We start from the raw sequence: 57,671 nt of genomic DNA, 5'->3' as shown, positions 1-57,671 counted from the left end.
AAAAACAGGTCTTCCTCGAATTTCGGCAATTGGTTGGTGCCAAACAACGCCTCATCGCGCACGAGCAGCGGCGGCTGCACTTCGAGATAGCCGTGCTCCGTGGTGTGAAGATCGAGCATGAATTGTCCGATGGCACGTTCCAGCCGCGCGACTTGGCCCTTCAAGATGACGAAGCGGCTGCCGGATAGCTTGGCGGCGGTTTCGAAATCCATGTCCTTGGTGGCGACGCCGATTTCGTAATGCTCCTTGGGTGCAAACGAAAAGCTGGGCTTGGCCGGACGAACACGAGCAGCCGTTTCGGCCGAGCCGTTAGGACCAAAGTACTCAACATTGCCGCTCTCGTCTTCGCCGGTCGGCACTTCGTCGAGCATCATGTTTGGAATGACGGCCATGGCCGAGCGCAGTTCGGCTTCAACCGCGCGCTCTTCTGCTTCACCCGTCGGGATGAACTCCTTGAGGCGCGCGACTTCGGCCATCAGCTCCTGAGCTTTGGCCTCATCCTTTTGGGCCTTGGCCTGGCCGATCTGTTTGGACAGCGTATTGCGCTTTTCCTGTGCTTCGTTGAGGCGACCGATGATCTCGCGCCGACGGTCGTCGATCGCAAGAAGATCGGAAGAGCGCACGGAAACATTCTTGCGCCGGGAAACGGCAGCGTCGAAAGTTTCGGCGTTGGCTCTAATCCACTTGATATCGAACATCGGTCACCACGGGCCCAGCCCGCCTCTGGTTGCTGCAGGCCTGGATCAATCCGTCCCGGGCGTGCCTGCCAGTGCCGCGGGACAGAACGTGCTGCACCGCGGGATAACGCGATGCGCTTATTCGGTAGATGAGCTGGAAAGCTCGGCTTCCTGTGCCGCCAGGGCCGCTTCACGACGCTTCTGGACCATGCGAACGGACAGGATTGCCAGTTCGTAAAGCCCGTACATCGGCAGGGCAAGCCCGATCTGGGAAATCGGATCCGGCGGCGTAATCAGCGCTGCAACGATCAAGATGCCGACGATGGCGTAACGCCGCCCCTTCTTGAGCATGTCGACATTGACGAGATCAATCTGCGCCAGCAACGTCAAGACGACCGGAAGCTGGAAGCAGACGCCAAACGCCAGAATCAGCGTCATGGCGAAGCCGAGATATTCGGAGACGCGCGGCACCAGCGTGATTTCTTCGGTCTGCATGCTGGCAAAGAAATGGAGGGCCATAGGCAGAACGGTGAAGTAGACCATCGCAGCGCCCAGGATGAAAAACACGGGCGTCGCGATCAGATAGGGCACCAGCGCCTTGCGCTCATGCTTATAGAGCCCGGGCGCCACAAACATATAAATTTGCGAGGCCATGAACGGGAAACCAAGGAAGATCGCACCGAAAAAGGCGAGGTTCACTTCGGTGAAGAAAAGCTCCTGGGGGGCAGTATAGATCAGCTCGATCTTGTGCGTGGGGTCGTTGGCATAAACCCCGCGATAGGGCCCGAGCAGAATATCGAAGATATTCTTCGAGACCAGAAAGCACCCGACCATCAAAACGACGATGGCAATCGCGCAGTTGATCAGACGCTTTCGCAGCTCGATCAGATGCTCAAGAAGCGGCGCTTCGCTGCCGGCGAGCTCGTCTTCGATCTCTGGCTTGTTCTGATTTTTGAGCTGCGGCTGCTTCACGTCGGCCATTTAACTACTTCGTTTCTTCCGGAGTTTCCGGCTTCTTCCGGGGAGCGCGCGGCTTTTTAACCGGGGCGATCGGCTCAGCTTCCGCAACGGTCACGGCAGCTTTCACGCGAGGCTTGCGCGGCTTCTTAGGCACTTCGACAGGCGCGAGCTCTGCACCCACCGCAGGGGGCGTATTGGCGAGCACTTCGACTTCCGAAGTTTTCGCTGCGACGGCCTTCTTGGGAGCAGGCTTCTTTGCCGGGGCCGCCCGCACAGTCTTTGGCTTGGGAGCAACGACCGTCTCAATAGGCGCAAGATCGCTCATAACCACCGGTGCCGTTGGCACCGGAGACAGCGGCTTGGGTGGGCTCACTTGAGCGGCCTTGACCGGACCAGTCGACGTTTCACTCGGCTTGAAACCATAGTCTGCGGCGAGTTCATCATTCGACTTCGCTTCAACGGGCATGCCGGCTGCGGCACGAAGTTCATCGACGACGCTTTCGACTTTTGGATCGGCCGGCTTGATTATGCCGCTCGGCTTTTGGCCGGTCGGCGTCATCGTGTTGAAATCGCGCCGAATTTCTTCGGCGGTTTTCTTCAGCGGCGAAGTGATCGAGTTACGCAGATTGCGCACCTCATCGAGCCCGGTGGTCCGATTGATTTCACGTTGGAACTCGTTGCCCATGCGGCGGATCTGCCCCATGAATTTTCCGAGGCGCCCCATAACGACGGGCAAATCTTTTGGACCGATGACGATCAGCGCAACGACGCCGATCACAAGCATCTCTGTCCAGCCTAGACCGAGCATAGAATAGTCTCCGGGCGCGACGCAGGGTCGCTAGTCGGGCCGAGAAGGATCAGACGTCCTTGCGCTCGGCTTCGCGGGCGTTCAGGTCGGCAGTGGTGGTGACCCGGTCAACCGGCTTGTCATCGTCATCCTTCATGCCCTTCTGGAAGGCTTTGATGCCGGATGCGACTTCGCCCATCATGCCGGAGATCTTCCCGCGGCCGAACAAAAGAACCACGACGACGGCGACGACGAGGATGCCCCAAATGGAAGGCGCGTGCATGTTGATCTCCCTAGACTTCTAGAACGCGTAACACGCGATACATAGCGCCAGAAATAGGTTCAATCGCGGGCAAACACAAGAACGTGTTGGTTTTTGCACCTCACGAAAACGCCAGTACTATTCCGCGTCCACACCGGCATCATCCGGATCAAGCGGATCCTCGTCTTCTCGCAAGTCGCCATCGAACGGCAAAGGGATCTGCAACGAGGCAGGAAGTCGCGATGACAGGAGCCCTGCCCCCTTGAGTTCGTCGAGCCCGGGAAGATCAGTGAGGCTTTCAAGGCTGAAGTAGTCGAGAAACCCGTCGGTCGTGCCATAGGTCACAGGGCGCCCCGGCGTGCGGCGGCGCCCGCGCATCCGCACCCAGCCTGCTTCCATCAAAAGGTCTAGCGTACCCTTGCCCACCGCAACCCCGCGCACTTCCTCGATCTCAGCGCGCGTGGTTGGCTGGTGATAAGCGATGATCGCCAAGGTTTCGAGAGCAGCGCGGGAAAGCGGACGGGTTTCTTCCTCCTCGCGCCGCAAAAGAAAGCCGAGGTCATCAGCAGTGCGAAACGCCCATTTGTCGCCGCGCCGCACGAGGTTGATGCCACGTGGGGCATATTGGTTTCGCAATTCCTCGATCAGAGAAGGCAGGTCTGCACCCTCGCCGACATAGGGCAGAATTTCGGCGAGCGAGAGCGGCTCAGGCGAAGCGAACAGAACTGCCTCGACGATTCTCAATAGCCGCTCCCGAACGCTCATCGGCGGTCCGTCATCGTGCATCACTGCTACACCTGCCGCCTGCGCAAGAGGATCGGGCCGAAAGTCTCATGCTGTCGGATTTCGATTTGGCCTTGGCGTACCAGCTCCAGACTCGAGGCAAATGTGGAGGCCCGGATCGTGGTGCGGTCTTTTGGGATGGCGAGATATTCCGCGAGATAATGATCCATGGCGATCCATTCGGCGCTGTCGCCGATCAGCCGCTGCAAAATGTCTCGCGCATCCTGAAGCGACCAGACGGTTCTGATGATGGGCTTATAGTCGGTGATGGATCCCCGTTCGCGCTGTGCCGAATAGGCCTTGAGAAGCTCGTAGTAACTTGCCTCCCACTTCGCTTTGCGCGTTACCACCAGAGGTTCCCCAGCGCCGCGCGCAAAAACTTCGCGCCCAAGACACGCTCTCCCGAGAAGGCGACTTGCAGCCAGCCGCATTGCCTCAAGGCGCTTGAGCCGGAATTGCAGCATGGCCGCAAGCATTTCGCCGGAGGGCTCGTCATCGTCCGGCGCCTGCGGCACCATGAGCCGGCTTTTGAGATAAGCAAGCCAGGCCGCCATGACGAGGTAGTCGGCAGCCACTTCTAGCCGCCCTTCCCGCGCCGTCTCGATGAAGTCCAGATATTGCTCGGCGAGCGACAGGATCGAGATCGAGGCGAGATCAACCTTCTGCCGCCGCGCCAAGTCGAGCAGCAGATCGAGCGGGCCCTCATAGCCTCGCACATCGACATGCAGAACCTCGGCGTCTGCCGGCTCGGTTTCGAGCCAGTGGGCCTCTAGTTCACTCATGGCGATATCTGCCGCGCGACGATCATGCTCAATCCATGTCCCCGAGCCCGCAGGGCGTCAAGACGGCGATACCGGCAGAATCAGAAGCTGAACTGGCCTTCCACAGGCACGTGATCGCTCGGCTTGTCCCAGCCACGCACGTCCTTGTGGACCGTGATGCCGTCGAGTCGATCGGTTGCTTGAGGCGAGAGCATCAGGTGATCGATGCGGATGCCGGCATTGCGGCGCCAAGCGCCAGCCTGAAAATCCCAGAACGTGAATGTCTGCTCCGATGTTAGGGCTCGCAGGGCGTCAGTCATGCCCATGTTCTTTAGCACGCGGAATCGTTCGAGGCTTTCAGGCCGGTAGAGCGCATCGCCCCACCAGGCCTCTGGGTCATGCGCGTCGATCGGCGCCGGGATCAGGTTGAAATCCCCCATCAGCACGAACGGCTCTTCCAGCGTCAGGCGATCAGCGACATAGGCATTGAGCCGATCCATCCACCGCAGCTTGTAGGGAAATTTCTCGGTATCGACCGGATTTCCGTTGGGCAGATAGATATTGCAGACGCGCACAACGCCGCCTTCGACAGAAAAGACTGCCTCGATCAGGCGCGATTGTTCATCGGCGTCGTCACCGGGCAGACCGCGCATAACCTCATCGAACGGCAGTTTCGAGAGCAACGCCACCCCGTTCCAGCTTTTCTGACCATGGGTCACAACATTGTAGCCCAATGCCTCGATTTCAGCCGTGGGAAAGCCCTCGTCGACGGTCTTGATTTCCTGCAGACCGACGATATCGGGCTTTTCCTCATCGAGCCACTTCAGCAGCAGCTCGAGGCGGGCTTTGATGCCATTGATATTCCATGTGGCGATACGCATCGTGGCAGTCTTTCCGCTCGGGTCTCAGGCGTGGATAGCTTGGCGCAGCCGCAGCGGATACTCAAGCTCGCCGCCATAGAATGCCGTATTGGTCAGCGACACCGAACATATTTTGCGGCTCGGCTCTATCGACCACACATGGCCATAGATGCCGCCCCAGTTGTTGGTGCCCGCGGTCCAAGGCAAAATGGCGCGCGCCGGATCGACGGTATAGCTGCCAAAGAAGCTGAATGCCTGGCCGGGGTCACGCTCGTAGCCCATCTGATCTTGCAGCGCCGCCCGGGCTGTCTGGGCCTCAAGGATCGGCGCACCGCCCTGCGTCACGGCCATCAGGAAGCGCATGTAATCCGGCGCGGTCGTCGCCATGCCGCCACCGCCCGACTGGAAGGCCTGCGCGTTGAAAATCCGCTTGGGCGAAAAAGTCGTGACAGCATTCCATGGGTTCTTGGCAGCGTGTGGATCAGTCATCCGGACCGGCTCGGTCTCGCCATCGGTATAAGGCACGGCGAGACGCTCATCGCTATCGAGATGGAACACTGTATCCTTCATGCCGAGCGGACTGGTGACGTAATGCGCAACTGCCGTCGCGAGGTCAGTGCCATGCACCGCTGCAGCAACCCCGCCTAGAACGTCGATCGCCATTGAGTAGAGCCAGGACGTTCCAGGCGCGTAATTCAGCGGTTGCTCGGCGATCAGGCGGAGCACCCCATCAAGGCTTGTCGTCGTATCCGTCAGGCCCGGGCTGATCCGCGGGTCCTTGGAATAGTCGTATGTGAGCCCGGCAGTGTGCGTCAGCAGATGCTTGAGCGTGATAACAGGCCGTGAGCCGTCCGGCAGCGCCGGCGTGAAATAAGGAAGATAGTCCGAAACCGGGTCGGTAACCTTGAGCAGGCCTCGATCAGCCATGGCGAGAATCGTTGCGGCGACGAGCGGTTTGGTCAGCGAGGCTGCACGAAAGATCGTGTCTTCGCGCATCGGCTCTGATTCTTCGCGGTCTGCGAGACCAGCGGCGCGAGAATAGACGATCTCCCCATTGATCGCCGCCATAACCACGGTGCCGACCAGCTTCTTGCCGGTCACCGCTTCATCGATCACCCTATCGACTTCTGCCCTGTCCATTCCGCCCTACCCTCTTCCGTCTTCTTATGTTTCGGAGGGATAAGGATAAACGAGGCGACGGCCGCGTCAAACGGCAAAGCTGGTTCCGCAGCCGCAGGATGCGACGGCATTGGGGTTCTTGATCTGGAACGACTGGCCGACGAGATCGTCGACGAAGTCGATCTCCGAGCCGCCCATGAATTCAAGGCTCATGGAATCGATCAGCACGGTTGCGTCGCCCTTGCTGAGGACCAGATCGTCATCGCCGGCCGTTTCCTGCACGAGATTATATTCGTACTGAAAGCCTGAGCAGCCGCCACCGGCGACGGAGACGCGCAAAACGGTTCCGGCGGGCTCCTTGGACAGAATTCGCGAAACGCGCTTGGCAGCGCGATCAGACAATGTCACGGAGGCAGTTTGGGCGGTGGCAACGGCAGTCATGGAAGTTTCCGATACGATCGTAATGTCATAACGCAACGCACAAGATAGGCGCAGCATGCGCCGATGCAAAGAGCAGAACGAAAAGATGAGCGAAACAGCTCCATATGCCAGCAATCCGGAAGACTCGCTTGGTCGCCTTTATGGCGCCGGGCCCAGCCCCACACGCTCCGAATTCCAGCGCGATCGCGACCGCATCATCCATTCGACGGCCTTCCGTCGACTGCAGCACAAGACGCAGGTCTTTCTCCATCACGAAGGCCGTCACTTTCGCAACCGGCTGACTCATACGCTCGAAGTCAGCCAAATCGCCCGCTCCATCGCCCGCGCCCTCCGGCTCAACGAAGATTTGGCCGAAGCGCTCGCGCTCAGCCACGACCTCGGCCATACCCCGTTCGGTCACGCGGGGGAACGTGCCCTGCATCGGGCCATGGCGCCCTATGGCGGATTCGACCACAACGTCCAGGCGCTCCGCGTCGTGACGCAGCTCGAAAATCGCTATGCCGAGCACGATGGTCTTAATCTCACCTGGGAAACGCTAGAGGGCATCCTCAAGCACAATGGACCGATGGTAGATGCCGCCGGCCAACCAGTCGGTCGATACATCGCAGAGGGCTTGCCCGCCGGCGTCAATGACATCCCCGCTATTGCGGACCTTCGCCTGTCGAGCCATGCCTCGCTCGAAGCGCAGGTCGCGGCCATTTCGGATGATATCGCTTACAATGCCCATGACATTGACGACGCGTTGCGCGCTGGTCTCGTCAAACTGACTGATTTCGAAGACGCCCCGATGGCCGGTCCGATCGTTTTAGAGGTGGAAAGCCTCTATCCAAAGGTCGGCCCCAAGCGCCAGACGCACGAGGTTCAGCGCAGGATGATCACCCGCGCCATCGAAGACGTGATCCGCCAAAGTGCGCTCAACCTCGAGTCGGCAGGCGTGGAATCGGCCGAGGATGTGCGCATGGCCGGTAAAACTCTCGTTACGTTTTCTGAGGAGACTGCGGCCGCAGAGCGTGGACTGAAAGAGGTTCTCTTTAACCGCGTCTATCGCGACGAAGCCGTCATGCGCCCGGTTCGCGAGAGTGAAAGCGTGGTCGAGCGCCTGTTTGCGGCCTATATGGAAAGTGACGTCATGCCCGGCAGATGGGGTATCGCGTCAGCTTCGGCCAGTTCCACAACCGACCGCGCGCGGATCGTCGCCGACTTTATAGCCGGGATGACCGACCCCTATGCTCTTGACGAGTACCAGCGCTTGTTTGACGCTCGTCCGGAATTCCGCTAACCGCCACGCAGCATTTCCAGCGGGTTTGTCATGGATATCTTTGCACTCTTCACCACCCGGGTCACTGAGGCCCTGCTTGCCGATCATCCCGAGCTCGGGACCGATCTGCTGTCGCGCGTTGTGGTGGAGCCCCCGCGAGACCCAGCCCATGGCGATCTTTCGACCAATGCCGCCATGGTTGTTGCCAAGCCGCTTGGGAAGAATCCACGCGAAGTGGCTGCTGCGCTTGTCGAGCGTTTCAAGTCTGATGCGGACGTAACCTCGGTAGAGGTCGCTGGTCCTGGCTTCATCAATTTCCGTCTCGCAACGCCGATCCTGCACAAGGTGCTAAAGTCGATCGGCGCTGAACGCGAAAACTATGGTCGCACCGATCTCGGCAAGGGCGAACGTGTCAATGTCGAGTATGTCTCGGCCAACCCGACGGGCCCCATGCATGTGGGCCACACGCGTGGCGCCGTCTTTGGTGACGCGCTGGCCTCGCTCATGGCTTATTCTGGCTATGACGTAACGCGCGAATATTACATCAACGACACGGGCGGCCAGACAATCATTCTCGGTCAATCCGCACTGCTGCGCTATCGCGAAGCTCTGGGTGAAACCATCGAGATTCCATCCGGATTCTATCCGGGCGATTATCTCATTCCGGTCGGCAAGGCTCTGGCTACAGAATACGGCAATTCGCTGCTCGAAAAGCCGGAGCAGGAAGCCGTCCTGATCGCGCGCGAGGCAGCGCTGGCCGCGATGATGGATTTGATCAAGGCCGATCTGGCTCAGCTCAACATCCATCACGACGTTTTCTTCTCTGAACGCACGCTTCACGGCCAAGGCGGCGATATCGACACCACGCTCGAATGGCTGCGCGAACAGGGAATGGTCTATCAAGGTCGGCTCGACCCGCCGAAGGGCAAGGCGCCGGAAGAGTGGGAAGATCGCGAGCAAACTCTGTTCCGGGCCAAGGATTATGGCGACGACACCGATCGCGCCCTGATTAAATCAGACGGCAGCTTCACCTACTTTGCCGCCGATATCGCTTATCATCGCAATAAATATCTCCGTGGCTTCAAGCACATGGTGAATGTGCTCGGTGCCGACCATTCGGGCTATGTCAAGCGTCTTTCGGCTGCGGTGAAGGCCGTATCCCATGGCGAAGCCGATATCGACGTGCGCATTTGCCAACTCGTCCGCCTCCTCAAGAACGGCGAGCCGTTCAAGATGTCGAAGCGCTCGGGCGACCTCGTCACCCTTGCAGACGTCGTCGATGAAGTCGGGGCCGATGCGACGCGCTTCATGCTGCTTTTCCGTCGCAACGACGCATCGATGGATTTCGACTTTGCTCTCGTCAAAGAACAGACGCGCGACAATCCCGTCTTCTACGTGCAGTATGCGCATGCACGCGCGTGCTCGATTTTCCGGAAGATTCAGAGCGAGATGCCGGATCTTAAGACCGATGCCGAAGCGCTCGCTTCTGCCGACGTCGACGTCCTGACCTCGGCGGCTGACCTCGAATTGATCCGTCTTCTCGCTGCATGGCCGAGGACTGTTGCCGCTGCTGCTGTTGCCCATGAACCGCACCGCATTGCGTTCTATGTCCATGACCTCGCCGCGGCCTTCCACGGCTTCTGGGCCAAGGGCAATGATGACCCATCTTTGCGGTTTGTTAACTCAGCCGATCCAAAGCTGACATTGGCTCGACTCGCACTTGTGGATGCCGTACGCCAGGTTGTGCGCAATGGCCTAGGAATTCTAGGCGTCTCAGCCCCCGAAGAACTTTCATAATTCGGGCGCATTGGTGTGGAAACTCGCCGCAAATCCTCAACAGAAGGATTTGCAGCTATTAGGGACGCTGGCAAATGACGACAGCGAAGCCGAAACTCATGGCAGGACAGACAGATAGCGCGGACGACCTGATCGCTGAGCTGGCTCGGTTGATGGCCGAGGATGCACAGTCGGACAAGCCAGTTGCGCCTCCGGCCAAGCCCATTCGCATCCCTGGTGCCGAAGCTCCGGTCAAGCCAGCGCTTTCGGTTGAGACGCAGGCCGATAATCGCGGCATCCGCATTCCCGGCCCGAATGCGCCGACGCCCGAGCCACGGGCAATGCAGGACGATCGCTCCCAGCGCCCGGTCGCTCCTGCGGGAACGCTTGAGCGCAAAGAGCCTCCAGCTTTCTCTTTTGAGCCCCGCCAGGCCGAGCCCGTTCGCAATGAACCGCTCGTTCCTGTGATTCCGCAGGCATCCGCCTTTGTTGAACCTGTCGTGACACGTCCGGAACCAGCCGAGGCCCATACGCCAGAGGCTGAGACCGATAGTGCGCCCGCTATCGCCGAGCCGATGCCGGCGCTCGATCAGGATAGCCTCGCCGATCTTATCGCTGCCGAGCTCTCCGTTCCGGAAGAGCCTGAAGCCATCGCGGAACCGACGTTTGAAGAGCCACTGGTCGAGCTCGACGTGACAGACGAAGTTCCGCGCGAGAATTTTCCGAGTGAAGTTGATTCCTTCGGCATTCCTCCCGTTTTCGGCCTTGGCTCCACGCCTGCCGGTAAAACCGAAGCGCATGTCGAGGCTGCCGAGCCGGTAGTGCCGGATGTGAAGCTGGCTCAGTTCGATCTCAGCCACGAAATGTTCGTGCCGCCGCCCCATCACAAGGCTCAACCGCTGCCCGATCCGCTCGAGGAAATCGAACGGCTGATTGGCCCTGCAGCGCGTGCCCACCAGCGGCCCGCTGCGCCGAGCCCTGCCCTGCGTAGCCTTGCAACGCCGACAATTCCAAAGGCAGAACCCGCTGCTGCTGCCGTTCCGGTGCAGCCCACTAAAGTTTCCTCCATCGAAGAAGCTATTCTTGCGGCCGCTGCGACCAGCGGCGCGCGTGTCGAATGGGTTGAACCTGTTATTTCAGCGCGCCTTCCTGACGAAGACGATGCAGAGCAGGTCGCCAAGGCGCCCCGCCGCCGTATTCTGGGCATGACTCGGTCGCTGGCCGGTCCGTTGGTGGCAACGCTTCTGCTCGCAGTTGCGGCGGTTGGTCTCTACACCGTGCTCGGCTTGGGCACGAGCACGCCGGATGGTCCTGCGCCAATCGTGGCTGCAGATACGACGCCCATCAAGGAAGTGCCGGCACCGGCGACAGATACTGCAGATGCCAATCAATCGGTGGTCTTCAACGAAATATCAGGTGCCAATACTGCCGCCAGCGAGCAGATCGTTTCCCGCGATCAGTCTGATGTCGATGCCGTAACGCAAGTTGCAGCTGATGATGTCAACGCCGAAGGTCTCGTGAACCGAAAGGTGCGCACCGTTACAGTGCGACCCGACGGCACGATCGTCAGCGGTGGCGACAGCCTCGCCGGTTCAGCCATGTTGCCAGTCGATCGGCCGACGGTTCCTGATGTTCCCGGGGCAGATTTCTCGACGCCTGACATGATCGCAAACGCCGATGCTGCAGCAAGCACACCGGCTGCGGCTCAGACGCCTGACCCACCAGAAACACCGGCAGTGACGCCTGTGCAACCTGGTTCGACTGTTCAGGCCGTTGATCTCGCTGGCAATCCGATAGCAGGCAAGACTGCGCCCGTGCCCCTGGCGCGACCGAACAACTTGCCCACGCAGAACGCAGCGTCCGCGGCGGCTCCTCTTGCGGCAACACCCGTTCAGCAGACGCAGACGGCAACACTTCCGACCGTTGCGCCTGCGCAAACGCCGGCCCCGGCAACGGCCACAGCGTCAACGCCAGCGATCACCACGGCAACGGGCGCTGCGGCGCCAGCCTATGTTCAGTTGTCATCGCAGCGCAGCGAGGAAGCTGCGCGACAGAGCGCCCAAAACATTGCGTCCCGCTTTGGCGCGATGTTCAACGGAGCCAGCCTCGAAGTTCAGCGGGTTGATCTCGGCGAGCGCGGCATTTTCTATCGCGTGCGCGTACCAGCAGACTCGCTTCAGAGCGCCAACGCGATCTGCTCGAACGTCAAAGCCAGCGGCGGCGACTGCTACACTCTCTAAGAGAGTCTAGCGCCGCCGCTCCGCTCAGCAGCAGACTTCAGAAATTAGCGAACTGGGGCGCAATCGACTGCGCCAATGCTGCGGCACTGTCGCGGTCCTCCGGCCGTGCGGTCGAGGCTGCCCGGTTCAACAATTCATCGACCTGGGCCTGATCGACAGTGCCCATGCAACGCTCGTGCGAGATATTGAGCCACATCAGCCCTTCGATGGGTTGGGCTTCAATCCCGTCCATGCCGTTGAACAGCATGTCCCCCAGTCGCGCCTGTGCAAGGCAGTGACCCTTGCGGGCGGCTAGGGAAAACCAACGGGCACTCTGGAGGGGATTGACGCCAAAGCCCTCGTCCTGAAGGTAAAGCAGGCCGACGCGGTATTGCGCATCGGCGTCACCGAAATAAGTCGCAGCATGCAAAAGCAGCGCATGTGAACGTTCGATGTCGGCGGGAATGCCGGCATCGGGCAGACCCTGACGATAATAGTCGCCCATTTTCACGAAGGACTGCGCCACAATATCGGACTCGACGCCACGTGGAGCGGCATCCGCATGCTGATTGGCGATCTGGGCGAAATAGCCAAAAGCCTTGACCGGATCCTTGGCGACGCCTTCGCCATTTTCATACATGGTCCCAAGCTGCCACATGGCCATGGGCTGACCGGCTTCGGCGGCATCTTCAAGTGCCGAGAGATAGGCATCGCCAGACACACCGCCCCCTGCCCCGTCCAGCATATTGGCGAGGTCGAGCGCCGCGTCGGCAGCAGTTTGAGCCTGAGCGGGAATGGCCAGCGCCAGAACGGAGAGCGCAATACCGGTGACCGCGGATGCCAGATGGAACGCCGGCGATTTCCGCATTTTACTCCTTTTGCGCGCCAGTAGGCGCGCGTCTGCTATTTCAGGCAGCGGCAATGCCGCGCTTGGCAAAGAGCTTGAACCGCAAGCCCGACGGTGAAAAGCAATGTATGAAGGATTGGTAAATCCGCATTGCGGCAGCATTTGAGCGAACGTTTTCACGGAGTCGAACATGCCGCCGAATAGTTCGGCTTCTTGTTCTCCAGCACGCTTGTCATTGGTCAATGCACGCACGTCTTCACCATCTAGGCGCATCACGCCACTAGCAGCGCTTCGGGGAACGATCAGGCAGACTTGAAGGCGCGAAAAAGCACCTCCACCAAAATCTGCCCACGCCCGCCCCCGAATGCTTGAGCACCCCGTTTAAGCTGACAATGTGGCAGGAAATGTCGCCAATTTATTGATGGCGTGGCCCTAGGGCGTGAATCAAAACCGTTGTTGCGATTCCGTCACACAGAGATCAGAGCCAGCGGCGTTTGCGCATCCAGACGACGATCGCGATCGAGAAGCAGATCAGTCCGCCGCACACATACCAAAACGCTTCGGGATCATTGGCCATCGGAATGCCGCTGACATTCATACCCAGCACACCGGTCACTAGGGTCAGCGGCATGAAGACGACGGTCACAGCCGCAAGAATTAGCATGGTACGGTTCATCTGCTCCGCCCGCGCGTCGATGATCTGCTCATGGACCAGCACGGCGCGCTCGGACATGGCCTGCAACTCATCGCCCAGACGGGCTGACCGCGCCGACGCTTCGCGGAGGCGAAGACGGTCTCTTGCTGAGAAGAAGCTCAGGTCTTCGATTTCAAGAGTGTTCAAGGTATCGCGGAGCGGCCAGACCATGCGGCGGAAGCTGATCATGGTACGGCGCAGGTGGCTTAGCCGCGATTGCGCCGTCGACGTATTCTCGATGATCAGCGATTCCTCAATATTGTCGAGCCGGTCGCCGAGCATCTCGACCAGTGGCTCCAACCGGTCGGCGGCCCTGAGCCCAAGCCGCGCGACGAGGTCAGCCGGCGATACCGGCGCATGGTGAGAGCTCTCCCATTTGGGCAGCCCCAAGAAATCTGCGACATTCAATTCGGACGCGATCGTTACGCGGCCCTTTTCGATCAGCAGCGACATCAATTGTCGCCCCATATCATCTGGCTCGGCGCCTGGCCGTGCGACGCGGATCACCACGAGTGCCTTATCGCCCACAACCGTGCAGCGAGCCCGTGTGCTTGGCGCCGACAGCAGATCGGCATGAAAGTCGCCGAGTTCGCCCTTCATCCACACACGGAATTCGGGCGCCCGTGAATTACCCGCGATCAGCACGAAGCCGCGCAGTGGCGCTTTCGGCAGCTCTTCTTCCGACGTGTGACGCCTGACGCCGCCCTTGCCATCGAAAATCAGCACCATCCCTGCGCCCAACAATCCGGCTGTTGTGGCCATGGGAGCCGGGGACGGCGCTTCATCTGTCATGATGGCCTCAGCTCAGACGCTTCAGCGCTTCGAGGATGCGAGTACGGCGGTCGACCGCTGCCTCGCGACGGGCCTTCTGCTCTTCGATCACCTCTTCGGGCGCCTTGGCGACGAACTGCTCGTTCCCGAGCTTTTTGTCGACGCCGGTGATTTCGCCGTCGAGTTTGGTGACTTCCTTCTCAAGGCGCGTTTTTTCAGCCCCGATGTCGATAACGCCAGCAAGCGGCAGCGCGAAGGTCGCCTCGCCGACCACGAACTGCGCTGACTCGCCCGGAACATCGTTCTGTGGCGAAATCTCTTCGAGACGGGCCAGTCGCGTGATCAGCGACGTGCTAGCCACGAGCCGGCCCAGCGTTGCTTCCTTGGCGCCGCTGACGACAAGCTGCAGCTTGGCGCTCGCCGGCACGTTCATTTCTGCGCGTACCGAACGGACATTTGAAATGACCTCGATGAGCCAGGCGAGATCTTCATCGGCCGCAGCATCTTCGAGACCCTCATAAGCTGGCCATTCGGTCAGGATAAGCAGGTTTTCGCGCGGTGTACCGAACTTGCCTGTTTCCGCCCAGAGCTCTTCGGTGACGAAGGGCATCATCGGGTGAAGCATTATCAGGATCTGATCAAGCGCCCAAGCAGCGGACGCGCGCGTTTCTGCCTTGGCCGCCTCGTCCTCGCCGTTGAACACGGGCTTGGCGAACTCGACATACCAATCGCAGAAGGTCCCCCAGACGAAATCATAAGCCGAGTTGGCCGCTTCGTTGAACTTGTAGTCCTCGATGCCGGCACGAACTGTCGCAAGAGCACGAACCGTAGCGCCGACGATCCAGCGATTGAGCGGGAGCGTGTTTGCCTTGGGATCATAGCCCTCGACGCGGCGGCACTCATTCATCTCAAGGAAGCGCGCCGCATTCCAGAGCTTGGTCACGAAATTGCGGTAACCCTCAACCCGGCTGATAGCAAGCTTGAGATCACGCCCCTGCGCGGCCATGGCAGCCAAAGTGAAGCGCGTGGCGTCAGCACCATATTCGTCAACGAGCTTGAGAGGATCGATGACGTTCCCCTTGGTCTTGCTCATCTTCTGGCCTTTCTCGTCGCGGACCAGAGCATGCATGTAAACGGTGTGGAACGGCTCTTCGTCGAGGAATTCAAGGCCCATCATCATCATGCGGGCAACCCAGAAGAAGATGATGTCAAAGCCGGTGACGAGGACATCAGTCGGATAATAGCGCTTGAGCTCGGCCGTCTCGTCCGGCCAGCCGAGCGTCGAGAATGGCCAGAGCGCGGAGGAGAACCAGGTGTCGAGCACGTCTGGATCGCGGGTCAGTTCGACCGGTTTGCCATAGTGCTTTTCGGCAGCCGCTTTGGCTTCCTCTTCGCTAGAAGCGACGAAGGCTTCATTGTCCGGGCCATACCAGGCTGGGATCTGGTGACCCCACCAAAGCTGGCGCGAAATGCACCAGGGCTTGATGTTTTCGAGCCAAGCAAAATAGGTGTTTTCGTATTGCTGCGGCACAAATTTGGTGCGGCCTTCGCGCACCGAGGCAAGTGCCGGCTGGGCCAGCACATCAGCCTTGACCCACCACTGGTCCGTCAGGAATGGCTCGATGACGACGAGTTTGCTCTTCTCGTCATGCGGCACCATGATCTTCTTGTCTTCGATATGGTCGAGCCCGCGGATCGGGTTCTCTTCGGCCAAAGCCGTGAGATCGGCCACGATGGCCTTACGCGCGTCGAAGCGATCCATGCCGCGATATTTTGCCGGCACGAAGTCATCTTCGACAATGGCGCCACGCGTCGTGAAGACATTGATGGGCTCGACTCCGGCGCGCACACCAACTTCGAAGTCGTTGAAGTCATGCGCCGGCGTGATTTTCACAGCGCCCGTGCCGAGCGTGGGATCGGCATATTCATCGGCAACCACGGGAATGCGGCGGCCAACCAGTGGCAGTTCGATGAACTTGCCGATCAATCCCTGATAGCGCTCGTCTTCCGGATGCACTGCCACGGCGACGTCGCCGAGCATGGTTTCCGGGCGGGTCGTCGCAACGATAATATAGTCGCGCGTTTCTTCGCCAGTGACGTTGCCCTCTTCGTCCTTGATCGGGAACTGGTAGGTTACCCCATCGGCCAGCGGATAGCGCAGGTGCCACATATGGCCCTTGATTTCGATATTTTCGACTTCAAGATCCGAGATTGCAGTCTCGAGGCCCGGATGCCAGTTCACCAGCCGTTTGGCCCGGTAGATCAGACCGCGCTTATGTAGCTCAACGAATACTTTGGTGACGGCGCGAACCATCTGGTCATCTGCCGCACCATTTTCACCCATGGTGAAGCGTTCACGCGAAAAATCAGCCGAAGCGCCAAGGCGCTTGAGCTGGTTCATGATCGTGCCGCCGCTCTCGCCCTTCCACTCCCAAACGCGCTCGATGAACTTCTCACGCCCCATGTCGCGACGGTTCATCTGCTTTTCGGCAAGCTGGCGCTCGACAATCATCTGGGTAGCGATGCCGGCATGGTCCGTGCCCGGCTGCCAGAGCACGTCCTTTTTCAGCATGCGATTAAAGCGAACCAGAATATCCTGGATCGTGTTGTTGAGCGCGTGCCCGATATGGAGCGAGCCGGTGACGTTGGGCGGCGGAATAACGATCGTGAATGTTTCCGCGCCTGGCTTGGCCCCTGCTCCTGCCGCAAATGCCTTTGCGTCCAGCCAGGCATCGTAAATGCGGCTTTCGACTGCGGCGGGCTCGTAGGTCTTTTCAAGCATAGGTCACTCACAACAGATAGACCCGCCAAGCTGAACATGGCGGGCCCAAAAAGGGTTGGAAACTTCAAGCAAAAGCGCGTCCCAGGGTCAACTGCGCGATTGATTAAAAGCGCAGGTGAGGTCCGGTTCGATCAATCGCCGCGTGCAACGCGGGCGATTTCCTTTTCGACCATGCGCTCGACAACCGCCGGCAGATTTTCATCCAGCCATTCCTTGAGCATGGGGCGCAGCAATTCGCGCACCATTGCCTCAATTGTCAATCCACCATTGCCCAATGCTGGCGAAGCGATCGTGCCCAGGCCTGCCGCGCCAAGCTTGCCTATCGAACTGCGAACAGCGGCCTTGGTCGTGGTTTCAAGAAGGCCTTCGGCGATATCGGCGCTCAACTGGCGATCCGGCATTGGCGAAATGGAAGCGATCGACGGACGGGTGTAGGCAGGAGCCTCAGCCGGCGTATCGATGATCGAGTGGTCTTCTTCATTGCTGACAGCAGAAAGCACGGAGGCGGCCTCAACTTCTGGTTCAGGTACAAATTCTGGTTCGGGCGCGAATTCTGGCTCTGGCGCGCGCTCTTCTTCGGCGCCGAACGAGATCGGATCAAAGCTCGGCAGTTCGGCGACATTTGACTCAGGTTCAGTCACGCTCGACGCGCTGTCGGCAGGCGAAAAACTGATATCATCGGGCACGACGAGTGCTGGAGCACTTTCTGCAGTCTGTGCTTGAGCGTCAGCCAGGAGGGCTTCGAAGCCCATGTCAGCGCCGGCATCATCATTTTCCGCAACGATCTGTGCCGAAGAAAGCTCGAGAGGTTCGCCATCGTCATCGCTCGGCACGCCCGAGAAGGACATGGCTTCCATCGGATCAGGCGCGATCTGCAGCGAAGGACGACGCGGAGCCGCACTGTCATCATCGTCGGCAATGATCTGCCGGATGGAAGACAGGATTTCATCCATGGATGGTTCTTTGGCAGCCGGCTTATTCATAAGTGCCTCTCAACTTACGCTCGACCCTCAAGAGAGACTTCCGCAAGCCGCCCCTCCGATTCGTTACGCATACCTTAACGCGTTCTATAAGAGGAAGGAATCACTAGGCTGCCAGTTCCGCGATGATCCACAAAAAGTTGTGGCCGGGACATGCCCGGCCACAAGAACTGGATTTTTCAGCAATCACTCTGCGACGGTGCGGAGTTCCTGCCAAACGTCCTCGACGGACTGGGTATAGTTGACGGCAGACTTCACTTCGACCGGGAGGCCCAGATCTTGCGCCGTCAAACGGCCCATGGCCGAGAGGAGCGAAAACGTCGCAATAACCTTCTGGGTCTGCGCGTTGATCAGGCTTTCCTTGGCGGTCGTCAGCTCGGCCTGGGAATTGAGCACATCGAGCGTTGTGCTGGTGCCGAGGTCGCGCTCCTGGATCGTGCCTTCGAGCACAGTGTTGCCGGCCTGCGAAGCAGCTTGCGCTGCCTGGATTTGCGCATCGGCGGCCTGGATGCCGGCCCAAGCCGAAATAACGGCCTCGCGCACCTGATCATAGGTCGACATCGCGTCGACTTCAGACTTGATCTGGTTGAGATTGGCCTTGCGAACACCTGCACCGATTGCGCCGCCAGCATAGATCGGCACGGTCACCTGGAAGCCGAGCGAGCCACTGAAGCCATCGGTCGGTCCGCCATTGGTCCAGCGGCTGCCTACCTGGCCATTGATCGATGCCGTCGGCCCGAAGGCAGCTTCGGCGGCATCGCTGCCAGCCTGCGCTGCGCGGATGGCCGCCTTGGACATCATGATGGCCGGATGCCCAACCTCAGCTTCTGCAAGAGCAGCGTCGAGGCTCGAAGGGATCAAACGGGCAAAATTGTGCGACGAGTTGAGCTGCTGGGGACGTACGCCGACGAGACGCTGGAATGTCGCCTGGCTGACCTCAAGACTACTCTGGGCGGCGCGGTATGCAGCCTGCCCCTGGGCAAGGCGCGCCTGAGCCTGAGCCACGTCGATACGGGTGCCTTCACCCACATCGAGGCGGTCTTGCGACGACTGCGACTGCGCCTGGAAGAAGTTGATATTGTCCTGGCGCAAGGCGACGAGCTGTCGGCCGCTCAGCACGTCCATATAGGCCTGGACCACTGCAAGAAGCACGGTCTGCTCGGAATTGCGGATCTGATATTCCGAAAGTTCGGCCGCTGCGCGTGCCGCTTCGATCTCGGCTTCGGTCTGGAAATTGTCAAAGATCGTCTGGTTGTAGGAAACACCAGTCGTAATCTGGTTGCCCGTCGTAAACTGACCGCCCACGAGGCTCCAGCTATTGGACCCGGCAACAGACGCCCCAATCGTTGGCAGCTTGCCCGATTTGGCACGCACAATGTCTTCTGCCGAGGCCTTGGCAGCGAGCAAGGCTGACTGCAGGTCTGGCGCGTGATTGTAAGCTGCTGTCAGCGCATCGGTTATCGACTGCGCGCGAGCAGCGCCACTCGCACCCAAGGCCAGCAGAATAGCGACCGCGCCCGCTGTTACGAACTTTTTCACTTCAGGTACCCCGCCTTCGACCCAATTACCCATACGCGCGGCATTTGGGGTCTACAACCAACCATTGCCATGCAAACCATTTATTAACGCATGCTTCTTTTGCCGACGTGGCGGATTCGCAACATCGGGCGCGCTAGAACCTGAATTCGTCGTCGACGACGTCATTCCGCAGGCGCGGCATTGTCGCATCGAAGGCTGACGTAAACATTACGCCTCTGTCGCCTCTCGAATAAGTGCCGACGACAGCAACGCCGCGCTTCAAGATTGGAGCGACAAGGCGGCCATTCGGGGCGAGGAGTTTGAGCAGGTCGCCGGGCTCGCCATCAAGGGCGCCTTCGACAATGATGGCGTCAAACTGGCCGGACGTGGCGAGTGCATCGTCGGTAGACACCACAGAGACAGTGCCGACGCCAAGCGTCTCAATATTTTTTCGCGCCAACTGGCCCAATTGCTCGACATGCTCGGCTGCAACCACTTCGCGCGCCTGACGCGAGAGGATGGCTGCCGAATACCCGCTTGCTGTGCCGACATCGAGCACGCGGTCGGTCGGAGCGATCTTGGCAAGCTGCGCGATGCGCGCGAATTGCGAGGGGGACAACAGGAAGCGGCCATGCGCCAGTGGCTGGACGTCATCTACATAAGCGACTGGCCGACGATGTTCGGCGACGAACAACTCGCGCGGCAGTTCGGCCATAGCCGAAAGGATACCACGATCCATCACGCCACTCGCGCGGAGCTGGCTGTCGATCATTGCCATCCTGGCGCTTCGGTAGTCGTCCATTGGCACTTGCCCATAACGTCATATGCCGGACGTGAATATCCACCCGCCAGCGAACTAGCAAGCTGAAGCCTAAAGCGGTCACGCGTTTCGGAGCAGTTCTGAACATGTTTGGATAATGGAGGCCGCGTCCGGAATCGAACCGGAGTGCACGGATTTGCAATCCGCTGCGTAACCACTCCGCCACGCGGCCTTCGTCGCAGTACCTATTTGACCTGTCGGGTCGATGCAACAGTATTGTCGCTATCCGACTTTTTTTCTCATGGAATTGGCAAACGGACTCTTCATGCGGTCAGCCGCCGCCCGAGCCCAGCATGACGTTGACCGCAGCCGCCAACAGCACGGTGTTATAGAAATGCGCGAACACCAGGTGCGTCATCACCCGTTTGCGCATTTCGTTGGTCGTGACCTTGGTGTCCGATGTCGCGACCGACGTACCAACAGTGAAAGAGAAATAGAGAAAGGCGATGCCGTCAGGCTTTTCGTCACCTGGAAACTGCAGCCCGCCCTCGATATCTGAGCCATTCTCCGTATCTGGCGCTTGATAATATTCATAGGCGTAGTGAAGAGCACCCATCACCTGCACAGTGAACCAGCCAAGAACCACTGATCCCACGCTGGCGACGATCTCGGCTGCCTCAGGGCCGCCGTCCTGATTCAACGCAAGGAAGAGCGAAACGACTGAGGCGATGATAACGATGAGGACAATAAGAAGGAGGCCAAATCCAGGCGTATCCTCGTCTCGCGCGTGCTTCTGCAGGTAAGTTGCAGTCAAATGCGGTAACTTGATCAGCGTCAGCACCAGATAGGCCGCGAAGAAGCAATTGGCGCCAACGCTTACCGCGTATTCTGGAAAGAACAGCAGCGATATCGCCAAGCCGATGGCGCCAATCGCGAGGCCAAAATAGAATGGCGCATGGCGCGGCATAACCCGCGCCAAGGCGGCGCCGCGCAAGCCCTTATATTCCATCCCGTCCCCCTGCCCTCAATGCCGATCCTCGCGAGGCAACGCGATCAGCCGCGGATGGCTCCGGGCCCTGGCCGCGCACCAGGCGGTACAGTACCCATGATAATCATCCCCAGCACTTCGTCCTTGGTGACATCACTGGTGCGCGCCTCGCCAACCACCTGACCGTTTTTCATGACAACGACCCGGTCCGCCAGATCGAAGACGTCATGGATATCGTGGCTGATGAGAAAGATGCCGATACCATCGGCCTTGAGTTGCTTGATAAGATCGCCGACCTGCGCCGTTTCCTGGGGGCCGAGCGAGGCCGTCGGTTCGTCCATGACGAGGATGCGCGCATTGAAGAGGATGGCGCGTGCGATGGCTACCGATTGGCGCTGTCCGCCAGAAAGCGCCCGTACTGGCTCTTTGAACCGCTGAAAGTTCGGGTTGAGCCGGCCCATCACTTCTCGAGCGCGCGATTCCATGGCGGCGTCGTCAAGCGTCCCGAGCGACGTGACCATCTCACGGCCCAAAAACAAATTGGCAGCCGCATCGACATTATCGGCCACCGCCAACTGCTGGTAGACCGTCTCGATTCCATAGGCCTTAGCGTCGCGTGGATTGTTGATGCTGGCCGGTTCGCCATTGATCCGGATCTCGCCGCCGTCACGCTTATAGGCGCCTGCAAGGATCTTGATCAGTGTCGATTTCCCGGCGCCGTTGTGGCCTAACAGACCGACGACCTCGCCGCTGTGCAGTGTAATAGATGCATGATCGACGGCCTTGATGCCGCCGAAGGCGATCGAGATATCAATCATCTCGACCAGCGGTGCGCTTTTATCCAGCATAAACTGCGCTCCTAGCGCTTATTCCGGCGATATAGCGTGTCGAGCCAGACTGCGAAGACCAGGACGACGCCGACCACGATGGATTGCAGCGGGCTATCGAGCCCCATCAGCACCATGCCGGATTGAAGAGATTGCATCACCACCGCGCCAAGCATGGCGCCGGCGATGGTGCCCACGCCGCCAGCTAGCGACGAGCCGCCGATGACGGCTGCGGCGATGACGTAGAGTTCGTCGAGAGTGCCGAGGGCATTGGTCGCAGCATTGAGGCGCGCGCTCGATATTGCTGCGGCGATGGCACAAAGCCCGCCCATCAGCATGAATATCTTGACCGTGACCCAACGGGTATTGATCCCGGCCAGCTCAGCTGCTTCCGGATTACCGCCCATAGCATAGACATAGCGGCCAAACCGCGTGCGGCGGCTGAGGAACGTCATCAATACGCCGACACCGACCGCGATCAGCACCGGTACGGCGATGCCGTGGGAAATGAAAAGACCACCTTCCGGCACCGTCAGGCCATTGGCGGCGGCATAATTTTCGGCGATCCGTACCGGCCAGGGATAGGCATTGGCGATCCACACAGCCGCGATCGTCGTGCCGCATCCAAAGATGGCGATAGTCGCTTCGGCCCAAAGCGGCCTCTGCGGGAAATTGAACCTCTGCCGCTGTTTCCTATCGAAAAAGATCGCCGTGAGAATGGCCACACAGGCGACGACGCCGATCACCCAGCTCCAGGTCGCCCCGATCGAGCCAGCGGGGCCACCGCCCATCAACTGGAAAGTTGGGTCAAGCGGCGCAACGGTGCGGCCCATCGTAACCCACCAGGCCGCGCCACGCCACACCATGTAGCCGCCAAGGGTGACGATGAAAGCCGGCACGCGCAGATAGGCAATGATGGCACCCTGCAGCGCGCCAATCCCTACGCCGACAACGAGACCGCCGAGAAGCGACAGGATCCAGATCAGCGGATGGCCAAGGCCCAGGCCAAGCTGAACCGGCAGAAACTGCGTCTGCATCACGCCCATGACCATCCCGACGACGCCGAGAATGGAGCCCACGGAGAGATCGATATTGCGGGTGACAATGACCAGCACCATTCCGGTGACGATCACCGCAACGGAGGCCGTTTGAACCGACAGATTCCAGAGGTTTCGGGGCGTCAGAAACAGCCCGCCCGAAAAGACATTGAACCCGATCCAGATGATCGCCAGCGCCCCGATCATACCGAGCAGACGCGTATCGACCTCGGTGGCGATCAGGAATCGCTGCAGGGGTTTTTGCGCAAAGCTGCTGGGATGAGCTGGCGTGAAAATGGCGTCTTGGTCAGCCATTCAGGTCTCCGGATCGCTGCGCGTCAAACCCATGTCGCCGGCGCGCGCGAAAAACTATCAAGGCGATCATTCTAACTGGTTCTCGCCTCAGTTACATGCGGCAACAGCGCCGGGCGCGACGCCCTGGCAAACCAGCGTCTTGGTGACCCAGCCTGCATCGATGGCAAGCCCGAGGTTGTCCCGCGTGATCGGCACCGGCGTCAGCAACACAGCGTTCATCTCGACGCCTTTGGGGCCATCGGAAAACTTTATCGCACCCGGTACGGCATCAAGCGGCGTCCCCGAGCCGAGTTCGATCGCGATCTCCGCAGCTTTCTTGCCCAGTTCGCGAGAATCTTTCCACACCGAAACCGTTTGCGTCCCCAGCGCGATGCGATTGAGCGCGGCATGATCGCCATCCTGACCTGAAACCGGCACTGATCCCGCAAGACCTTGGGCTGCCAGCGCCGCAATTGCCCCGCCCGCAGTGCCATCGTTAGATGCGACGACGGCGTCGACCTCGTTATTATTGGCGGTCAGAAATTGCTCCATGTTCGACTGGGCATATTCGGGGTTCCAGTTGTCGGTATAGGCCTCACCGACATTTCGGATCGCCCCGGCATCGATCGCCGGTTGCAGGACTTCCATTTGACCTTGAAACAGAAAGTCAGCGTTGGGGTCGGTCGGATTGCCTTTGATGAAGACGTAATTGCCCTCAGGCTTTAGCTCGAACACGCCGCGAGCCTGCATGCGGCCGACTTCCTTGTTGTCGAAAGTCAGATAAAACGCGTCAGGGTTTTCGATCAGCCGGTCATAGCCGACGACCGGAATGCCTTCTGCGACAGCGGCGGCAACCGCAGGCCCGATCGCTTCGCTATCTTGGGCCAACACTATGATCGCATCGACTCCCTGGCTAATCAGGCTCTCGATGTCGGTCAATTGCTTGGACGCTGAGGACTGAGCGTCTGCCGCGATATAGGTGGCGCCAGCCTCTTCGAGTGCCGTCTTGATCGCAGCCTCGTCGGTCTTCCAGCGCTCTTCCTGGAAATTATTCCAGGAAACGCCGATAACCACGCCGTCCTCAGCCCAGGCAGGGCTTGAAAGCGCAGCAGAAGCCAGCAAGACCACCGCGAACTGCTTGTTCATCCAAGTCCTTCCTTGGGCATCAGGCCAGTAGCGCATCTCGACCTGCTGAATCCCTCGGGCCGTCGGTGCGGCAAGGCTCTTTTGTTGCCCGAAAAACGACGTCGCATGGCAAAACTTGGCGTGTCAACGTCAAATTCGGGCCGTGAAAAAAATCGAGGTTGCGTCTATCGCTGGGCTTTGGTGTCTAAAGACGGAGTGAGGGAGACAACTGCTTGACGAGAACCGTCAGCGATAGTGACAGCGTCCGTCGGCAAAACCGTGGACTGGTTTTAAGCGCGCTGCGCATGCAGGGTGCGCAATCGCGCACGGCCCTCGCAAGCCTCACCGGTCTCAGCCACGCAAGTATGACCGCGATTATGTCCGATCTTTTGGTGCAGGGTCTCGTCAGCGAGGTCGCTGCCGATCGTGTCGATGGTCGTAGCCGCGGCCGTCCAGCGACACTCGTGCACTTCGCCCGCGATGCAGCGCATCTCGCGCTCTTCGAAATCGACGTCAATCGCGCGCGGCTGTCGCTGGTCGATTATGGCGGCGTGCTTGTGGACCGCATCGAAACCGCGCTGACGCCAGACACCTTTGCCTATCAGAAACCGACCGACTTTCTGTCCGAGCGGCTCACAGCACTGTTGATCCGTACGCCCCAAGCGGCTCTCTCGCTGCGCCGGGTCGCCATCTCCGTCCAGGGTATCCTGCAGCGCGATGGGCAGGGTCTGCGATGGTCTCCCATCCCTCGGCTTGCCGGCACCTCGTTCGTGTCGGAGCTCTCCGAAAAACGCAATCTGCCGGTTACGCTTCACAAGCGTGGCGTCTTGCTCGCCGAAGGCGCGCGTTGGCTTGATTCATCCCTACACGATGCCAGCGTCGCCACGGTGTTTATCGGCTCGACCGTTGCTATGGGTGTCACCTTTCGCGGCCAGATCATGGGGCGCGGTGATGAAGGGGCGACCGAATTCGGGCACATGAATCACCTGCCGAATGGCGCGCTCTGCCGTTGCGGCATGCGCGGCTGCATCGAGGCTTATGCCGCCGACTATGCCGTGCTGCGCACAGCTTTCTCCGTGCCGGAAACCGCTCCGCCTGCGGCCGCCGTCCCGGTACAACAATATGAAATGCTGATGCAGCGGGCCGAAGCCGGAGATCGCGCGGCCAAGCATGCCTTCAACGTTGCTGGTCGCGCTGTGGGCTACGGTATCAGCCGTATGCTGGCGATCTATGACCCCTCGCATATCCTGATCGTCGGACCTGGCGCTAGGGCGCTGGAATTGATGCGCGGCGAATTCGACCAAGCGATCGGTAATTCTCTGGTGGGCAAGATCAATGGTCTACCCAAGATCGTCGCCCACCGCGACGAAACCGAGCCTGTCTTCCGAGGCCTTCTGATGAAGACCCTCAACGACATCGACCAGCTCGATTTCGCCCCGCTGCCGAATTCCGAAAGGATCGGTCCGGCAGCCTAGATTTTCAGCCAGTCATGCAGTCGGTCAGCCAAGACTATTGGCTCTTCGGATCCGGCATCCAAGGTCAGATCAGGACTGCGCGGCGCTTCGAACGGACTGTCGATGCCGGTGAAGTTTTTGATCTCGCCACGCCGTGCCTTTGCATAGAGCCCTTTGGGATCGCGCGCCTCGGCCACTTCAAGCGGCGTACTGACAAAAACCTCGGTGAACCGGATATCGCCAGCGATCTCGCGGGCGAGTTGGCGTTCCTTCTCGAACGGCGAGATGAACGACACGAGGACGATCAGCCCGGCATCGGCCATCAGCTTGGCGACCTCGGCAACGCGGCGAATGTTTTCGACACGAGCAGCTTCCGTAAAGCCAAGATCCTTGTTGAGCCCGTGACGGACATTATCGCCATCGAGAATGTAGCAATGCCGCCCCTCGGCTGTGAGACGCTTTTCCAGCAGATTGGCGATCGTCGATTTGCCTGACCCAGAAAGGCCAGTGAACCAAACGATCTGCGGCTCCTGCCCCTTCATCGTGCCGCGCACGCCGCGATTCACGTCAAAAGCTTGGTAGGTCAGGTTTTGCGCCCGCCTCAGACCAAACTCGATCGTTCCCGCCGAGAGGGTGGCATTCGACAGCCGGTCGATGAGGATGAATCCACCGGTCAACGGATTGTCGGCGTAGGCATCAAACGCGATCGCGCGGTCGGTCGCGATCGTCACGGTACCAACTTCATTCAGCTCAAGCTTGTTCGCCGCCACGTGCTCCAGTGTGTTCACGTTGGTGCGGAATTTGATGTCGGTTATGGTCGCGGGTACCGTTTGGGCACCGATTTTAAGCAAATAAGACCGTCCCTGATAGGCCGGTTCGTCATTCATCCAAACGAGCTTGGCCTGAAACTGATTAGAGAATTCCGGCGTCGTCCCGGGATGCGACAATACATCCCCGCGCGACACGTCGATCTCGCGATCCAGCACCAAAGTCACGGCTTGCCCCGCTGCAGCGCTCGCCAGCGAACCGTCCATGGTGACAATGTCGGCGATCTTGGCCGGCTTGCGCGATGCGGCGACAAGCACATCGTCGCCAATCTTGACCGTCCCAGCAGCGACTGTCCCCGAGAACCCCCGGAAGTCGAGGTTCGGACGGTTCACCCACTGCACCGAGAAGCGGAACGGCTGATCCGCTTTGTCCTGCGCCACTTCGATGGTTTCGAGATGAGGCACAAGCGGTTCGCCGGCGAACCAAGGCGTCCGCTCGCTTTTCGATAGGATATTGTCGCCACGCAGCGCGGAAACCGGCACCGCCGCAAGCGTCTGAAAACCTAGATCCCGGGCAAACTCCCGGTAGTCGGCCTCGATTTTATCAAAAACGGCCTGGTCGTACCCGACCAAGTCGATCTTATTCACGACCAAGACCACATGCTTTACGCCGACGAGCGAAAGGATGAAGCTGTGGCGCCGGGTCTGGGTCAGTAGGCCCTTGCGAGCATCGACGAGTAGGAGCGCGAGGTCGGCATTGGAAGCGCCCGTCGCCATGTTTCGCGTGTACTGCTCATGGCCCGGCGTATCGGCAACGATGAACTTGCGCTTGTCGGTTGAGAAAAACCGATAGGCAACGTCGATGGTAATGCCCTGCTCCCGCTCAGCCGCCAGCCCGTCGACCAGCAGCGAAAAGTCGATGCCCTCGTCGCCCACCGTGCGATTATGGCTCTCCTTCTTGAGGCTCGCCAATTGGTCATCCAGGATCAGCTGGCTGTCATAGAGCAAACGGCCGATGAGCGTTGATTTACCGTCGTCGACGCTTCCGCAGGTGAGAAAGCGTAGCAGCGATTTGTCGGTCTGCTCGGCAAGCCAGATATCGAGTGCGTTGGTGGGTGCGGGCATGGCCAAACTCATCTCAGAAATAGCCTTCCTGCTTTTTCTTTTCCATCGAGCCGACGGAATCGCTGTCGATCAAACGGCCCTCGCGCTCGGAGGTCCGGCTGGCCTGCATTTCCATGATGATGGAGGGAAGGTCGGCGGCATCGGAGCGGATCGCTCCGGTCAATGGGTAGCAACCAAGCGTCCGGAACCGGACGGTCTCCATGCGCGGCCTCTCGCCGGGCTCGAGCGGCAGCCGCTCGTCGTCCACCATGATCAGCGTCCCGGAGCGCTCGACTACTGGCCGGGGCTTGGCGAAATAGAGCGGCACGATGGGGATCTGCTCGGCGTAGATATAGGTCCAGACGTCGAGCTCGGTCCAATTCGAGATCGGGAACACGCGCATACTTTCGCCGGGGTTTAGACGAGTATTGAACGTGCGCCAGAGCTCTGGTCGCTGGTTCTTTGGGTCCCAGGCATGGTTGGCATTGCGATGCGAAAAGACACGCTCCTTGGCGCGGGACTTTTCCTCGTCGCGCCGTGCGCCACCAATCGCCGCGTCATATTTGCCAGCATTCAGCGCCTGACGCAGCGCCACCGTCTTCATAATGTCGGTGTAGCGAGATGAGCCATGGTCAAACGGATTGATGCCGTCGCGCACGCCCTCTTGGTTTGTGTGACGGATCAGATCGAAGCCGTACTCTTTCGCGGTCTGCTCGCGAAACGCGATCATTTCTTTGAACTTGAACGTCGTATCGACATGGAGCAGCGGAAACGGAATCTTGCTCGGATAGAAAGCCTTGCGCGCCAGATGCAGCAGAACGCTCGAGTCCTTGCCGATCGAATACATCATCACCGGACGTTCAAAACTCGCCGCGACCTCGCGCAGGATTTCGATGCTTTCCGCTTCCAGCGATTGCAGATGGGTCAGGCGGCTGTGGGTCACGTTCGTTCCAGACTGGACAGATTTTGCCGGGCTTTAGCTTCGTAATTACGTTTGAAACATAGGCTGCATCAAGGCCAAAAGTCCCGCAAAACCAGTGGTTTCAGGCACCTCGGGCAATTTTGTGCACGTTGAGCCGAAAGTCAGACAAACCACTTCAATTCTGCCGGACTGACGCCCAACCTTTGGCGCACCACCGATAAGACGCGGAAAAATAATTCTCTCGGCTTTTCTTCCCGTTAGTAGGAGGAACCATGGTTGGTGGGATGGATTGCGTTTCTCATGGAGGATCTTTTCATGAGCAAAGACAAATCTACTCCCGCTCCGCTTGAGACCGAAGACGGCGAACAGATGGACGACAACGTCAACGATGTCGGCCAAAAGTCGGGGGACAAAAAGCTTGAACAGCCGGTGGACAAAAACGGAAAGACGTCCGGCGGCAAAACGAAGACCTGAATTGCGCTTGGAATCCCTTGCGAGCCCCCTGCCCCAATGCTAAACGCCAGCAGCGTGCCGGTATAGCTCAGTTGGTAGAGCACCTGATTTGTAATCAGGGGGTCGCGGGTTCGAACCCTGCTGCCGGCACCAGTTCAACCGCGACATTGGCGGTAACCTGGCAGAGCTAAACGCTCGGCCCGTTTAAGGTGTCAATGTGAGCGGTTTGGCCAAGCCTCGCGTATCAGTCGTGACCAACGAAACGGCCGGAGCCGATGCCGCGGCTGCTGGTCTGCGTAAGATTTTAGGCGATGTGAGCATTGAAGACGCGGACTATGTCGTCGCCCTAGGCGGCGATGGTTTGATGCTTCAAACTCTTCACTTGGCCATGAAGCAAGGCACGCCAGTTTATGGCATGAACTTCGGTTCTGTCGGCTTCATGATGAATGATTTTTCGTCAGCCGATATCATCGAGCGGCTCGAATCTGCTCAGCGCACCAAAATCTATCCCCTCTCGATGGACGTGCTCGATGCCTCTGGGCAAAGTCGCACGGCATTGGCGCTGAACGAGGTGTCGCTGTTTCGGTCGACCCACCAGGCGGCAAAGATCCAGATCTCGGTGGATGACGAAATCCGGCTGGATGAGCTGATTTGCGACGGCATACTTTTGTCGACGCCGGCGGGCTCAACGGCCTACAATCTTTCCGCTCATGGCCCAATCCTGCCGATCGAGGCGCCATTGTTGGCTCTGACGCCGATTTCTCCTTTCCGTCCGCGTCGTTGGCGTGGGGCAATCCTGAGTAACGCGGCCCGCGTGCGCTTTGTGCTGCGGGAGGCCGACAAGCGTCCGGTGAGCGCCGTTGCGGACAATATTGAGATCAACAACGTGCGGGAAGTGACCGTACGCGAAGATCGCTCACATGCGGTCACGCTGCTTTTCGATCCGGGAAAGAGCCTGGAAGAGCGCGTTCTCAGCGAACAATTCAAGTTTTAGGTCAGGCGGCAGGTAGCTGCAAAGGCAGGCTATTGTCGCTTGGTGGGACAAGCATCGGCAAATGCGTCGTGGCTGCGAACACGCGCATTACGCCACGAGCAGCCTTGCGCGCCAAAGCGATGTTCTGCTCGCTCAGATAAGCAAAGGTCTCTTCAAGCTCTTCGGGGATGACGCCGTCATACTCTGCAATGAGCTCTTCGATGAGCGCGGTAACAACAAAGTGCCGCGCTGCTGTATCGTCTGCAAGATCGGCAGTACGGGCATGGAGGACGAGTTGCACCAGCACCTTGCCGAGAGCCGTCGAAACATCAGCGCGCAGCAGTAGAGCGGACAGGGCAGATCGGCTGCCGCTTTCGAGCAATGTGAAGACCTTTTCGCGTGTTGCCCCGGACAGTTCGGCAATACAGGACGCGAAGAACATCACGTGGCCCGTGACCAAAGCGTGCAGAAGAATGCGGGCATTCAGTTGGCTTGAGCCCACAAGTGTTTGAACAAACTCGCGTTTACGAAGATAGGCTTCCGCTTCGCCAATCGCTGAGAGTGCCGTGTCCGAGCCGTTGCGCAGTAAGCGCTCGAGCCGTTCGGGCGCCAATGCGCCAGCGACAATTCGGGTCTCGCGGAGTGCTTCCGTAACGCGCTGCACAAGAATAAGCCGAGCAGGACCGGGAAGGTCTGGGCGGGCAAGAAGTGCGCCCCGTACCTTGGCATCCATCCCATGGGTCGCAGCAAGCCGCACCAACAGAGATGCATCTAGTGAAATCTCGGTCCGTCGCAGCATGTGGAGGACAAGGCCTGGCTCGTCGCGCTCGATGAGGAGAGTTGCGACGCGCATTGAGAGTTGGGCGCGTTGGGCCACCGACAGCCAGATCGCGGCGTCGCCTTTGCGGATGGCGTTGAACAAATCGGCGTCGATCAGTATCGGCGAATACTGGAGAATCGCGCGCGAGATGATGGGACTATCCTGCAGCAGCGCCATCATGATCGGGCGTGGCGCCTGCTCTGAATGCAGCAGCCCATAGGCCAAGGCGGCGCGGACTTTTACAGATGGGTCATCCAGAAAATTGATGAGAGACGCATAGAGCGCAGCATGCTCGTCTGCAGGGCCCTCGTGGTCGAGAAACGCAAGCGCCGCCAGGTGTGCAGCGTGTCCGCGCTCGTCGCTATCGTGGGACCGGGACAGCCGGACAAACTCGCTATACTCGATCATTACTCTCTCCGCACCGCAGCGGAGAAAAGACTATCGCGGAGTATTTAAGGAAGCGTTCACCATAACTTATCCACGGAGCTTAGCGGGCGTAAAGCTGGGTGAAAAACGCCGAGCCGCCGGCTTCTGATGGGGCTACGGGCACATCGGGGACGGTCTTGAAGAGTCCGGTGAAGGACATGTTATCGGTCGAGAATCGAGACGGGACGACTGGGAGCGGAGGTGGAGCTGCGGTTGATTGGCCGGCCATCTGCTGGGCGGAAAACGCGGCATTCGTGCCGTTTTCGTGCTTGGCAACGAGGACGCGATAGACTTCCCGAATCGTGCGTGGCTGGCCGTTGCTATAGAAGATTGCCTGGTTGGCGTCGGCCTGGCGGGGGAAGAGATTGACCGCCAACTGGTCGGGGTCCTGCAGGCCGGCGCGAAACATGCGCTCGGCGCCTTCAGCCCCCAGAAAGTGGGCGATATAAAGCTCTCCGGCGCTTGGATTGCGGCCGAACTGGTTCTTCAAATATTCGCCATTCCGTCGCGTAAAGGCGGCGGCGAGATCAGCGGAGATTTGCGGATCCTCGCGCAGTTTGAGGATTGCGGCTTTGGTCTGGGGATCGGCGATGGTGTAGGTGCCGTCGCTCCTGCGCTGGATCTGGTCGGCATATTGGCCATAGCCGAGCGCCGGGCCTTGTTCCTTCATGGTTTGAAGCCATGTGCTTTCAAGGAACTGGAAGAGGCCCGTGGCCGAAGAGGTCGATGCCTTGGCGCTCGGATTGAGGCTGCTTTCTCGAATCGCGGTCTGCAGCAAATAGGAGAAATCCACGCCCGTACGATTGCCTGCCGCAGTGAGTGCGGAGGCAACGTTTTGCGGTACGGAGATGGACTGGACGCCCATGAACTGCCTGAGTGCGAGCCGAAGTTGCGTTAAGGAATGCCTTACTATGGCTAACGGTCCGTTAACATTGACGACGAGTTAACGCCATTCGGTCACGACTTGCGACAAATCGGGACGCGGGCGGTCTTCGATGGCCGTCGTCGGGGTGCCGATGTGGACGAAGCCAACAAACTGCTCCCCATCCTTCGCGCCCAACATCGCGGCAGCGTCCTTATCGAACGTGTACCAGCGAGTGATCCAAGTCGCGGCATAGCCAAGCGCATAGGCGCCGTGAATGAGGTTGAACGCGACATTAGCTGCCGAGAGCAACTGCTCGAATTCGGGCACCTTTACGTGCGGCTTGGCCGTCGAGATGACACCGACGACAAGCGGCGCCGGCAGGAACTGGCGGCGCTCGGCATCAAGGCTGGCTTCGTCGAGTTCCGGGCGCTTTCGCTTGGCGATCTCGGCGAGCTTCTCGCCAGCAGCAGCACGAGCATCACCCGAGATCAGGACGAGACGCCATGGGGCAAGCTTGCCGTGATCGGGGACGCGGGTCGCGATGGTGAGGAGCGTATTGAGCTCGTCGCCGGTCGGCGCGGGTTCGGCGAGGAAGGCCTGGCCGACGGAGCGGCGGGTGAGGAGATAATCGCGGAGGGCAGGATTGGCGGGCATGATGAACCTTGGGGATCGGGTGACGGGCCTGTAAAATTGCTTTGAGCCTTTCCCGTGGCGGTTTTCAAGCCGCGCCGTCTGTGACACAGCTTAACCCCAATCGCGCACCATATTTATGAGAGTCGGTCAGCGCCCGACCGCATCCATGGCCCGAACCACATGCTGCCTGCTTTTCGCCTGATCGCCTGCGCCTTTCTCGGCTTTACCAGCCTGTCACTGAGCGCGGCGCCTACAGTCATCGCGCAAGACAGTGTCGAGATCCCGCCCCTGCCCCGGCCGCGGCCTGATCCGGACTCCCTGCCCAGTGCGCCTGCTCCTGCGGCGGATGGCGCAAATAGTGCTACCGATGCCATTTCAGCAATCACCGATGCGCCGCAACCGGTGACCCTGACGGCGCGTATCACGCAGGAAGGCGCAGCCGTGCCAGAGGGTGTGATCTGGCGCGTCTATGACAGTGTGCCCGATGCGCAAGGCAATATGACGCTAGTGGCAAAATCGGAGCAGGCGACCGCCAAACTCGATCTGCCGCCAGGGGAATATGTAGTGCATGCCGCCTATGGCCGCGCACAGCTAAGCGAATCGCTGTCGGTCGTGCCCGGCAACAATGAGAAGGTGATCGATCTCGAGGCCGGAGCGCTGAGGCTCAACTCCGCCGTGACCGGCGACATTCCAATTCCGCCGACCGAATTGAAGTTCGACATCTTCACCGCCGGCGACGAAGCGAGCCGCGTGTTGATTGCCGAAGGCTTGCCGCCAAACGATATCGTTACGCTCAACGCGGGGACCTATCACATCGTCTCGCATTTCGGTGACATCAACGCCGTGGTGCGCGCGGACTTGCGCGTCGAAGCCGGCGAGTTGACCGACGCAACGCTCTATCATCACGCCAGCGAAGTCTCGTTCAAGCTCGTCTCTGAAGAAGGCGGCGAGGCTATTGCCGACGTCGAGTGGACTGTGAACACGGCCGACGGCGCGACGGTGTTTACCGATCGCGGCGCGTTCCCGAGCACAGTGCTTGCCGAAGGCGACTATGTCGTTTTGGCCAAGCAAGGCGAGAAGGTCTATAATCGCGATGTGCAGGTGGTTTCAGGCGGTTCGCGCGAGATCGAAGTTTTGACGAGCGTATATCAGGGCGGTTAGCCCCGATAGACCGTTGCGCTGGCGACGCTATTAGAGCGTGTGCGGAATAACCTTGCCATCCTTGATGGTCACGATGCGATCGGCGCGGCGCGCCAGATCGTAATTGTGCGTGGCGATCAGCGCGGCAGCACCTTCGGTGCGGATGAGGCCCTTGAGAGCTTCGAACACGACATCGCTGGTAGTGGGATCAAGATTGCCCGTGGGCTCATCGGCGAGGATGACGCGCGGATGATTGGCGGCGGCGCGGGCTATGGCAACGCGCTGTTGTTCGCCGCCGGAGAGTTCGGCTGGGCGATGGGTGGCGCGTGGGCCGACGCCGAGAAGTTCGAGCAGTTCCATTGAACGCACGCTGGCCTCGGCGGGTGTCTTGCCGGCAATCAGTTGCGGCATCGAGACGTTTTCGAGCGCGCTGAATTCGGGCAGCAGATGGTGGAATTGGTAAACATAGCCCACGGTGTTGCGGCGGAGCTGCGTGCGGCCGCGATCGTTGAGCTGGCTTGTCTTGTTGCCGACGATCTCGACTTCGCCCGACTGCGGGCTTTCGAGCAGTCCGCAGAGGTGCAGCAATGTCGACTTGCCAGCGCCAGACGGCGCGACAAGGGCGACGAGCTCGCCGCTTTCGACGGTAAGATCAGCCGCATCGAGGACGCGGATCTGGGTGGCGCCCTCACCGTAGTGATGGTGCACACCCGAAAGGCGCAGGAACGAATTACTCATAACGCAGCGCCTCGACAGGATCGTATTGGGCGGCTCGCCAGGCGGGATAGAGCGTGGCGAGGAAGCTGAGGCCGAGGGCCATGACGACGACAACAGTGACTTCGGTCGGGTCGGTCTTGCTGGGGAGCGAGGAGAGGAAGAAGACTTCCGGCGGGAAGAGCGTAACCCCGAGCAGATTGGAAATCGAGGAACGCAGTGCTTCGGCATTGGCGGCGACGATCAGGCCCAGCACGAGGCCGGAAAGCGTGCCGACGACGCCGATAGTGGTGCCGGTGATCGAGAAGATGCGCATGATGGCGCCGCGTGTGGCGCCCATGGTGCGCAGCACGGCAATGTCCTTGCTCTTATCCTTCACCAGCATGACGAGGCTTGAAATGATGTTGAAGGCGGCCACGAGCACGATCATCGAGAGGATAGTGAACATCACAACCCGCTCGACCTGCAAAGCCGAGAAGAAGGTCTCGTTGCGCTGCTGCCAATCGTTGAGCAGCAAAGGCCGGAGGCCGGGCGTCGCGGCGATGCGCTCGCGCATGGCGGCGACATTGTCGGGATCGTCGATGAAGATTTCCGCGCCGCTCGCGCGGTAAATGCGCTCATAGGCGGCGTCGATTTCTTCGTCCGACGCCATAGGGTCGAGCGGGCCTTGGCCGGGCTTGAGGACATCGTCGTAGAGCTTGAAATAGTCCTGTGCCGTCTGCAGCGGCATGAACATGAAGAGACTATCGAATTCGACCATGCCGAGATTGAAAATGGTACGAACCGGATAGGATTTGATCTGCGGAGTGGAGCCGAAGGGCGTCATGGCGCCGCTATCGGGATTGATGATCTGGACCTGATCGCCGAGCCCGACGCCGAGCGTCTGGGCCAAGCGATAGCCGATTGCGACACCATCGTTCTGGTCCCAAGAGTCAAAACCACCCTGCTCTGCCGAATTATAAAGCAGCGTCAGCTTCTTGAGATTTTCCTCATCCATGCCGCGGACGGACACGCCGGTCGAGCCGCCGCGGCCGGAGGCAAGCACCTGGCCCTCGGCGTAATAGACAGCGAATTTTACGCCGTTGACGGTCTGGAGAGCGTCGACGGTTTCCTTGTAATCGGTGAACTGGCTCTCGATGGGATAGGCCGTAAAATGCCCATTCAGCCCGAGGATCTTATCGAGAAGCTCGCCGCGAAAGCCGTTCATCACCGACATGACGACGATGAGGGTCGCCACACCAATGGCCACGCCAACCATGGTGAGGCTGGCGATGACCGAAATGAAGGCTTCCTTGCGCCGGGCGCGCAAATAGCGCGCAGCAATCATCCATTCAAACAGGGAGAACGGCCGGGTGGACCGGCCGGCCGGGGCTTGCTGCGCTGAGGTGGTCAAATGTCGTTCATCCGCTGGGGTTCGATCAGGCCCTTGAGACGCTCGACCGCATTGGCGAGCGGCAGCGTCTCGCGCTCGCCAGTCTTGCGATGTTTGATTTCAACTTCGCCCGATTTAAGGCCGCGGGGCCCGAGGATGAGCTGATAAGGAATGCCGACGAGATCGGCTGTGGCAAACTTGGAGCCAGCAGGCTGATCGCGATCATCATAGAGCATGTCGAGGCCGGCCGCAGTCAGCTCGCCATAGAGCTTGTCGCAGGCGGCATCAGTGTCGGCATCGCCGGCCTTGAGATTGATGAGCACGGCTTCGAAGGGCGCGACGGAGACCGGCCAGACGATACCGTTTTCATCATGGCTGGCTTCGATGATGGCGGGCACGACACGGGTCAGACCGATGCCATAGGAGCCCATGTGGACGATGGTTTCCTTGCCGTCATTGCCGGTGACAGAGGCCTTCATCGGCTCGGAATATTTCGTGCCGAAATAGAAGATGTGGCCGACTTCGATGCCGCGGGCGGAGACGCGCTTGTCTTCCGGGACCGAGGCTTCGTATTCGGCGTGATCGACCATTTCCTCGGTGGCGGCGTAGAGCGACGTCCAATCGTTGAAGATCGGCTTCAAATCGCCGCGGAAATCGACATCCTGGCCGGGGATGGGCTTATCGAGGAGATCGCGATGGCAGAAGACCTGGCTTTCGCCGGTTTCGGCCAGAATGATCCACTCGTGACTCAAGTCGCCGCCGATCGGGCCGGTATCGGCGCGCATCGGAATGGCGGTCAGGCCCATGCGGGCATAGGTGCGCAGGTAAGCGACGAACATGCGCTCGTAGGCGGCAACGGCGCGATCTTTATCGAGATCGAAAGAATAGGCGTCCTTCATCAGGAATTCGCGGGAGCGCATGGTGCCGAAGCGAGGACGCACCTCGTCGCGGAACTTCCACTGGATGTGGTAGAGATTCAGCGGCAAGTCCTTATAGGACTTCACGTAAGTGCGGAAAATGTCGGTGACCATTTCCTCATTGGTTGGGCCATAGAGGAATTCGCGCTCGTGGCGATCTTCGATGCGCAGCATTTCCTTGCCGTAGGCGTCGTAACGGCCCGATTCGCGCCAGAGATCGGCGGACTGGATCGTGGGCATCAAAAGTTCGATCGCGCCGGAGCGGTTTTGCTCCTCCTCGATGATCTTCTGGACCTTCATCAGCACCTTGTAGCCGAGCGGCAGCCAGGAATAGAGGCCGGAGGCCTGCTGACGGATCATGCCAGCACGCAGCATTAGCCGGTGCGAGACGATCTCGGCTTCCTTGGGCACATCGCGCAGCACCGGCAGAAAATAGCGGGAAAGGCGCATGGGAACTCCGAAATTGCTGGCTAAAGCGCGTCGCGCCCGATCGGGCTCGCCCTCCGCTTTAGCTCCTTATTTGACGCATGTCTTCGCCCTGAAACCGGTAACCACTTTCAGGAGACATGCCTAGGACTCGTGGCTTTTGTTGATGCCCACTCAGATCGTAACCGTCCATACGATTCAAGCATGCTTGCTATGCAGAATCTACGTGACAGACAGAAAATCTGTTGTTAGGTTCCCGTCACAATAAAGCCAAGGCGGTTCAACCGCTAACGATCGACAACGTCAAGGGAGGAGCCTTGGCCGCACGCTGAACAGCGAGCCTAAGACCAAGGTATTGTCGATTTAACTCATAAGAGCGGGGCCTTGTGCCCTGCTTTTTTATTTTGGGTCATAGGCTTATGGTTGATGCTGAACATTTTACGCGAATGGCGATGGCGTTGGCCGAGGTGACAAGCGCGCCGCATTTCGATCGCATCGCTTTCAAGGTGAAGCGGATTTTTGCGACGCTGGCGGGCGATGGCAGAAGCGTCAATTTGAAGCTGACGCCGGATGAGCAGGCGTTCAAATGTCAGCTCGCGCCGGACGTGTTTCGGCCCATCGACAATGGCTGGGGGCGGCAGGGCTGGACGGCTATGGATTTGGCGGCGGCGACTGAGGCGGATGTGCAGGCGGCGCTGGAAATGGCCTATGCGCATGCTGTAGGGCCGGCGAAGAAGCGGTGAGGGTTTCGGACCTACGCTTCAGGGGCAGTTTTCAAGCATGGGGCCGACGGATGGGGATGCATTGTCGCTGGCAAGGACCCACTGCTCATCCCGGTAGGTGACGACCATTTCCTTGCCCTTGGCGATGGCATGGGCGATCTGGCGGACTTCCGGGTGGTCGCTTTTCGAGACGTCGAGCACGCGTTCGGTGTCGAGGTCGACGACTTCTGCCATCAGATCATCGAAGGCGACGTTGCCGAAGCGGACGGCGATCGGCGCATCCGGCATGGAGTGTTTTTGCTTTTCGAGCGGAATGCCGGTGAAGACGGAAAAGAGCAGCGCGCCTTCGCGGAATTCGTCGCAGATCAGCTGCACTTCGATCGTGTCGGTTTCATCGACTTGCGAGGCGATGAAGAGAAAGCCCTGATCGTCGCTTTCGTCGTCGACCTGCCAGACTGCGAAGGCGGGGCTGACCATGGCCAGAGTGGCGGACATGGCCATGACGGTCTTGCGCATGGCGGGAGCTCCCTTTTGGGGTGTCGCAGACTGGGCTAGCGGTTCCAATAGGCCATCAGCGTTTCGTTAGTCAGCGCCCAGAGCAGGAGGGCGGTGAAGACCACGGCGAGACCCGTTGCCATCAGGGCCTTGCGCATGAGGCGCGGAGCGACTGGCGAGCCGGGATCGGCGCCTGGCACCAGGGCCTCGCCGGTTTCGTGATGGCTGTGGGAACCAATCGGCAGCACGGCGACGAAGCAGAGCCACCAGACGACGAAGAAAACGGCGGCGATCGATCCCCACTGCATGGCGCTAGACCTTATGAACGAAGACGTTGACGTTGGGCTTGCGGCCCCAGAACGCGTTTACCTCGTTGCGGATGGATTTGAACAGGGCGGAGCTGAACACATCGGGGTCAGAGCGGCGCTTGGGCGGCAGGCTCTTGATGGTGCCGGCGACGGCTTCCTCGATGAGCTCGACGAGCGATTCATCTTCGGTTTCCGGCAGGCCTTCGACCACATAATCGGGGCCGGAGACGACATGACCCGATGAATTGACCGCGAGGCTGACGATGACCATGCCGCCGAAGGACAGGCGGCGGCGGCCCTTTACGCCCGATTCCTCGGGCGTGCAGAGGACGAGGCCATCGAGATAGAGTTCGCCGGTGCGCACTTCCGCGGGATAAGCCATGGGCTCGGGGAAGAGCCGGACCATGTCGCCATTGCGCGCTTCGCAGACATTGGGAATGCCGGATTCGCGACCAAGCTTGGCATGGGCCTGGAGGTGCATGGCTTCGCCGTGGACGGGCACGAGCACCTGCGGCTTGAGCCAGGAATAGAGGCGCTGCAGTTCGCCGCGGCGGGGGTGGCCGGTGACGTGGACCAGGCCATCATTGGCGGTGATGACCTCGACGCCTTTGTCGATCAGGAGGTTCTGGATATCGATGACTTCGCGCTCGTTGCCAGGAATGGCCCAGGACGAGAAAATCATGCGGTCGCCGGCGTTGAGATCGATTACCGGGTGCTCGCCACGCGCGATGCGGGCGATGGCCGCGCGGGCTTCGCCCTGGCTACCGGTACAGATCAAGACACACTTGTCGCGCGCGATGGTCTTGTAGGCATCCTGATCATGGAGAACCGGCAGGCCTTCGAGCATGCCGATTTCGCGGGCGATGCCCATGATGCGGTGGAGCGAGCGGCCGGAGAGCACGACCTGGCGGCCGGCCTGATGGGCCGCGCGGACGATGGAGACGACGCGGCCAACATTGGAGGCAAAGGTCGTGACGGCGACGCGATGGGGCGCATCGGCGATCAGCTTGGCGAGGTTGGCACCGATCTCGGCTTCGCTCGGGCTTTCACCCTCCTTCATCGCATTGGTCGAATCGCAGACGAGCGCGAGGGGCGTACTGGTATCGGCGCCGATGGCCTCGAAGCGGGCAATATCTGTCGGCGCGTTGACGACGGGCGTGGGATCAAGCTTCCAGTCACCCGTGTGTAGGACGCGGCCGACGGGGGTGGAAATGAGGAGGCTGTTGGATTCGGGGATCGAATGCGCGACGTTGATCGCCTCGATGGTGAAGGGACCAATCTCGAACGGCTTGCCGGGACGCATGATGCGGACATCGACGTTTTCGACGATACCGTCCCCTGCCCGCTTGGCGGCCAGCATAGCCGCCGTGAACGGCGTCGCGTAGACCGGGCGCTCGAAAACCGGCCAGAGGTCGAGTACGGCGCCGTAATGGTCTTCGTGGCTGTGCGTGAGGATCAGGGCCAAAACGTCATCGGCGTGTTCCTCAAGAAACTCGGGATTGGCCATGATGAGTTCGATGCCCGGCAGATCCGGTCCACCGAAGCTGACGCCGCAATCGACGACGATCCACTTGCGCGAATGTTCGGGGCCGAAACCATAGGCCCCCATATTCATGCCGATCTCGCCAACGCCGCCAAGTGGCACGAAAACGAGTTCATCCCTTTGGTTCTTTGCCATGGGTCTTTTCTTTCTTTTTGCGCACGGCGCCTGGCGATCTTTGGTCGCTGGTCGTCGCGCAGATGTTGTGGTCAGCTTCGGGCGCTGGCCGTTGCCCCAAAATGTACATCGCCCGCCGTGATCACGATCCGCGCGCCATCATCGTCGCGCATGACCAGACGACCAGAGGAGTCGACTGTTTCGAAAATGCCGCGCCTGACGACACCGTCCTGCTGGACGGCAACCGGGGCGCCGATGCCGGCGGCAGAACCGCGCCAGCGCTCGAGAATGTCGCTGACGCCACGTCCGTCCTGCCAGAGCGAGAAAGCCTCTACCCAAGCATCGGCAAGGGCGGCGAAAACTTCTTCTGCGCTCCGCTCGTAGCCGAGTTCGCGAAGGCTGGTAGCGGGATAAGGCAAACCGGTGGGTGCGGCAACCACATTGACGCCGATGCCGATGACGATGGCGTTGCGGCCATCCGGGGTCTTGGCCATTTCGAGGAGGATACCGGAGACCTTGGCACCATCGGCCAGGACGTCATTGGGCCACTTGAGTGCCACCCTGCCCCGGCCATCGAGCGCATCCGCGCCATCGATGCCGATGCGTACGGCACCCTGCGGCAGAATGCGGGCAAAGGCCGTCTGCATGGCGACGCCGGCAACAAAGCCAAGGGTGGCGAGAGCGTTGGGTTCGGCGTCGGGAATAATCAGAAGACTGGTGGCCAGATTGCCTGGCGTACTTTCCCAGGCACGACCACGACGGCCGCGGCCGGCGGTCTGGTGCAGGGCCGCAAACCAGATGCCGCCCGGGTCACCCGCGGCGGTCGCCGCGAGCGCTTCGACATTGGTCGATCCGATTTCATCGTATCCGGCCAGACGGTAGCCCGCTGAACGGGCTACCGGGCCAAGTGCGAAATCCGCCACCTAGAACAGGCTTCCGGCGGCGATATGAGCCCAATTGGTGAGGGCACTGCCGACCGTGAAATAATAGGTCACGATCAGGAAGGCGCTGACGGCGATGATGATGTTAAGTTCGTTGGGCACAGCCGCGAAGGTCGACTTGGGCTCATCGAAGTACATCGTCTTGACGACGCGCAGATAATAGAAGGCGCTGACTGCCGAAGCGAGCATGCCGATGACGGCAAGCACAAATAGGCGCGCTTCGATGGCGGCAAGGAAAACTTGCCACTTGGCGAAGAACCCGGCGAGCGGCGGCAGGCCGATCAGCGAGAACATAATGATCGCCATGATCGCGGCCACGAATGGACGCGTCTGTGCGGCTCCAGCCAGATCGTCGATGGTTTCGACGTAGCCGTTTTCAGTGCGCAGCGAGAGAATGCAGGCGAAGAGGCCTGCCGTCATGGTGACATAGATCGCCATATAGATGGCGACGCCTTCGACACCCACCTGCGTGCCCGACGAAAGACCGACGAGGGCGAAGCCAACGTGACCGATCGAGGAATAGGCGATCAGGCGCTTGATCGACTTCTGGCCGATCGCGGCGAAGGCCGCCAGGACCATGGAAGCGATCGAGAGGAAGATCACGACCTGCTGCCAATCACCTGTAATCGGCTGGAACGTATCCATGACGAGGCGGATCATCAACGACATGGCGGCAACCTTGGGCGCCATGGCTAAGAAGGCGGTAACCGGGGTTGGTGCGCCTTCGTAAACGTCGGGCGTCCACATGTGGAACGGCACGGCCGAGATCTTGAACGCAACGCCCGTGAGAAGGAAGACCATGCCGAAGATCAGGCCAACGGAACGGCCTTCCATGGCGATAGCCGAGACGATTTCCTGCAGGTTGGTATGGCCGGTAAAGCCATAGACCATGGAGGCGCCATAAAGCAGCAAGCCCGAGGACAGCGCGCCAAGTACGAAATATTTCAGGCCCGCTTCGGTGGCACGCGGATCATCGCGCTTGATGGCGGCCATCACGTACAGCGCAAGGGACTGCAGTTCGAGGCCGACATAGAGGCTCATCAGGTCATTGGCCGAGACCATGACCATCATGCCGAGCGTCGCGAGAACCGCGAGGATCGAATATTCGAACTTGTGGAGGCCGTTCTCGAAATCATTCGGCATGGCCAGAATGAGCGAGAGCGCGGCGCCGCCAAGAACGAGCAGCTTCATATAGCGCGCGAAGGCATCGGCGATGAAGACGCCGTTGAACAGCACACCATCGGCCGGATTGAGCACGGCGGTGAGGCCAGCGGCAGCAATGAGCAGCACGGCGAGCCAGGAGATGAGAGCCGACTTTTCCTTGTTGATGACGACGCCAATGACCAAAAGGACAAGGGCGCCGACTGCCATCAGCAATTCGGGATAGGCAGGCGCAATGCTCGCGAAATCAGTAACGTCAGAGTTCACGGTGCTCTCCTAGTGCGCAGCAGGCTCAGCCGCGTGCTCTGCGGCTGGAGCGGCCTCGCCCGTGGGCGCGGCATATTCGAGGGGTGCCCTTGCATCGGCAAGAGAAACGGCGGGGTCGAGACCAACCGAAGTTGCGTAATGCGACACCAGATTGTTGACCGAGGCGGCCGTCGTATCGAGGATCGGCGAGGGATAGAAACCGAACACGATGATCAGGACGATCAGGGGATAGAGCACGACCTTTTCGCGCAGGCTCAGGTCGAGAATGCCCTTGAGCGATTCCTTGGTGAGCGCACCGAAAACAACGCGGCGATAAAGCCAGAGGGCATAACCGGCCGAGAAGATCACGCCGAAGGCAGCGCCGAACGCGACCCAGGTATTGACCTGGAAAACGCCCATCATCGTCAGGAATTCACCGACGAAGCCAGACGTGCCAGGAAGGCCGACATTGGCCATGGTGAAGACCATGAAGGCGAAGGCATAGCGCGGCATGCGTTCGACCAAGCCGCCATAGGCCTCGATATCGCGGGTGTGCATGCGATCATAGATGACGCCGACGGCCAGGAAGAGCGCGCCGGAGACGAGACCATGCGAGATCATCTGGAACATGGCGCCCTGGATGCCCAGCGCATTGCCCGCAAAGATACCCATGGTCACGAAGCCCATGTGGGCGACCGACGAGTAAGCGATCAGCTTCTTGATGTCGGTCTGAACGAGGGCCACCAGCGAGGTGATGATGATGGCGGCGACGGAGAGGACGAACACGAAGTTCGAGAGCTGCGCCGAGGCATCGGGGAACATGGGCAGGCTGAAGCGCAGGAAGCCGTAGCCGCCAAGCTTGAGGAGGATTGCGGCAAGGATCACCGAACCAGCGGTCGGTGCTTCGACGTGGGCTTCCGGCAGCCAGCGGTGGAACGGCCACATCGGCATCTTGACCGCGAGCGAGGCGAAGAAGGCCAGCCAGAGCCAGATCTGCATGCTTTCCGGGAACTCGTGCGTCAGGAGACGCGAAATGTCGGTGGTGCCGGCATTCCAGTACATGGCCATGATGGCAAGAAGCATCAGGACCGAACCGGTGAAGGTATAGAAGAAGAACTTGTAGCTCGCCTGGATGCGGCGCTTGCCGCCCCAGATACCGATGATGAGGAACATCGGCAGCAGCGTGCCTTCGAAGAAGACGTAGAACATGGCGAGATCGAGCGTGGTGAAGACGCCGATCATGAGGACTTCCAGGATCAGGAAGACGACCATGTATTCCTTGACGCGCTTGTCGATCGCTTCCCAGCTCGCCAGCACGCAGAAGGGCATGAGGAGAGCCGAAAGCACGACGAAGAGCACGGAAATGCCGTCGACGCCGACGCGATAACCGATGCTTTCGCCCAGCCAGTCATAATTGACGACGAACTGGAAGCCGGGATTGGACGGATCGAAGGCGGACCACATCCAAAGAGACAACCCGAGGGTGACGATAGTCGTCACCAGCGCGGTCCAGCGGATGGCGTCGAGCGCCGTCTTGGGGGTGACCAGGATCAGTGCCGCCCCGACGAGCGGCAGGAAGGTCAGGATCGTGAGGATAGTATTGTCGAAGTTCATCAGATCAGACCCCCGGCCGTAATGGCCCAGGTGAGCAGCGCCGCGATGCCGATCAGCATGGCGAAGGCATAGTGATAAAGGTAGCCGGACTGGAGCTTGACGACCCAGGAGGTGACATTCTGGACGCGACGGCCGAGGCCTTCGGCAATCTTGCCATCGACCAGCCAATCATCAAAACCATGCCAGATGGCACGGCCGATCCAGAGCGCGGGGCGCACGAAGATCGTGTTGTAGAGCTCGTCGAAGTACCACTTGTTGAGTAGGAACTGGTAGAGGCCAGGATTGGTGGCCGCGAGCTTCCCGGGCACTTCCGGACGACGAATGTACATGTACCATGCGGCGACGAAGCCGATGATCATGGAAATCGTAGCGCTCCACTTCACCCAAAGCGGCACATGATGCGCAGCTTCGATGATTTCGTGATCGACAAAGATCGAACCGGCGAAGAAGTGCTCGATGTGTTCGACCTCGTGGAAGAACATGCCGTAGAAAACGACACCAGCGAGGACCGCGCCGACTGCCAGCACATAAAGCGGCACCAGCATAACGTTGGGCGACTCATGGGCGTGGTCGTAGGCCGAGCCGTGATGGTGAGCATCGTCATGCGACACCGCAGCATGGACGTGATCGCCAAGATTGCTGTCGTCAATCGGCTCGTGATGGGTTTCGGCATCGGCATGCGCCGGGTCCGGATGGGCGGTATGGCTGTGCTGCGCATCGCGCGGCGAGCCGTGGAAGGTCAAGTGCACGAGGCGCCAGGAGTAGAAGCTCGTAAAGAGCGCTGCGATGACGAGGAGCCAGAAGGCGAGGCTCCCGACATTGCCGCCGTAAGCATAGGCGCTTTCGATGATCGAGTCTTTGGAGAAGAAGCCGGCAAAACCGAGGCTGGTGCCCGGAATGCCGACGCCGGTGAGCGCCAGCGTGCCGATCATCATCATGGCATAGGTGATCGGGATCTTCTTCCGGAGGCCACCCATGTTCCGCATATCCTGCTCATGGTGCATGGCATGGATAACCGAGCCGGCTCCCAAGAACAGGAGAGCCTTGAAGAACGCGTGGGTGAAGAGATGGAAGACGCCAGCCGAATAGGCACCGGTGCCGAGGGCGACGAACATGTAGCCGAGCTGCGAACAGGTCGAATAGGCGATGACGCGCTTGATGTCGTTCTGGACGAGGCCAACGGTTGCCGCGAAGAATGCGGTAATGGCGCCGATGACGATGACCACGGTCAGAGCCACCTGCGACAGCTCAAAGAGCGGCGACAGGCGGGCGACCATGAAGACGCCGGCGGTGACCATGGTTGCGGCGTGAATGAGCGCCGAAACCGGGGTCGGGCCTTCCATGGCGTCCGGGAGCCAGGTGTGCAGCAGGAACTGCGCCGACTTGCCCATGGCGCCCATGAAGAGCAGCAGGCAGATGACGGTCATCGCATCGACGTTCCAATTGAGGAAGCGGATGACGGGGAGACCGGTGGTCGCGAACTGATCGGCAGCGGAGAAGGCGCCATCGAAATCGATATGGCCGAGAACCATGAAGGCGCCGAAGATGCCGAGAGCAAAACCGAAGTCACCGACACGGTTGACGATGAAAGCCTTCATGGCGGCAGCAGTGGCCGACGGGCGCGTATACCAGAAGCCGATGAGGAGGTAGGACGCGAGGCCCACGCCTTCCCAGCCGAAGAACATCTGCAGGAAGTTGTCGGCCGTCACCAGCATGAGCATGGCGAAGGTGAAGAGCGAGAGATAGGCGAAGAAGCGCGAGCGGTGCGGATCTTCGTTCATATAGCCGATGGAATAGAGGTGAACGAGCGCCGAAACGGTGTTCACGACCACCAGCATGATGGCGGTGAGCGTATCGACGCGCAGCGTCCAGCGCAGATCCATGTCACCGACCTGGATCCAGCGCATGACCTCGACCTTGAGGACAGCCGCATGACCATCACCCACGGCGCCGACAAGACCATCGCCAAAGGCGACGGGGATGAAGACGACCCAGCTCAGAACCGCTGCGATGAGCAGCAGACCCGTGGTGATGAATTCGCTCGGCCTGTGGCCAATCGAGCGGCCGAGAAAGCCGGCTATAAGCGCCCCGATGAGGGGCAGGAAGACAATCGCCTGTATGATCATAGCGCCCAGCCTCAGCCCTTCATCATATTGGCGTCTTCAACCGCGATGGACCCACGGTTGCGGTAGAAGATAACGAGGATCGCAAGGCCGATGGCGGCCTCCGCAGCAGCCACGGTGAGGATGAGGAGCGCGAAAATCTGCCCCTGCAAGTCACCGCGTTCGGCGCTGAACGCGACCATGTTGAGATTGACCGCAAGCAGGATCAATTCGACCGACATCAGGATGACGATCACGTTCTTGCGGTTGAGAAAGATTCCGAACACGCCAAGCGTGAGCAGAATGGCTGCCACGGTCAGGTAGTGACCGAGCCCGATTTCCAAGCCCATGATTAAACCCCTATAGTCCCTGACCGCTCTTCACTTTGACAACCTTCAGCGTCTCGCTGGCCTTGCGGGCCACCTGATCCACCGGGTTCTGGCGCTTGGCCGTCGACCGATGACGCAGGGTCAGCACGATCGCGCCGATCATGGCGACCAGCAGCACCGCACCGGCACCCTGGAACAGGAAGACGTAGCGCGTATAGAGCACGAGCCCGAGCTGCCTTGTATTGTCCATGCTCACATCGATCGGGAGACCAGTCGACCCACCGACCTCAGGCGAAATCACGAAGCTGCCGGCAACGAGCAGCAGCTCGAGCAACAGCACGACGCCGACGAGAATGCCGATGGGCGCATATTGCAGCATGCCCGACTTCAATTCGGCAAAATCGACGTCAAGCATCATGACGACGAAGAGGAAGAGCACCGCCACGGCGCCGACATAAACGACGATCAGGATCAGCGCCAGGAACTCGGCGCCGGCCAGCATGAAGAGGCCAGCGGCGTTGACGAAGGCGAGGATCAGGAACAGCACGGCGTGAACCGGGTTGCGCGATGAAATCACCATGAAGGCGGAAGCGATCGCCACGATGGAGAAGAGGTAGAAGAAGAATAGTGGAAGCGTCATCTTCTTCCCCCTCAGCGATACGGCGCGTCGGCTGCAAGGTTGGATGCGATTTCACGCTCCCAACGATCGCCATTGCTGAGGAGCTTTTCCTTGGAGAAGTAGAGCTCTTCGCGCGTTTCGGTTGCAAATTCGAAATTCGGGCCTTCGACGATGGCGTCGACCGGGCAGGCTTCCTGGCAGAAGCCGCAATAGATGCACTTCACCATGTCGATGTCGTAGCGCACCGTGCGGCGGGTGCCGTCGTTCTGCCGTGGGCCGGCCTCGATGGTGATGGCCTGGGCCGGGCAGATGGCTTCGCAGAGCTTACAGGCAATGCAACGCTCTTCGCCATTGGGATAGCGGCGCAGCGCATGCTCACCGCGGAAGCGCGGCGAAACCGCACCCTTTTCGAAGGGATAGTTGATCGTCGGCTTGGGCGAGAAGAAATAGCGCATGGCCAGGAAGAAGGCCGAAACGAACTCCTTCATGATCAGCGTATTGACGAACTGGGTGGCGCGCATCAGGCGATCCCTCCGTGCCAACCCCAGCCCGTGAGCTTGAGAACGAAGGCAACAATCACAACCATCACGAGCGAGAGCGGCAGGAAGAGCTTCCAACCGATCCGCATGAGCTGGTCATAGCGGTAACGGGGCACGATGGACTTGGCCATCGCGAACATAAAGAACACAAGCGTAAGCTTGATGAAGAACCAGATCGCGCCGGGGATCCAGGTGAATGGCGGCAGATCGATCGGCGAGGCCCAGCCACCCATGAAGAGGATCACGGTCATGCCGCACATCAAGAGGATCGAGATGTACTCGCCCAGCATGAAGAGCATGTAGGGGGTAGCCGAATACTCGGTCATGAAGCCGGCGACGAGTTCGGACTCGCCTTCGGCGAGATCGAAGGGCGGGCGGTTGGTTTCGGCGAGGGCCGAAATGTAGAACACCACGAACATCGGGAAGAGCGGCAGCCAGAACCAATTGAGGAACGACAGCCACGGCACGCCAAGCGTATGGGCAAGGCCCATCTGGGTCTGGGCGACGACGATGTCATTGAGGTTCAGCGAGCCGACGCAGAGCAGCACGGTGATGATGACGAGGCCGATCGAGACTTCGTAGGACACCATCTGTGCGGCCGCGCGGAGTGAGCCGAAGAAGGGGTACTTCGAGTTCGACGCCCAACCGCCGATGATGACGCCATAGACCCCGAGCGAGGAAATACCGAGCAGGTAGAGAATGCCGATATTGATGTTCGCCATTGCCCAACCGTTGTCGATCGGAACAACGGCCCAGCCGCCGAGCGCGAGGGTCGCGGTCAGGAGCGGCGCAAGCAGGAACAGCGCCTTATCGGCACCGGCCGGGATGATCGGTTCCTTGAAGACGAACTTGAGCAAATCCGCAAAGGACTGCAGAAGGCCAAAGGGACCGACAACGTTGGGACCGCGACGCATCTGGACCGCAGCCCAGACCTTGCGGTCGGCGAGAAGGATGAAGGCGGTGAAGACCAGCAGCACCACCAGAAGCAGCAGGGCCTTATAGATAAAACCGATCTGCACACCCCAACCGAGGAAGGGGATGCCGAGCAGATAGTCGAGGGCCGAAGTGACGAAATCCATTGGGGTCCCCTACTCCGCGGCCTGCCGCAAACCGGCGGCAAGCGCGGCGCATTCGCCCATGACGGCCGAAGCGCGTGCAATGGGATTGGTCAGATAGAATTCGGACACGGCCGAGCCGAGCGGCGCCGACTTGGTCTTGATCGCAGCCTTCGCGAGCTTGCCGAGATCGGCGGTCTTGGCGGGCGTGATCTCATCGACTCGCGACAGGTGCGGGAACTCGGCATAAAGGGCCGAACGCAGCTGGGCCAGCGAATTATAGGGCAGTGGCTTGCCGATCGAGCCGGAAAGCGCGCGAATGATCGCCCAATCTTCCTTGGCTTCGCCCGGCGGGAACACCGCGCGGGCGGTCTGCTGGACACGACCCTCGGTGTTCACATAGGTGCCGGACTTTTCCGTATAGGTCGCAGCCGGCAAGATGACGTCGGCGCGGTGTGCGCCATTGTCGCCATGCGAGCCGATATAGACGACGAAGGCTTTGCCCATGGCCGAGAAGTCGTATTCATCGGCGCCGAGCATAAAGAGCACGTCGAGTTCGCCCTTACCGGCCAGCGCGATCTGATCGGCCGAGCAAACGCCGCCATCGTGGGGCACGAAGCCGATATCGAGACCGCCGACGCGGCTGGCAGCATTGTGGAGCAGCGCGAAGCCGTTCCAGCCTTCAGCAACATTGGCGCCGGTCGCGAGCTTTGCGGCCGTGGCGATGACGTCGCGGCCGACCTGCTTGCCAAGAGCGGCATGGGAGACGGCGGCTTCACCGACGATGATCAGCGGGCGCTGGGCATTGGCGAGCGTATTGGCGAAGGCACCATTGCCGGCGGCAAGATCTGCGAGGGTTTCGAAGCCTTCGCCGAGATAGTCGTAGGAATAGGTGAGATCGTTGCGCTCGCCGATGACGGCGATCGGCACGTTCTTCGCACGCCAAAGCTTGCGAATGCGCGCGTTGAGCACGGCGGCTTCACGGCGCGGATTGGCGCCGATGATGAGAACAGCGTCGGCTTCTTCGATACCCGCAATGGTAGGGTTGAAGAGATAGGCCGCGCGCGGCATCGAGGGATCGATACCCGACATGGCGGGGCGCACATCGGTCATGCCGGAGCCGATCGAGGCGAGCAGGCCCTTGAGGGCATACATTTCTTCGACCGCAGAGAGATCGCCGGCAATGGCGCCGACCTTGCTGCCAGCCTTCTTGAGGCGGGTCGCAACAGCGCCGAGGGCTTCGTCCCAGGTTGTCGCCTGGAGTTTGCCGTTCTTGCGCACATAGGGGCGATCAAGGCGCTGGTTCTTGAGACCATCCCATATGAAGCGGGTCTTATCCGAGATCCATTCTTCATTGATCGTTTCATTGACGCGCGGCAGGACGCGCATAACTTCGCGGCCACGGCTATCGACGCGGATATTGGAGCCGACGGCGTCCATCACGTCGATGGATTCGGTTTTGTTCAATTCCCACGGACGAGCGTGGAACGCATAGGGCTTGGAGGTCAGTGCGCCGACCGGGCAAAGATCGATCACATTGCCCTGCAACTCGCTCGACAGCGCGCGTTCGAGATATGACGTGATTTCGGCGTCTTCGCCGCGACCGAGCAGACCCATTTCGGAAATGCCCGCGACTTCCGTGGTGAAGCGGACGCAGCGCGTGCAGTGAATGCAGCGGTTCATAGAGGTCTTGACCAATGGGCCAAGATATTTGTCTTCGACGGCGCGCTTGTTTTCGAAGAAGCGCGACTTATCTACGCCATAGGCCATGGCCTGGTCCTGAAGGTCGCACTCGCCACCCTGATCGCAAATCGGGCAATCGAGCGGGTGGTTGACCAGCAGGAATTCCATCACGCCTTCGCGGGCCTTTTTGACCATGGGCGTATTGGTGAACATTTCAGGCGGTTCGCCGTTCGGGCCTGGCCGGAGGTCCTTGACCGACATGGCGCAAGAGGCCTGGGGCTTTGGCGGGCCACCCTTTACTTCGACTAGGCACATGCGGCAATTGCCAGCCACCGACAGGCGATCATGATAGCAGAAGCGCGGGATTTCTGCGCCTGCGGCTTCTGCCGCCTGCATCAGGGTGTAGTAGTCTGGAACTTCGACGAGCGTGCCGTCGACCTTAATGGAAGCCATTGCCCTACTCCGCAGCGATGGACGGAACCGCGCCGTCGCTGGTGGAAGAATATGTATATTGGTCGATACGCGCTTCGATGACGTCGCGGAAATTGCGGATCAGGCCCTGAACCGGCCACGCAGCAGCATCGCCGAGAGCACAGATGGTGTGCCCTTCGATCTGCTTGGTGACCGAGAAGAGCATATCGATTTCGCGCTTCTGGGCGCGGCCTTCGACCATGCGGCCGAGAACGCGCATCATCCAGCCGGTGCCTTCGCGGCACGGCGTGCACTGACCGCAGCTCTCATGCTTGAAGAAGGCCGAGATGCGCCAGATGGCCTTCACGATATCAGTGGACTTATCCATGATGATCATGCCGCCGGTGCCGAAAGACGACTTCTTCTCGCGCAGGCCATCAAAATCCATGATGGTATCCATCATGTCTTCTGCACGGACCACGGGGCACGAAGCGCCGCCGGGAATGACCGCGAGGAAATTATCCCAGCCGCCGCGGATACCGCCGCAATGCTTTTCGATGATTTCCTTGAAGCTTTCGCCCAGGGCTTCTTCGAAGGTCGCGGGCTTGTTCACGTGACCCGAAACCATGAACAGCTTGGTGCCGACATTGTTCGGACGGCCGATCGAGGAGAACCAGGCGCCGGAACGGCGGAGGATTTCGGGAACGACGGCGATCGATTCGACATTGTTGACGGTCGTCGGGTTGCCATAGACACCCATGCCAGCCGGAAATGGCGGCTTGAGGCGCGGCTGGCCCTTCTTGCCTTCGAGCGATTCCATCAGTGCGGTTTCTTCACCGCAGATGTAAGCGCCGGCGCCGTGATGGACGATGATATCCAGATCCCAGCCGTGGACGTTATCCTTGCCGATCAGCTTGGCGTCGTAGGCTTCCTGGACGGCTTCCTCGAGACGCTGACGTTCGCGGATGAACTCGCCGCGGACATAGATGAAGGCCAGATGCGCATCCATGGCGCGAGACGCCAGAAGGCAACCCTCGATCAGATGATGCGGATCATGACGCAGGATCTCGCGATCCTTGCAGGTACCGGGCTCGGATTCGTCAGCATTGACGAGGAGATAATGCGGGCGGCCATCGCTGACCTTGGGCATGAAGCTCCACTTGAGGCCAGTCGGGAAACCAGCGCCGCCGCGACCACGCAGGCCCGACGACTTGACCTCGTTGGTGATCCAATCACGGCCGGAATCGATGAATTCCTTGGTGCCGACCCAGGCGCCGCGCGACCGCGCACCTTCGAGCCGCCAGTCATGCTGGCCATAAAGATTGGTGAAGATACGGTCTTTATCAGCGAGCATTAGCGCGGGTCCTTCCCGAACACCTTGCGATATTCTTCGATGCCGCCACGAGCGAGCACCTCGGCCTGCTGCAGCCAGTTATCGCGGGCCACGCGGCCCTTGAAATTGAGGCTCGATTCGAGCTTGGTGATCTCTTCGGGCGTCATGGCAGCCACCTGGCTCCACTTGGTGATGCCAACGGCGTTGAGCTTGCGCTCAAGAACCGGACCGACGCCTGTTATCAGCTTGAGATCATCGGCAGGGCCTTCGGGCGCCGTGAAGATCGGCTGCGGATTGCCGCCATCAGCGCTGGGGCTCAGGCCTTCGGCAGGAGCGGCGACGACCTTCTTGGCGGATTTCTTGACGCCAGTCGCCGCGGCGCCGTTTTCGGCGGCTTCGACAGTCGCCTTGCCCGGAGCCTTGCCGCCATCGATCTTGCCAGCATCGGATTCGGCGCCAGTGGCACCGGGGCGCATTTCAGCGTTTGGCGTACCATCGGCCTTGGAGGCTGCACCTGCAGCCTTGCGCTCGCCTTCGGCCTTGGCCTCGGAGACCTTGGCTTCGCTCGGCGTGCCCTTCAGGGCCGGCGCATTTTCTTCACTCACGTCCTTGGGACGGGCAGCATTATCCGGCTCTGCAGTCTTTGCAGCGGCGGGCACTGCAGCAGCTGGCGCGGCGGCCGCGGCGGGCGCTGGTGCCTCAGGCGGGGTGGGCGGAATGAACTTTTCGCGGGTAGCCGTAGGCGTTTCGAGGAGAGTCGACTGACCACCTTCGGCGGCAGCGTTCAAACGATCGATCTGCGTACCCGGCTTGATGCTCGCGCCATTGCCGGCGTGGAAGGCATCGATGATTTCTTCGAGCCGGTTGGCCGTCAGGTCTTCATAGGTGTCATGGTAGATCGTGACCATTGGTGCGTTGACGCAAGCGCCCGCGCATTCGACCTCCTCCCACGAGAGCGTGCCATCATCGTTGAGATGATGCGGATCGTGGTGGATCTTGCTTTTGCAGACCTCGATCAACTCCCCTGCCCCGCGCAGCATGCACGGGGTGGTGCCGCAGACCTGAACGTGGGCACGGGTGCCGACGGGCTGAAGCTGGAACTGGGTATAAAAGGTCGCGACTTCGAGCACACGAATATAGGCCATGCCGAGCATCTCGGCGACCTTTTCGATGGTCGCGCGCGTGACCCAGCCGTCCTGATCCTGCGCACGCATGAGCAGCGGAATAACGGCAGACTGCTGACGGCCGGCGGGATAAAGCGCAATGCGCTTTTCGGCCCAGGCGGCGTTGGCATCACTAAAGGCGAAACTTGCCGGCTGAACCGACTCGTCTGCAAGGCGTCTCACGCTCATCAGCGGTCAACCTCTCCGAACACAATATCAATCGACCCCAGAATAGCGGTCACGTCTGCGAGCATGTGCCCGCGGCAAAGCCAATCCATGGCGCTCAAATGGGCAAAGCCCGGCGCGCGGATGTGGCAGCGATAAGGCTTATTAGTGCCATCGGCGACGAGATAGACGCCGAACTCACCCTTGGGGGCTTCGACGGCGGCATAGATTTCGCCGGCCGGGACCTTGTAGCCTTCGGTGTAGAGCTTGAAATGATGGATCAGCGCTTCCATCGACTGCTTCATCTCGCCACGCTTGGGGGGCACGACCTTGCCGTCGACCGACGACACGGGTCCCTTGCCCTCTGGTGCGTTCAGCTTCTGAACGCACTGCTTCATGATCTTGTTGGCCTGCCGCATTTCTTCCATGCGGACGAGGTAACGATCGTAGCAGTCGCCATTGGCGCCGGTCGGGATATCGAAATCCATTTCGGCATAGGCGTCATAGGGCTGCGCCTTGCGCAGATCCCAGGCCGCGCCAGAAGCACGAACCATGACGCCCGAGAAGCCCCTGCCCCATGCTTCTTCGAGCGGGACGATGCCGATATCGACGCCGCGCTGCTTGAAGATGCGGTTTTCGGTCAGAAGCGTATCGATGTCGTCGAGGGCTTTCGGGAACTCTTCGCAGAAGCTCTCGATATCATCGACCAGCGCCTGCGGCAGATCCTGATGGACGCCGCCGGGACGGAAATAGGCGGCGTGCATGCGGGCGCCAGACGCGCGCTCATAAAACACCATGAGCTTTTCGCGCTGCTCGAAGCCCCAGAGCGGCGGCGTCAGCGCGCCGATATCCATGGCCTGAGTGGTCACGTTCATCAGGTGCGCAAGCAGGCGGCCGATTTCAGCATAGAGCACGCGGATCAACTGCCCGCGGCGCGGCACTTCGACACCGAGCATACGCTCGACGGCGAGGGCAAAGGCATGCTCCTGATTCATCGGCGCGACATAGTCGAGGCGATCGAAATAGGGCAGAGCCTGGAGGTAGGTCTTGTATTCGATCAGCTTTTCGGTGCCGCGGTGCAGAAGGCCGATATGCGGATCAACGCGCTCGACGAGTTCACCGTCGAGTTCGAGAATCATGCGCAGCACGCCGTGGGCCGAGGGGTGGACCGGGCCGAAATTGATCGTGAAATTGCGAACGTCGACTTCGGACATCAGTTCTTAGCCTTCTCGTCACCGGGCAGCACGTAATCCGTACCTTCCCAGGGTGACAGATAATCGAATGAGCGGAATTCCTGCGGGAGGGATACCGGCTCATAGACGACGCGGCGGCGCTCTTCGTCATAGCGCACTTCCACAAAGCCAGTCAGCGGGAAGTCCTTGCGCAAGGGATGACCATCGAAACCGTAGTCGGTCAGGATGCGACGCAGATCGGGGTGACCCGAGAACAGCACGCCATAAAGGTCATAGGTTTCGCGCTCAAACCAATCAGCGCCTGGAAACACGCCGAAGATCGAAGGAACCGGCGTCGAATCATTGGTCTCGACCTTCACCCGAACACGCTGGTTCAGGTGCGGGCTCAGGAAGTGATAGATGACGTCGAAGCGGAATTCGCGGGCCGGATAATCCGTACCGCACACATCAACGAACGAGATAAAGCGGCACTTCGGATCATTGCGCAGGAACGTCACGACCTCGACGATCGACTCGCGCTTGGCGCTGATCGAAAGATCGCCGTAACCGACTTCAAAGCCCAGTACGGCCTCACCCAGCGACGCAGTAATGTGCTCACCCAAAGCAACCAGTGGATGGACCTGAACGACGGGCTCAACAGTTTCAACAGTATCGGTCATCGCAGGGCCTATCGCTCGATCGTGCCATCGCGGCGGATCTTCTTCTGCAACAGCAAGATGCCGTAAAGAAGCGCTTCCGCCGTGGGAGGGCAGCCAGGGACATAGACGTCTACGGGCAGGATGCGATCGCAGCCACGCACCACCGAATAGGAATAGTGGTAATAGCCGCCGCCATTGGCGCATGAGCCCATCGAGATGACATAACGCGGCTCGGGCATCTGGTCGTAGACCTTGCGCAGAGCGGGCGCCATCTTGTTGGTCAGCGTGCCAGCAACGATCAGAACGTCGGACTGACGCGGCGAGGCGCGCGGCGCAGTACCAAAGCGCTCAATGTCATAGCGCGGCATGGACATCTGCATCATTTCCACGGCGCAGCAGGCAAGTCCAGTCTGCATCCACATCAGCGAGCCGGTACGCGCCCAGGTGATGAGCTGCGCCGCGGTCGTGACGAGAAAGCCCTTGTCGGCCAGCTCGTTGTTTACGCCCATGAAGAACGGATCGTCTGCGCCCACGGCCTTGCCGGTATTTGGGTCGATCGCGCCAGTGGGACGAGGTGTCACCAGTGTCGCGTTGGAGGGGCTCAATCCCATTCCAGAGCTCCTTTGCGCCATTCATAAATAAAGCCGACGGTCAGCACGCCAAGGAAAGCCATGACCGACCAGAAGCCAAACCAGCCCACGTCATGGAACGCCACTGCCCAGGGGAAGAGGAAAGCCACTTCGAGATCGAAAATAATGAAAAGAATCGACACGAGGTAGAATCGGACGTCGACCTTCATGCGCGCGTCGTCGAAGGCATCGAAACCGGCTTCGAAGGCAGACAGCTTTTCTGGATCAGGACGGCGATGCGCAACGAGCCAAGGGGCAACGAGAAGCGCGCCACCAATGACCGCGGCAAGGCCGATAAAGAGGATGATTGGCAGGTAATTGCTGAGCAAGTCAGTCATGCGGCAGCCTAAGGTTCGGGCCGACGGGAGCCGCCGGCAATGCACGGGGCGAGCAAGCAATTTGGGCGAGCCGACCACCGCGTCTGATTGATGGCTAGGGCTTAGACCTTCCCCAAAACGGTTTCAAGGGAAAGAAAATATGAGCTGAAAGATCATATATCTGAGCCACATGGCTGAGATTGCTTATCGCTCAAAGGAGGTGAGTTTGGGGTAAATTTGGCGCGAGAAACTGCAATTTGGAAAAGCAGCCTTGTGCAAAAAGAAAGCGGCGAGCTGGTTATCCAGCTCGCCGCAATCGATCAAGTCAGCTTTCGCCAGACAGAATCTTAGAAGTGGTAGAACACACCAACGGTGGCCTTGGCCGTTTCGAAGAACGGATCAGCAGCACCGGTGTTGGTGAAATCACCCTGGCCAACAACTTCACCGCGGACGGTGATGACGTCGGTCACAGCAACTTCAACGCCGCCGCCGAGCTGGTAGAGGCCGGTCGACGCATTGTTGGCGGTCGAAACGCCAACACCACCGATTGCATAGACGGTCACGACTGCGCCAGCGCGGAGGTTTGCAAAGAACTCACCCGAAGAGGTGACGTTGTTGCTCCAGAGGTAGTCACCGGTGACTTCAACGCCGAGCAGGAGCGGGTCCATCGGGAGGAAGTTCACGCCGACAACGCCACCGATGACGCCGTAGGTGGTGTTGTTGACCTGGGAAGCGTAGGCCTGGCCAGCGGTGTTGCCGACGAACTGACCACCGGCGCGAACACCAGCATAGAGGCCATCCCACGAGAAACCAGCAGATTCATAGATCGGCTGCGGGGT

At 60.0% G+C, this 57,671-nt stretch carries 54 protein-coding genes and 2 tRNA genes (1 of these 56 running past the window's edge); 9 read left to right on the top strand and 47 right to left on the bottom strand.

Features of this window, described 5'->3' with window-relative positions; translation table 11 throughout:
* From serS to ASG47_RS03795, 9 genes are all read right to left on the bottom strand, one after another.
* Positions 1–698: the 5' portion of a serine--tRNA ligase gene (gene serS / locus ASG47_RS03835; protein WP_061907431.1), read on the bottom strand. 631 nt of this gene lie to the left of the window's left edge; the window shows 698 of its 1,329 coding nt (coding positions 1–698); it begins with the start codon at positions 696–698; the stop codon falls past the left edge of the window.
* A 117-nt stretch (positions 699–815) separates the two neighbouring features.
* Positions 816–1,658: a twin-arginine translocase subunit TatC gene (gene tatC, locus ASG47_RS03830; protein WP_061907430.1), complete on the bottom strand. Its 843-nt coding sequence runs from the start codon at positions 1,656–1,658 to the stop codon at positions 816–818.
* Between the two features lie 4 nt (positions 1,659–1,662).
* Positions 1,663–2,445, bottom strand: coding sequence for a Sec-independent protein translocase protein TatB (gene tatB / locus ASG47_RS03825; RefSeq protein WP_061907429.1), 783 nt, complete (start codon positions 2,443–2,445; stop codon positions 1,663–1,665).
* A 49-nt stretch (positions 2,446–2,494) separates the two neighbouring features.
* Positions 2,495–2,707, bottom strand: a complete 213-nt coding sequence (locus ASG47_RS03820) for a twin-arginine translocase TatA/TatE family subunit (RefSeq protein WP_061907428.1) — start codon at positions 2,705–2,707, stop codon at positions 2,495–2,497.
* A 117-nt stretch (positions 2,708–2,824) separates the two neighbouring features.
* On the bottom strand, positions 2,825–3,472 hold the full coding sequence (gene scpB / locus ASG47_RS03815) for an SMC-Scp complex subunit ScpB (protein ID WP_061907427.1): 648 nt from the start codon (positions 3,470–3,472) through the stop codon (positions 2,825–2,827).
* Positions 3,473–3,477: 5 nt separating this feature from the next.
* Complete coding sequence (locus tag ASG47_RS03810; RefSeq protein WP_061907426.1) at positions 3,478–4,251, bottom strand: segregation and condensation protein A; 774 nt, start codon at positions 4,249–4,251, stop codon at positions 3,478–3,480.
* Positions 4,252–4,331: 80 nt separating this feature from the next.
* Positions 4,332–5,111, bottom strand: a complete 780-nt coding sequence (gene xth, locus ASG47_RS03805) for an exodeoxyribonuclease III (RefSeq protein ID WP_061907425.1) — start codon at positions 5,109–5,111, stop codon at positions 4,332–4,334.
* Between the two features lie 24 nt (positions 5,112–5,135).
* On the bottom strand, positions 5,136–6,230 hold the full coding sequence (locus ASG47_RS03800; RefSeq protein WP_061907424.1) for a serine hydrolase domain-containing protein: 1,095 nt from the start codon (positions 6,228–6,230) through the stop codon (positions 5,136–5,138).
* A gap of 66 nt (positions 6,231–6,296) precedes the next feature.
* Complete coding sequence (locus tag ASG47_RS03795) at positions 6,297–6,650, bottom strand: HesB/IscA family protein (protein WP_061907423.1); 354 nt, start codon at positions 6,648–6,650, stop codon at positions 6,297–6,299.
* Between the two features lie 85 nt (positions 6,651–6,735).
* On the opposite strand from ASG47_RS03795, the gene ASG47_RS03790 reads away from it, so the two are divergent.
* From ASG47_RS03790 to ASG47_RS03780, 3 genes are all read left to right on the top strand, one after another.
* Positions 6,736–7,929: a deoxyguanosinetriphosphate triphosphohydrolase gene (locus ASG47_RS03790; RefSeq protein WP_156463971.1), complete on the top strand. Its 1,194-nt coding sequence runs from the start codon at positions 6,736–6,738 to the stop codon at positions 7,927–7,929.
* Between the two features lie 30 nt (positions 7,930–7,959).
* The gene (argS, locus tag ASG47_RS03785; RefSeq protein WP_061907421.1) at positions 7,960–9,705 is read left to right on the top strand and encodes an arginine--tRNA ligase; all 1,746 of its coding nucleotides are present in this window, start codon (positions 7,960–7,962) and stop codon (positions 9,703–9,705) included.
* Positions 9,706–9,779: 74 nt separating this feature from the next.
* On the top strand, positions 9,780–11,924 hold the full coding sequence (locus ASG47_RS03780) for an SPOR domain-containing protein (RefSeq protein WP_061907420.1): 2,145 nt from the start codon (positions 9,780–9,782) through the stop codon (positions 11,922–11,924).
* Between the two features lie 37 nt (positions 11,925–11,961).
* On the opposite strand, the gene ASG47_RS03775 is transcribed toward ASG47_RS03780, so the two are convergent.
* The 11 genes from ASG47_RS03775 to xylF all read right to left on the bottom strand — a co-directional run bounded on the left by ASG47_RS03775 (position 11,962) and on the right by xylF (position 24,547).
* Positions 11,962–12,771, bottom strand: a complete 810-nt coding sequence (locus ASG47_RS03775; RefSeq protein WP_061907419.1) for a tetratricopeptide repeat protein — start codon at positions 12,769–12,771, stop codon at positions 11,962–11,964.
* 457 nt (positions 12,772–13,228) lie between these two features.
* A complete protein-coding gene (locus tag ASG47_RS03770) occupies positions 13,229–14,236 on the bottom strand; it encodes a CorA family divalent cation transporter (RefSeq protein ID WP_082511546.1) in 1,008 nt (335 codons plus the stop codon).
* A 7-nt stretch (positions 14,237–14,243) separates the two neighbouring features.
* Positions 14,244–16,997, bottom strand: a complete 2,754-nt coding sequence (locus ASG47_RS03765; protein WP_061907417.1) for a valine--tRNA ligase — start codon at positions 16,995–16,997, stop codon at positions 14,244–14,246.
* Between the two features lie 131 nt (positions 16,998–17,128).
* Positions 17,129–17,980 carry a DUF2497 domain-containing protein gene (locus ASG47_RS03760; RefSeq protein ID WP_061907416.1) on the bottom strand — a complete coding sequence of 284 codons (852 nt, stop codon included), beginning with the start codon at positions 17,978–17,980 and terminating at the stop codon, positions 17,129–17,131.
* Between the two features lie 183 nt (positions 17,981–18,163).
* Positions 18,164–19,516 (bottom strand): TolC family outer membrane protein, encoded by a 1,353-nt coding sequence (locus tag ASG47_RS03755; RefSeq protein WP_162243208.1) that lies wholly within the window; start codon positions 19,514–19,516, stop codon positions 18,164–18,166.
* Positions 19,517–19,649: 133 nt separating this feature from the next.
* Positions 19,650–20,273, bottom strand: coding sequence for a protein-L-isoaspartate O-methyltransferase family protein (locus ASG47_RS03750; RefSeq protein WP_162243207.1), 624 nt, complete (start codon positions 20,271–20,273; stop codon positions 19,650–19,652).
* A gap of 140 nt (positions 20,274–20,413) precedes the next feature.
* Positions 20,414–20,487: transfer RNA gene (locus ASG47_RS03745), tRNA-Cys, on the bottom strand.
* 99 nt (positions 20,488–20,586) lie between these two features.
* The gene (locus ASG47_RS03740) at positions 20,587–21,264 is read right to left on the bottom strand and encodes a DUF1345 domain-containing protein (protein WP_061907413.1); all 678 of its coding nucleotides are present in this window, start codon (positions 21,262–21,264) and stop codon (positions 20,587–20,589) included.
* 44 nt (positions 21,265–21,308) lie between these two features.
* The gene (locus ASG47_RS03735; protein ID WP_061907412.1) at positions 21,309–22,091 is read right to left on the bottom strand and encodes an ATP-binding cassette domain-containing protein; all 783 of its coding nucleotides are present in this window, start codon (positions 22,089–22,091) and stop codon (positions 21,309–21,311) included.
* Between the two features lie 11 nt (positions 22,092–22,102).
* On the bottom strand, positions 22,103–23,422 hold the full coding sequence (locus tag ASG47_RS03730; RefSeq protein ID WP_061907411.1) for a sugar ABC transporter permease: 1,320 nt from the start codon (positions 23,420–23,422) through the stop codon (positions 22,103–22,105).
* Between the two features lie 87 nt (positions 23,423–23,509).
* Complete coding sequence (gene xylF, locus ASG47_RS03725) at positions 23,510–24,547, bottom strand: D-xylose ABC transporter substrate-binding protein (protein ID WP_061907410.1); 1,038 nt, start codon at positions 24,545–24,547, stop codon at positions 23,510–23,512.
* A 212-nt stretch (positions 24,548–24,759) separates the two neighbouring features.
* On the opposite strand from xylF, the gene ASG47_RS03720 reads away from it, so the two are divergent.
* Positions 24,760–26,001 carry an ROK family transcriptional regulator gene (locus ASG47_RS03720; RefSeq protein WP_156463968.1) on the top strand — a complete coding sequence of 414 codons (1,242 nt, stop codon included), beginning with the start codon at positions 24,760–24,762 and terminating at the stop codon, positions 25,999–26,001.
* Here the strand turns inward: ASG47_RS03720 and cysN are convergent.
* Both cysN and cysD read right to left on the bottom strand, forming a co-directional pair.
* A complete protein-coding gene (cysN, locus tag ASG47_RS03715) occupies positions 25,998–27,872 on the bottom strand; it encodes a sulfate adenylyltransferase subunit CysN (RefSeq protein WP_061907451.1) in 1,875 nt (624 codons plus the stop codon). The genes ASG47_RS03720 and cysN overlap by 4 nt on opposite strands.
* 13 nt (positions 27,873–27,885) lie before the next feature.
* Positions 27,886–28,794 (bottom strand): sulfate adenylyltransferase subunit CysD, encoded by a 909-nt coding sequence (cysD, locus tag ASG47_RS03710; protein WP_061907408.1) that lies wholly within the window; start codon positions 28,792–28,794, stop codon positions 27,886–27,888.
* Positions 28,795–29,088: 294 nt separating this feature from the next.
* Here cysD and ASG47_RS20520 point away from each other — a divergent pair, with 294 nt between their 5' ends.
* The 3 genes from ASG47_RS20520 to ASG47_RS03700 all read left to right on the top strand — a co-directional run bounded on the left by ASG47_RS20520 (position 29,089) and on the right by ASG47_RS03700 (position 30,220).
* Positions 29,089–29,247, top strand: a complete 159-nt coding sequence (locus tag ASG47_RS20520) for a hypothetical protein (RefSeq protein WP_156463967.1) — start codon at positions 29,089–29,091, stop codon at positions 29,245–29,247.
* Positions 29,248–29,303: 56 nt separating this feature from the next.
* A tRNA-Thr gene (locus ASG47_RS03705) sits at positions 29,304–29,379 on the top strand.
* 64 nt (positions 29,380–29,443) lie between these two features.
* A complete protein-coding gene (locus tag ASG47_RS03700; protein WP_274532514.1) occupies positions 29,444–30,220 on the top strand; it encodes an NAD kinase in 777 nt (258 codons plus the stop codon).
* Position 30,221: 1 nt separating this feature from the next.
* Here the strand turns inward: ASG47_RS03700 and ASG47_RS03695 are convergent, their stop codons facing one another.
* From ASG47_RS03695 to ASG47_RS03685, 3 genes are all read right to left on the bottom strand, one after another.
* Positions 30,222–31,427 carry a DUF2336 domain-containing protein gene (locus ASG47_RS03695; protein ID WP_061907407.1) on the bottom strand — a complete coding sequence of 402 codons (1,206 nt, stop codon included), beginning with the start codon at positions 31,425–31,427 and terminating at the stop codon, positions 30,222–30,224.
* 79 nt (positions 31,428–31,506) lie between these two features.
* Positions 31,507–32,310, bottom strand: coding sequence for a transglycosylase SLT domain-containing protein (locus ASG47_RS03690; protein WP_061907406.1), 804 nt, complete (start codon positions 32,308–32,310; stop codon positions 31,507–31,509).
* A gap of 78 nt (positions 32,311–32,388) precedes the next feature.
* Positions 32,389–32,964 carry a nitroreductase gene (locus ASG47_RS03685; protein WP_061907405.1) on the bottom strand — a complete coding sequence of 192 codons (576 nt, stop codon included), beginning with the start codon at positions 32,962–32,964 and terminating at the stop codon, positions 32,389–32,391.
* Between the two features lie 159 nt (positions 32,965–33,123).
* Between ASG47_RS03685 and ASG47_RS03680 the strand changes: the two genes are divergently transcribed.
* Positions 33,124–34,104: a hypothetical protein gene (locus ASG47_RS03680; protein ID WP_061907404.1), complete on the top strand. Its 981-nt coding sequence runs from the start codon at positions 33,124–33,126 to the stop codon at positions 34,102–34,104.
* Between the two features lie 30 nt (positions 34,105–34,134).
* On the opposite strand, the gene ASG47_RS03675 is transcribed toward ASG47_RS03680, so the two are convergent.
* From ASG47_RS03675 to proS, 3 genes are all read right to left on the bottom strand, one after another.
* On the bottom strand, positions 34,135–34,821 hold the full coding sequence (locus tag ASG47_RS03675; RefSeq protein ID WP_061907403.1) for an ABC transporter ATP-binding protein: 687 nt from the start codon (positions 34,819–34,821) through the stop codon (positions 34,135–34,137).
* Positions 34,814–36,124 (bottom strand): ABC transporter permease, encoded by a 1,311-nt coding sequence (locus ASG47_RS03670; RefSeq protein WP_061907449.1) that lies wholly within the window; start codon positions 36,122–36,124, stop codon positions 34,814–34,816. Before ASG47_RS03670 ends, ASG47_RS03675 begins: the two co-directional genes overlap by 8 nt.
* Before the next feature lie 62 nt (positions 36,125–36,186).
* Positions 36,187–37,536 (bottom strand): proline--tRNA ligase, encoded by a 1,350-nt coding sequence (gene proS, locus ASG47_RS03665; protein WP_061907402.1) that lies wholly within the window; start codon positions 37,534–37,536, stop codon positions 36,187–36,189.
* A 395-nt stretch (positions 37,537–37,931) separates the two neighbouring features.
* Here proS and ASG47_RS03660 point away from each other — a divergent pair, with 395 nt between their 5' ends.
* Positions 37,932–38,255, top strand: coding sequence for an MmcQ/YjbR family DNA-binding protein (locus ASG47_RS03660; protein WP_061907401.1), 324 nt, complete (start codon positions 37,932–37,934; stop codon positions 38,253–38,255).
* 18 nt (positions 38,256–38,273) lie between these two features.
* On the opposite strand, the gene ASG47_RS03655 is transcribed toward ASG47_RS03660, so the two are convergent.
* From ASG47_RS03655 to ASG47_RS20805, 19 genes are all read right to left on the bottom strand, one after another.
* Positions 38,274–38,750: a hypothetical protein gene (locus ASG47_RS03655; protein WP_061907400.1), complete on the bottom strand. Its 477-nt coding sequence runs from the start codon at positions 38,748–38,750 to the stop codon at positions 38,274–38,276.
* Between the two features lie 35 nt (positions 38,751–38,785).
* Entirely contained in the window at positions 38,786–39,037 is a 252-nt protein-coding gene (locus ASG47_RS03650; RefSeq protein WP_061907399.1) for a DUF1467 family protein, read from the bottom strand.
* A gap of 4 nt (positions 39,038–39,041) precedes the next feature.
* Positions 39,042–40,715 carry a ribonuclease J gene (locus ASG47_RS03645; protein WP_061907398.1) on the bottom strand — a complete coding sequence of 558 codons (1,674 nt, stop codon included), beginning with the start codon at positions 40,713–40,715 and terminating at the stop codon, positions 39,042–39,044.
* Positions 40,716–40,786: 71 nt separating this feature from the next.
* Positions 40,787–41,617, bottom strand: a complete 831-nt coding sequence (locus ASG47_RS03640) for a biotin--[acetyl-CoA-carboxylase] ligase (RefSeq protein WP_061907397.1) — start codon at positions 41,615–41,617, stop codon at positions 40,787–40,789.
* Positions 41,618–43,063 carry an NADH-quinone oxidoreductase subunit NuoN gene (gene nuoN, locus ASG47_RS03635; RefSeq protein WP_082511544.1) on the bottom strand — a complete coding sequence of 482 codons (1,446 nt, stop codon included), beginning with the start codon at positions 43,061–43,063 and terminating at the stop codon, positions 41,618–41,620.
* 9 nt (positions 43,064–43,072) lie between these two features.
* A complete protein-coding gene (locus ASG47_RS03630) occupies positions 43,073–44,656 on the bottom strand; it encodes an NADH-quinone oxidoreductase subunit M (RefSeq protein WP_061907396.1) in 1,584 nt (527 codons plus the stop codon).
* Positions 44,656–46,782, bottom strand: coding sequence for an NADH-quinone oxidoreductase subunit L (nuoL, locus tag ASG47_RS03625; RefSeq protein ID WP_061907395.1), 2,127 nt, complete (start codon positions 46,780–46,782; stop codon positions 44,656–44,658). The genes ASG47_RS03630 and nuoL overlap by 1 nt, the downstream gene beginning before the upstream one ends.
* Positions 46,783–46,793: 11 nt before the next feature.
* The gene (gene nuoK / locus ASG47_RS03620; RefSeq protein ID WP_061907447.1) at positions 46,794–47,102 is read right to left on the bottom strand and encodes an NADH-quinone oxidoreductase subunit NuoK; all 309 of its coding nucleotides are present in this window, start codon (positions 47,100–47,102) and stop codon (positions 46,794–46,796) included.
* 16 nt (positions 47,103–47,118) lie between these two features.
* Entirely contained in the window at positions 47,119–47,727 is a 609-nt protein-coding gene (locus ASG47_RS03615; RefSeq protein WP_061907394.1) for an NADH-quinone oxidoreductase subunit J, read from the bottom strand.
* An 11-nt stretch (positions 47,728–47,738) separates the two neighbouring features.
* The gene (nuoI, locus tag ASG47_RS03610) at positions 47,739–48,227 is read right to left on the bottom strand and encodes an NADH-quinone oxidoreductase subunit NuoI (RefSeq protein WP_061907393.1); all 489 of its coding nucleotides are present in this window, start codon (positions 48,225–48,227) and stop codon (positions 47,739–47,741) included.
* On the bottom strand, positions 48,227–49,324 hold the full coding sequence (nuoH, locus tag ASG47_RS03605) for an NADH-quinone oxidoreductase subunit NuoH (protein WP_061907392.1): 1,098 nt from the start codon (positions 49,322–49,324) through the stop codon (positions 48,227–48,229). The genes nuoI and nuoH overlap by 1 nt, the downstream gene beginning before the upstream one ends.
* A gap of 9 nt (positions 49,325–49,333) precedes the next feature.
* The gene (gene nuoG / locus ASG47_RS03600) at positions 49,334–51,436 is read right to left on the bottom strand and encodes an NADH-quinone oxidoreductase subunit NuoG (RefSeq protein ID WP_061907391.1); all 2,103 of its coding nucleotides are present in this window, start codon (positions 51,434–51,436) and stop codon (positions 49,334–49,336) included.
* Positions 51,437–51,440: 4 nt separating this feature from the next.
* Positions 51,441–52,748: an NADH-quinone oxidoreductase subunit NuoF gene (nuoF, locus tag ASG47_RS03595; protein WP_061907390.1), complete on the bottom strand. Its 1,308-nt coding sequence runs from the start codon at positions 52,746–52,748 to the stop codon at positions 51,441–51,443.
* Complete coding sequence (gene nuoE / locus ASG47_RS03590; RefSeq protein WP_061907389.1) at positions 52,748–54,079, bottom strand: NADH-quinone oxidoreductase subunit NuoE; 1,332 nt, start codon at positions 54,077–54,079, stop codon at positions 52,748–52,750. The genes nuoF and nuoE overlap by 1 nt, the downstream gene beginning before the upstream one ends.
* Positions 54,079–55,269, bottom strand: coding sequence for an NADH-quinone oxidoreductase subunit D (locus tag ASG47_RS03585; protein ID WP_061907388.1), 1,191 nt, complete (start codon positions 55,267–55,269; stop codon positions 54,079–54,081). The genes nuoE and ASG47_RS03585 overlap by 1 nt, the downstream gene beginning before the upstream one ends.
* Positions 55,269–55,907 (bottom strand): NADH-quinone oxidoreductase subunit C, encoded by a 639-nt coding sequence (locus ASG47_RS03580; RefSeq protein WP_061907387.1) that lies wholly within the window; start codon positions 55,905–55,907, stop codon positions 55,269–55,271. Before ASG47_RS03580 ends, ASG47_RS03585 begins: the two co-directional genes overlap by 1 nt.
* Before the next feature lie 8 nt (positions 55,908–55,915).
* Positions 55,916–56,497, bottom strand: a complete 582-nt coding sequence (locus ASG47_RS03575; RefSeq protein WP_061907386.1) for a NuoB/complex I 20 kDa subunit family protein — start codon at positions 56,495–56,497, stop codon at positions 55,916–55,918.
* On the bottom strand, positions 56,488–56,853 hold the full coding sequence (locus tag ASG47_RS03570; RefSeq protein ID WP_061907385.1) for an NADH-quinone oxidoreductase subunit A: 366 nt from the start codon (positions 56,851–56,853) through the stop codon (positions 56,488–56,490). Before ASG47_RS03570 ends, ASG47_RS03575 begins: the two co-directional genes overlap by 10 nt.
* A 326-nt stretch (positions 56,854–57,179) precedes the next feature.
* On the bottom strand, positions 57,180–57,671 hold a 492-nt coding region (locus ASG47_RS20805; RefSeq protein ID WP_082511543.1), incomplete at its 5' end, for an outer membrane protein.

This window comes from Devosia sp. Leaf420 (genome assembly GCF_001425445.1).
Lineage (GTDB): Bacteria > Pseudomonadota > Alphaproteobacteria > Rhizobiales > Devosiaceae > Devosia.
The sequence above is the reverse complement of the archived record's forward strand: the minus strand, read 5'-3'. Positions and strand labels throughout refer to the sequence as shown.

Coding starts and splice junctions, on each gene's coding strand:
- ASG47_RS03690 (WP_061907406.1), bottom strand. CDS start 32,310: ATGGGCGTCCAGTCCATCTCCGTACCGCAAAACGTTGCCTCCGCACTC.
- nuoG (WP_061907391.1), bottom strand. CDS start 51,436: ATGGCTTCCATTAAGGTCGACGGCACGCTCGTCGAAGTTCCAGACTAC.
- ASG47_RS03655 (WP_061907400.1), bottom strand. CDS start 38,750: ATGCGCAAGACCGTCATGGCCATGTCCGCCACTCTGGCCATGGTCAGC.
- proS (WP_061907402.1), bottom strand. CDS start 37,536: ATGCGCCTTTCCCGCTATTTTCTGCCGGTGCTGCGCGATGTGCCCAAG.
- scpB (WP_061907427.1), bottom strand. CDS start 3,472: ATGCACGATGACGGACCGCCGATGAGCGTTCGGGAGCGGCTATTGAGA.
- tatC (WP_061907430.1), bottom strand. CDS start 1,658: ATGGCCGACGTGAAGCAGCCGCAGCTCAAAAATCAGAACAAGCCAGAG.
- ASG47_RS03650 (WP_061907399.1), bottom strand. CDS start 39,037: ATGCAGTGGGGATCGATCGCCGCCGTTTTCTTCGTCGTCTGGTGGCTC.
- ASG47_RS03680 (WP_061907404.1), top strand. CDS start 33,124: ATGCTGCCTGCTTTTCGCCTGATCGCCTGCGCCTTTCTCGGCTTTACC.
- nuoL (WP_061907395.1), bottom strand. CDS start 46,782: ATGATCATACAGGCGATTGTCTTCCTGCCCCTCATCGGGGCGCTTATA.
- nuoI (WP_061907393.1), bottom strand. CDS start 48,227: ATGCGCGCCACCCAGTTCGTCAATACGCTGATCATGAAGGAGTTCGTT.
- nuoH (WP_061907392.1), bottom strand. CDS start 49,324: ATGGATTTCGTCACTTCGGCCCTCGACTATCTGCTCGGCATCCCCTTC.
- ASG47_RS03695 (WP_061907407.1), bottom strand. CDS start 31,427: ATGATCGAGTATAGCGAGTTTGTCCGGCTGTCCCGGTCCCACGATAGC.
- ASG47_RS03810 (WP_061907426.1), bottom strand. CDS start 4,251: ATGAGTGAACTAGAGGCCCACTGGCTCGAAACCGAGCCGGCAGACGCC.
- ASG47_RS03750 (WP_162243207.1), bottom strand. CDS start 20,273: ATGGCAATGATCGACAGCCAGCTCCGCGCGAGTGGCGTGATGGATCGT.
- cysN (WP_061907451.1), bottom strand. CDS start 27,872: ATGCCCGCACCCACCAACGCACTCGATATCTGGCTTGCCGAGCAGACC.
- ASG47_RS03630 (WP_061907396.1), bottom strand. CDS start 44,656: ATGAACTTCGACAATACTATCCTCACGATCCTGACCTTCCTGCCGCTC.
- ASG47_RS03730 (WP_061907411.1), bottom strand. CDS start 23,422: ATGGCTGACCAAGACGCCATTTTCACGCCAGCTCATCCCAGCAGCTTT.
- nuoF (WP_061907390.1), bottom strand. CDS start 52,748: ATGCTCGCTGATAAAGACCGTATCTTCACCAATCTTTATGGCCAGCAT.
- ASG47_RS03795 (WP_061907423.1), bottom strand. CDS start 6,650: ATGACTGCCGTTGCCACCGCCCAAACTGCCTCCGTGACATTGTCTGAT.
- ASG47_RS03775 (WP_061907419.1), bottom strand. CDS start 12,771: ATGCGGAAATCGCCGGCGTTCCATCTGGCATCCGCGGTCACCGGTATT.
- ASG47_RS03685 (WP_061907405.1), bottom strand. CDS start 32,964: ATGCCCGCCAATCCTGCCCTCCGCGATTATCTCCTCACCCGCCGCTCC.
- ASG47_RS03760 (WP_061907416.1), bottom strand. CDS start 17,980: ATGAATAAGCCGGCTGCCAAAGAACCATCCATGGATGAAATCCTGTCT.
- ASG47_RS03765 (WP_061907417.1), bottom strand. CDS start 16,997: ATGCTTGAAAAGACCTACGAGCCCGCCGCAGTCGAAAGCCGCATTTAC.
- ASG47_RS03800 (WP_061907424.1), bottom strand. CDS start 6,230: ATGGACAGGGCAGAAGTCGATAGGGTGATCGATGAAGCGGTGACCGGC.
- ASG47_RS03735 (WP_061907412.1), bottom strand. CDS start 22,091: ATGCTGGATAAAAGCGCACCGCTGGTCGAGATGATTGATATCTCGATC.
- ASG47_RS03770 (WP_082511546.1), bottom strand. CDS start 14,236: ATGACAGATGAAGCGCCGTCCCCGGCTCCCATGGCCACAACAGCCGGA.
- tatB (WP_061907429.1), bottom strand. CDS start 2,445: ATGCTCGGTCTAGGCTGGACAGAGATGCTTGTGATCGGCGTCGTTGCG.
- ASG47_RS03575 (WP_061907386.1), bottom strand. CDS start 56,497: ATGGGATTGAGCCCCTCCAACGCGACACTGGTGACACCTCGTCCCACT.
- ASG47_RS03580 (WP_061907387.1), bottom strand. CDS start 55,907: ATGACCGATACTGTTGAAACTGTTGAGCCCGTCGTTCAGGTCCATCCA.
- ASG47_RS03780 (WP_061907420.1), top strand. CDS start 9,780: ATGACGACAGCGAAGCCGAAACTCATGGCAGGACAGACAGATAGCGCG.
- ASG47_RS20520 (WP_156463967.1), top strand. CDS start 29,089: ATGAGCAAAGACAAATCTACTCCCGCTCCGCTTGAGACCGAAGACGGC.
- ASG47_RS03820 (WP_061907428.1), bottom strand. CDS start 2,707: ATGCACGCGCCTTCCATTTGGGGCATCCTCGTCGTCGCCGTCGTCGTG.
- xth (WP_061907425.1), bottom strand. CDS start 5,111: ATGCGTATCGCCACATGGAATATCAATGGCATCAAAGCCCGCCTCGAG.
- ASG47_RS03675 (WP_061907403.1), bottom strand. CDS start 34,821: ATGAGTAATTCGTTCCTGCGCCTTTCGGGTGTGCACCATCACTACGGT.
- ASG47_RS03570 (WP_061907385.1), bottom strand. CDS start 56,853: ATGACTGACTTGCTCAGCAATTACCTGCCAATCATCCTCTTTATCGGC.
- ASG47_RS03740 (WP_061907413.1), bottom strand. CDS start 21,264: ATGGAATATAAGGGCTTGCGCGGCGCCGCCTTGGCGCGGGTTATGCCG.
- xylF (WP_061907410.1), bottom strand. CDS start 24,547: ATGAACAAGCAGTTCGCGGTGGTCTTGCTGGCTTCTGCTGCGCTTTCA.
- ASG47_RS03660 (WP_061907401.1), top strand. CDS start 37,932: ATGGTTGATGCTGAACATTTTACGCGAATGGCGATGGCGTTGGCCGAG.
- ASG47_RS03645 (WP_061907398.1), bottom strand. CDS start 40,715: ATGGCAAAGAACCAAAGGGATGAACTCGTTTTCGTGCCACTTGGCGGC.
- ASG47_RS03615 (WP_061907394.1), bottom strand. CDS start 47,727: ATGACGCTTCCACTATTCTTCTTCTACCTCTTCTCCATCGTGGCGATC.
- ASG47_RS03790 (WP_156463971.1), top strand. CDS start 6,736: ATGAGCGAAACAGCTCCATATGCCAGCAATCCGGAAGACTCGCTTGGT.
- ASG47_RS03585 (WP_061907388.1), bottom strand. CDS start 55,269: ATGTCCGAAGTCGACGTTCGCAATTTCACGATCAATTTCGGCCCGGTC.
- ASG47_RS03670 (WP_061907449.1), bottom strand. CDS start 36,124: ATGATTGCTGCGCGCTATTTGCGCGCCCGGCGCAAGGAAGCCTTCATT.
- nuoE (WP_061907389.1), bottom strand. CDS start 54,079: ATGAGCGTGAGACGCCTTGCAGACGAGTCGGTTCAGCCGGCAAGTTTC.
- argS (WP_061907421.1), top strand. CDS start 7,960: ATGGATATCTTTGCACTCTTCACCACCCGGGTCACTGAGGCCCTGCTT.